Below are 51,145 nucleotides of genomic sequence, written 5' to 3'. Positions count from 1 at the left end.
CCCGATACTGGGCGTATCGGGGTGATCCCGACAACGCGGCGAGCGTGCGTGCCAGGCGTCGCCGGACAGGCGGGACTTTCGAAACACGCCCTAGCGTCCCTCCAGGCCCGGGGGCCCGCCCGCCGCTTCAGGAACCGTGCACCCCGGCACGGTACTTCGGCAGCCTTACGGTGATGCGCATGCCGGCGCCGATCCCCGTCTCGATGACGAGCCCGTAGTCGTCCCCGTACACCTGGCGCAGCCGCTCGTCGACGTTGAGCAGTCCGATGCCGGTGGACTTCCCTCCCTCGCCGCGCAGGATGTGGCGCAGACGTTCCGGGTCCATGCCGGTGCCGTCGTCCTCGATCACGACCTCGGCCTCGGAGCCGGCGTCCAGTGCGCTGATCGTGATGCGGCTGGAGGTGACGGCCCCTTCGAGTCCGTGCTTGACGGCGTTCTCCACCAAGGGCTGGAGGCAGAGGAACGGCAGGGCGACGGGCAGCACCTCGGGGGCGACCTGGAGGGTGACCGAGAGGCGTTCGCCGAACCGGGCCCGGACGAGGGCCAGGTACTGGTCGATGGAGTGCAGTTCGTCGGCGAGGGTGGTGAAGTCGCCGTGGCTGCGGAACGAGTAGCGGGTGAAGTCGGCGAACTCCAGCAGGAGCTCGCGGGCCTGCTCGGGGTCGGTGCGGACGAACGAGGCGATGGCCGCGAGCGAGTTGAAGATGAAGTGCGGGGAGATCTGCGCGCGCAGGGCCCTGATCTCGGCCTCGATGAGCTGGGTGCGCGAGCGGTCGAGCTCGGCGAGTTCCAGCTGTACGCAGACCCAGCGGGCGACCTCCCCCGCCGCCCTCGCCAGCACCGCGGATTCGCGCGGGGCGTAGGCGATCAGCGTGCCGAGGACGCGGTGGTCGACGGTGAGCGGCACGGCGACCGCCCAGCGCAGCGGGCAGTCCAGGTCGTCGCACTCGCTGCGGAACGCGGTATCGCGGCCGCTGGTGAGCACGCCTTGCACCTGGTCCATGACGTGCCGGCCGTGGTGGTCGCCCTCACCGTCCCAGACCAGGACCCGGTCGCGGTCGGTGAGGCACAGGGCGTCGGTGCCGAGCAGCGAACGGAGGCGGCGCGCGGACCGGCGGGCGCTCTCCTCGGTCAGCCCGGCGCGCAGCGGGGGCGCGGCGAGCGAGGCGGTGTGCAGGGTCTCGAACGTGGCGTGTTCGACGGGTGTGCCGACATCGCTGGTGCGGACGGGGCGTGCGGTGCGCCGGCCGGTCAGCAGTCCGCCGCCGAACAGCAGCAGTGCGAGGAGCACGATGACGGCGTATCCGGCTCCGGTCACCGGTGCCTCCCGGTGGTGAGGGCCTCGGGCAGATGGAAGCGGGTCATCGCGGCGTTGGTGCCGACGGGTATCCGGCCCGGGGTGGCTAGCGACACCAGAATCATGGCGAGGAAGCCGACGGGCACCGACCAGACGGCGGGCCAGGCGAGCAGGGCGTGCGGCCAGCCGGGCGGGCGCACGGCCCCGCTGACGGTGATGGCGACCGCGAGCAGCGCGGAGCCGCCGCCCAGGACGAGCCCCGCCACGGCCCCGGGCGGAGTGAGCCGACGCCACCAGATGCCGAGGACCAGCAGCGGGCAGAAGGAGGAGGCCGACACGGCGAACGCCATCCCCACCGAGTCGGCGACCGGCACCCGGCTGACGATCAGCGAACCGGCCAGCGGGACGGAGATGGCGAGGACCGTGGCCAGCCGGAAGTGCCGTACGCCGCGCGAGGGCAGGACGTCCTGGGTGATCACACCGGCGACGGCCATCGTCAGTCCGGAGGCGGTCGACAGGAACGCGGCGAACGCTCCGCCGGCGATGAGGGCGCCGAGCAGGTCACCGCCGAGCCCGCCGACGACCCGGCCGGGGAGCAGCAGCACGGCGGCGTCCGCGTCGCCGCCCTGGATGAGCTCGGGTGCGTACAGCCGGCCGAGGGCTCCGTAGACGGGCGGGAGCAGGTAGAAGACGCCGATCAGGGCGAGAACGGCGACGGTGGTGCGGCGGGCATCGCGGCCGTTGGGGCTGGTGTAGAAGCGGACGACGACGTGCGGCAGCCCCATGGTGCCGAGGAAGGTGGCGACGATGAGCCCGTAGGTGGCGTACAGCGGATGGTCGGCGCGGAAGACGGACAGCTGTTCGTCGAAGGTGACGCGTGGCCGCCCGTCGCCCTGCCAGGCGAGCACCAGGAAGATGGCGGGGACCAGGAGGGCCGTCAGCTTCAGCCAGTACTGGAAGACCTGGACGAAGGTGATGGAACGCATCCCGCCCGCGGCGACGGCGAGGACGACGACGGAGGCGACGAGGACGTCGCCGAGCCAGCCCGGCGCCCCTGTCAGGATCTTGAGGGTCAGTCCGGCGCCCTGGAGCTGCGGGACGAGATAGAGCCAGCCGGCACCGACGACGAGCACGCTGACGAGCCTGCGCACCTGACGCGATTCGAGCCGGCCCTCGGCGAAGTCGGGCAGGGTGTAGGCCCCCGAGCGGCGCAGCGGCGCGGCGACGAAGACGAGCAGCACCAGGTACCCGGCGGTGTAGCCGACCGGATACCAGAGCATGTCCGGGCCGTGGACGAGCACCAGACCGGCGATGCCGAGGAAGGAGGCGGCGGAGAGGTACTCCCCGCTGATCGCGGCCGCGTTGAGCCGTGGCCGTACGGTGCGCGAGGCGACGTAGAAGTCGGAGGTGGTGCGCGAGATGCGCAGCCCGAAGCCGCCGACGAGGACGGTGGCGAGGACGACCGCGGCGACGGCCGCGACCGCGTACGTGCGGCTCACTGTGCGGGGCGGCCTTCGACGAGCCGTGCGAAGTCGCGTTCGTTGCGCTCGGCCCGGCGCACGTACCACCAGGCGAGCAGGGTCAGCGGCGGGTAGGCGGCGAAGCCGAGGACGCCCCAGACGACGGCGGAACTGTGCAGGGCCTCGAAGACCAGGGGCAGGGTGCCGACGACGACGGCGAGGGCGGTGAAGGCGGTGAGTCCGGCGCGCAGCTGGCTGCGCATCAGCGAGCGGACGTAGGCGCCGCCGAGCGCGGTCTGCTCGTCGATCTCCGACTGGGTGCGGTAGCGCGGCAGCGGACGCACCCGGCGGGGCTCCCCCGTCACCACTTCACGCCGGGGCGTTGGCTCTGCGGACATGGGGCCGGAGTGTACGCAGCACCGGACCCCGCTGGGAAGGGGTCCGGGCACGGGTAGACGCTGGTCAGCGGCCGGTCTGCCGCATCAGCAGATCGCGCAGCGCACGGGTGTGGCGGCGGCTGACGGCCAGCGAAGCGGTGCCGATGCGCACACTCATGCTGCCCGCGTCCAGGCGCAGTTCGTCGATCCGGCCGAGCGCCACGAGATGGCGGCGGTGGATGCGGACGAATCCGCGGGTTCGCCAGCGCTCCTCCAGGGTGGTCAGGGGGACGCGGACGAGGTGGCTGCCGGTGGCGGTGTGCAGTCGGGCGTAGTCGCCCTGGGCCTCGGCGTAGGCGATGTCGTCGATCGGGATGAAGCGGATGACACCCCCGAGTTCGACGGCGATTTGGTCGGGTGCGGTGTCGTGCGCGGGTGCGGAGCGGCCGCCGACCTGCTCGGCGACACGGCGCACCGCCTCGGCGAGGCGTTCACGGCGTACGGGTTTGAGGACGTAGTCGACGGCCTTGAGGTCGAAGGCGTGCACGGCGAATCCCTCGTGCGCGGTGACGAAGACGATGAGCGGGGGCGCCGCGAACCCGGCCAGCAGCTGGGCCACGTCGAGTCCGGTGAGGCCCGCCATGTGGATGTCGAGGAAGACGACGTCGATGGCGGCGGGGTCGTCGGGACCGGCCTCGACGGCGCCGCCGATGCGGCGCAGCGCCTCGGTCGCGCCGGTGGCTCCCTCGGCACTGCGGATCCGGGGGTCGGCGCGCAGGAGGTACAGCAGTTCCTCCAGGGCGGGTTCTTCGTCGTCGACGGCGAGTACGCGGAGCATGAGGCCGGAGTTTAGGGGCTGTGCGGGGCGATGCGGAGGGGCGGTGGTGAGTGATTCACGAGCTGTTTCCGTACGGGACGGCATGTGCAGCCCGCAACACCGTCGCGAGGTCGGCGCCTACGCCCTGGGCGTGCTCGGCGCCGCTGACGCCTTCCGTTTCGAGGAGCATCTGGAGGGCTGTCCCCTGTGCGCGGGCGGCGTGGTGGAGCTCGGCGGGGTGACGGCAGTCCTCGGACGGTACGCCCGGCTGACGCCGCCGGGCGTCGAACCCGTGGCACGGGCCGGTCCCGGGCTGGTGCGGCGGGCCACGGAGGCGGTGGCGGCCGGGCGGCGGCGGACGCGGCGACGGCGCCTCGTCCTGGGGGCGGCTGCCGTGGTCCTCGCGGTCGGGGTGCCGTTCGCGGTGCCCGGCGGGGGGCCGGGGACCGGGCGGTGGACGGCGGTGGACCAGGGTTCCGGGATGACCGCAGTCGTGACGGCGGGGGCGCGCGAGTGGGGCGCCGACGTGGGGCTGGAGGTTTCGGGGGTACCGGAGCCCGGGGTGTGCTCGCTGGTCGCGGTGGGGCGGGACGGGGGCGAGGAGACCGTCGCCACCTGGTCGTCGGCGGGCCCGGGCGGGGAACCGCTCCGGCTGAGCGGAGGCGCCGCGCTGCGGCCCGGGGCCATCGGGCGGTTCGAGGTGCGTACGGCCGAGGGGCGGCGGCTGCTGCTCACCCGATGAGCGCGCTACTTGAGCAGCTTGGAGAGCCTGCGGTCGGCCAGCGGCTTGCCGCCGGTCTGGCAGGTCGGGCAGTACTGGAGCGAGGAGTCGCTGAAGGACACCTCACGAATGGTGTCCCCGCAGACCGGGCAGGCCTGACCGGTGCGCCCGTGGACGCGCATGCCGCTCTTCTTCTCGGCCTTGAGCCGTCCGGCCGCCAGGCCGCTGGAGCGGGCGACGGCGTCGTTCAGTGTGGTGCGCAGGGCCGTGTGGAGCGTGGTGATCTCGTCGTCGGTGAGACGGGCGGTGAGTTTGAACGGTGACATCTTCGCGACGTGCAGGATCTCGTCGCTGTAGGCGTTGCCGATGCCGGCGATGAGCGACTGGTCGCGCAGGGCGCCCTTGATCTGGCGCCTTTCCCCGTCGAGCAGCGCCGCGAACGCGTCACGGTCGAAGGACGCGTCGAGCGGGTCGGGCCCGAGGCGGGCCACCCCGGGCACCTCGGCGGGGTCGTGCACCAGATACACGGCGAGGCGTTTGGTGGTGCCGGCCTCGGTCAGGTCGAAGCCGTCGCCGGTGGTGAGTACGGTGCGCAGTGCCAGGGGGCCCTTGCCGGGGCGTGGCGGAGCGGCGGGGAAGCCGTCCTTCCAGTGGAGCCAGCCGGCCCGCGCGAGGTGGGTGACCAGGTGCAGCGGGCCGACGGCGATGTCGAGGAACTTGCCGTGCCGCCGGACCCCGGTGACCGTACCGCCGTGCAGGGCGGTGAGCGGCGGGTCGTACGTCTTCAGGACGCTGATGGCGAGCGGCAGGACGCGGTCGATCTCCCTGCCGACCAGGTGGTCGTCCAGGAAGACCCGCAGGGCTTCGACTTCCGGCAGTTCGGGCATGGTTCCAGCCTGCCGCAGCCCTCGTCCCGGCGCCTACCGGAGGCCGTACACGCGCTCGGCGGTGGTGGCCAGGACGGCGTCCCGCTCGTGGTCGGCGAGGCCGTCGAGGAGGACGAGCGCTGTCTCGACGACCTCGGTGTACGTCGCCGCGAGCCGGCACACCGGCCAGTCCGAGCCGAACATCAGCCGGCCCGGCCCGAAGGCGTCGATGGCGGTGTCTGCGTAGGGGCGCAGGTCCTTCACGGTCCAGTCGTGCGCGTCCGCCTCGGTGACCAGGCCGGAGAGCTTGCACACGGTGTTCGGCAGGGCGGCGAGGGCCCGCAGGTCATCGGCCCAGGGGTGGGCCGGTCCGGTTGCGATCGGCGGTTTGCCCGCGTGGTCGAGTACGAAGGTGAGCCCGGGCAGCAGTTCGGCGGCCCGGACGGCGGCGGGAAGCTGCTGGGGACGGACCACGAGGTCGTAGACGAGTCCGGCGTCGGCCACCGCGGCGAGTCCGCGCCGGACGTCGGGGCGCAGCAGCCATCCGGGGTCGGGCTCGCCCTGCACCTGGTGGCGGAGCGAGACGAGCCGGTCGCCGCCGGGGAGCTCGCGCAGGGCGGACAGTGCGTCCACGACACCGGGGGCGGTGAGATCGGTCCATCCCACGACGCCGGCGATTAGATCGCTGCCGTCCGCGAGCGCGAGAAACTCGGGGGTCTCCTCCGGGACGGTCACGGTCTGGACGAGCACGGTCGCGCACACACCGTTGGCCCGGGCCTCCGGCTCCAGGTCGGCGAGGGTGAAGTCGCGTCGCAGGGGGGCCAGTTCCTCGCCCGTGATCCAGTCCTGGTCGCGCACCGAGAGGTCCCACACATGGTGGTGGGCGTCGACGATGCGTGGGCGGCCGGTCATCTCACAGCTCCCAGGCGACCGGGAGGCCCGCTTCGGCGCCGTCGGCGGAGTAGTCGTGTGCGACGTCGAGGAGTTGGTCCATCCTGGCCTGCCAGGCGATGTTGACGGGAAGCTGTTCCAGCTCGGCGAGGAGCCGGGCGTAGTCGTCGCACTCGATGACGTGGAACAGATCGGTGCCGCTGCGCCAGATCGTCCAGGACGCGGCACCCGCGGCGCGGATCGCGCGGGTCAGTTCGGCCGGGACCTCGCGGTGTGCGGCCTCGTACTCGGTGATGCGGTCCGCTCGGACCTTGGTGTGCAGGGCGATACGCATGTCAGTGTCCGTTCTCGGTCAGCAGGCCCTCGGCGCGCAGATCGTCCCAGAGCGCGTCGGGGACCTCGCGGCGGAGCAGGTCGGCGGCGTCGCGCATCTCGTCGGGGGACCGCGTGCCGACGAGTACGCCGGCGACTGCCGGGTGGGCGAGCGGGTAGTGCAGGGCGGCGGCGCGCAGGGGCACGCCGTGGCGCTCGGTGACGGCCTTCAGGCGCAGGGCCCGGTCGAGGAGGTCCGGCGGCGCGGCGGCGTAGTCGTACGGGGCGCCGGGGCGCGGGTCGGCGAGGAGGCCCGAGTTGAAGACGCCGCCGACGACGACACTGCGGCCGCGCGCGGCCGCCGCGGGCAGCAGATCGCGCAGGGCGGACTGGTCGAGGAGGGTGTAACGGCCGGCGCAGAGCACCACGTCGACGTCGGTCTCGACGACGAACCGGGTGAGCATCGCGGTCTGGTTCATTCCGGCCCCGATGGCCCCGATCAGTCCTTCGGCCCGCAGCTTCTCCAGTTCCGGGTAGGCCTCGCCGAAGGCCCTGTCCGCGTGGTCGTCCGGATCGTGGAGGTAGGCGATGTCGATGCGGTCGAGTCCGAGGCGTTCCAGGCTGTCCTCGATGCTCCGGCGGACACCGGCGGCGCTGAAGTCCCAGCGCCTGGTGTGCGTGGCGGGGACGGCGAAGCCTTCGGAGAGCGATTCGGGCGCGGTGGCCCACCCGTCGGGCGCCGGGTCGAGCACCCGGCCCACCTTGGTGGACAGTACGTACGCGTCGCGGGGCCGGCCGCGCAGGGCCTCGCCGAGGCGTCGTTCGGAGAGACCGAGCCCGTAGTGCGGCGCGGTGTCGAAGTAGCGAACGCCCTCGGCCCAGGCGGCGTCGACGGCGGCCGCGGCCCGGGCCGGCTCCACGGCGCTGAAGAGATTGCCGATGGCGGCCGCCCCGAAGGACAGTGCGGTGATCTCGACCGCGCTGTTTCCCAGCCTGTTGCGCCGCATGCTTCCGCCGCCCTCCCCGAAGATCGCTTCCTGCACACAGCGAATATTCATCGGATCACTTGGGCGCGTCAACACCGCGGAGGACATCCGCAGCGGCAATTTCTCCGCGATCAGTCCGATCTATGAGGCGACGCTCGCAGGAATCAGCGTCAGCAGTTCCGCCAGCTCCTCCTCGGCGCAGCGCCCCAGCCGCTCCAGGTCGGGCAGCGCCTTGCCGTCGGCCACCAGCCCGATCTGCACCGTGCCGCCGTACGTGGTCAGCGCGACGGCCAGTGACTGGCCGCGCGCCAGCGGCGCCATCGGGTAGAGGGCGCGCAGGGGGCAGCCGCCGAGCGAGAGCGCGGAGCGCGGCAGCGGCACGCTGGTGACCAGCACGTCGAAGAGCATCCGGGCGGCGCTCCCGGCGAGCGGCGCACCGAAGCGATGGGCCAGCGAGGGCAGTTGATCGGCGAGGACGGCGACCGCCCCGGCCCCGCGCAGCGGCCCGGCGGACTTGTTGCGGTCCATGGCGCCGCGGACGGCCCGCAACCGCGCCCAGGGATCGGGTTCGGAGACGGGCAGCCCCAGCAGATACGCGGAGAGCCGGTTGCCGTTGGCCGCGGCCGCGCCACCCGGGCGGCGCCGGGAGACGGGGACGAGCGCGCGCGGGTCGGCGCCGGGCAGCGGTTCACCGCGCTCCAGCATCCAGCGGCGGAGCGCACCCGCGACGACCGCGAGCAGCACGTCGTTGCTCGTGCCGCCCGCCGCCCGGCGGATCCGCTGCACGGATTCGAGGTCGAGGTCGGCCGTGGCGAGGCGCCGGGTGCCGGAGGAGCTGGCGCTGAGGGCCGGTGCGCCGCGCAGATCGAGGCGGCTGGCGCGTACCAGCGAGGCACCGACGCCGAAGGCCCGGCCGAGGTCCTCGATGCGGCCGAGGGCGAGTCCGGCGACCTGGCGGGGCCCGGGCATCCAGGAGCGCGGTGGCACGGGACGCACCCGGCCGGCCGCCGCTCCGGGCCTGCCCCGGCCTGCGGCCGTGGCGATCTCGTCGAAGATCCCGGCTCCGATGGCGACCGCGCGCATCCCGTCGGCGAGCGCGTGGTGGAGCTTGACCAGGACGGCGAAGGAGCCGTCCGGGGCGCCGCCGATGACGTACATCTGCCAGGGTGGCAGGCCTCTGCGCAGCGGCTGCTCCATCAGCTCGCCCGCGAGCCGGGTGGCCGCCGCCATGAACCCGGCTCCACCCTTGCCCTCCGTCTCCGACTCGGGCAGGTGCACCCGCTTGACGTGCCGGTGGACGTCGAAGTCCTTGTCCACCGACCAGGCCGCGCCCCCGACGGGCAGCAGCACGTCCCGCACGCGCATCCGCAGCCGGGGGATGGCGGCGGCCCGGGTGCCGAGCAGTTCGAGGAGGCGGTCGGGCCCGGGAGCCCGGTCATCGCCCGGCGCGAAGACGGCGAGCGCGCCGAGGTGCATGGGGTGCGCATCGGACTCGAGGTGCCAGAAGGCCAGATCGAGAGGTGCCAGTAGCTCAATGCCCAACGGGTCCTCATGTCATGGAAGCCGAAGACTGACGGAGTCGCAGTCAATCCCTGGCGGTCGGTTACGGTCAAGTACAGACATGTTACTTTGTGTTACTTTCCAGTAGCGCTCGATCCCGCTGACACGGCGGCGCCCCTTACCCGGTTCAGTCGCGTGGCGGGATGACGAATTCGCACCAGACGCATTTGCCGGTGCCCCGGGATTCGACGCCCCAGGCGTCCGCAAGCCGGTCCACGAGCATCAGCCCTCGGCCCGAGACGCCCGCGTCACCCGCGTCGCGGCGACGCGGCAGCGCGCTCGACCGGTCCTCGACGTCGACGCGCAGGCGGCGCTCGGGCCCGGTGAGCACCCGGATGGTGACGATCGCACCGCCGTCGGTGTGCATCAGGGCATTGGTCGTCAGCTCGTCGGCGGCCAGCTCGACCTCATCGGCCCGCTCCTTCGCACCCCACGCCCGCACCGCCGCACGGATCATGTGGCGGGCCGAGCTGAGCGCCTCCGGGTCGTTCTGCCCCACGTGCTGCTGGAGCCGGCCGCCCTGCTGCGGGGCGTGAGCGGCCTTGCGGCGCAGCAGCAGTACCGCCACGTCGTCCTCGCCACCGCGTTCGTCGACCGACTCGCAGAGCCGGTCGGCCAGTCGCTGGAGGTCCTGGGGACCGTTCCTGATCATGGCGGTGAGCAGTTGCATGCCCTCGTCGAGGTCGGCCCCCGGCAGCTCCACCAGGCCGTCGGTGAACAGCACCATGGTCTGCCCGGGGTCCAGCTCGACCGTGCTGACCGGATACTCCAGCCGCCCGAACTCGGCGGAGAGCCCCAGCGGCAGCCCGCCGTCGACCAGCACCTTGCGGCAGCTCCCGTCCGCGTCGCGCACCAACGGGTCGACATGACCGGCCCGGACCACCTGCACCACCCCCGTGGTGAGATCGGCCTCGGCGTAGGTGCAGGTGGCGAAGCGGTCGGTGTCCAGTTCGTGCAGGAAGACCGAGGCCCGCGCCATGACCGTCGCGGGGCTGTGCCCCTCGGCCGCGTACGCGCGCAGCACGATGCGCAGCTGCCCCATGACGGCGGCGGCGTGCGTGTCGTGACCCTGCACGTCCCCGATGACGGTGCCGACCCGGCCGCCGGGCAGCGGGATGACGTCGTACCAGTCCCCGCCGATGTCCCGGCCCAGCCTGGCCGAGCGGTAGCGGACGGCGATCTGCGCGCCCGGCACGTCGGGGATGCGGCGCGGCAGCATCGCCTGCTGGAGCCCTTCGGCGAGGTCGTGCTCCTGTTCGTACAGCATGGCGCGCTGGAGGCTCTGGGCGATGGAGCTGCCGAGGGCGACCAGCAGGTTGCGTTCGTCGCCGGTGAATCCGTTCTTGTCGCTGTAGAGCAGTCCGAGAGCGCCGATGGGGCGGGCCTGGGCGATCAGCGGCAGATAGGCGGCCGAGGTGATGCCCAGATGGCTGATGTGGGGCCACAGGATCGGGTACGAGTCCGCGAAGTCCTCGGCGGACTCGATGAACCGGGGACTGAGCGTGCGGACGACCTCGCTCATCGGATACTCGTCGTCGGTCCGCGTGTACCGGGTGCCCGGCACGAAGGCGCCCTCGGGCCCGTCGGCCACCAGATGGATGCGTCCCGCCTCGATCAGCCCCATGACCAGGCTGGTCGCCCCCAGATGAGCCAGCCCCTGGGAGTTCTTGAGCACGTCGATGACGTCCTTGACGGTGCGGGCGTGCGCCAGGGCGGCCGTGGTGGCCTCCACCAGGCTGGTCCGACGCCGCCGCTCCTCGTCCAGCTCCCGGCGGGCGGTGGAGTCGGCCAGCTCCTCTGTGGCGTCCCGGACGATGCCGATGATGCGTCGAGGCCGGCCGGTGCCGTCACGGCGGACGAAGCCCTGGGTGTGTGTCCACTGCAGGGTGCCGTCGCGCCGCAGGATGCGGAAGTAGGCCCCGTAGTTGCTCCGGCCGGTCTTGAGTGCCTGCGTCACCATGGCGTCGAGCCGCATGGCCTCGTCCGGCGGCACCCGCGTCCCGAGCGTCTGCGGCCTGTTGTCGTACTCGTCGGCCCTGAGGTCGAACACGTCGAGGGCCGGCCGGTCCATGTGCATCAAGCCGCTGTCCAGATCCCAGTCGAAGCTGCCCATACGGTTCAGGGCGAGACTGAGGTCCGGGTGGGCGGGCCAGTCGTCCGGGAGTGACAGGGCACCCGCTGCCCAATCATCCATGTGGGTCACTCTGCCACCATATGTCCGATTCTTCGAGCTAGCCGTCCACCAGGTGAACGTGCGATGGAACACATTTCCGAGCCTCTCGGCAGGGCCGCTTTCCCGGAGATTCCGCGGGATTCCCGGGACCGGCAAAGGTGCGCGGGGCCGGATATCGCCGCAGAACGCCGACCCGCCCCGAAAGCGGGCAGGGACAGCGGCTAACGTGTGCGTCGGGGTGGAGTAAGCCAAGCCTTACCACGGCCCGCCCCGCTCCTGCTCGTTCGTCCTAAGGAACAGCTCGCCATGACACGCCCTGTCCGCGTAGCCATCGTCGGAGCCGGCCCTGCCGGGATCTACGCAGCGGACGCGCTGCTCAAATCCGATGCCGCCGCCGACCCGGGTGTCTCCATCGACCTGTTCGAGCGGATGCCCGCCCCCTTCGGTCTGATCCGGTACGGCGTGGCCCCGGACCACCCGCGGATCAAGGGCATCGTCCACGCGCTGCACCAGGTCCTGGACAAGCCCCAGATCCGGCTCTTCGGGAACGTCGACTACCCGAACGACATCGGCCTGGACGAACTGCGGACCTTCTACGACGCAGTGATCTTCTCCACCGGCGCCGACGCCGACAGGGCGCTCGACATACCGGGCAGCGACCTGGACGGCTCGCACGGCGCCGCCGACTTCGTTTCCTGGTACGACGGCCACCCGGACGTCGCGCGCACCTGGCCGCTGGAGGCCGAGAAGGTCGCCGTGCTGGGCGTCGGCAACGTGGCCCTGGACGTCGCCCGCATCCTCGCCAAGACCGCCGACGAGCTGCTGCCCACCGAGATCCCCGCCAACGTGTACGACGGCCTGAAGGCCAACAAGGCGCTGGAGGTGCACGTCTTCGGACGGCGCGGCCCCGCCCAGGCGAAGTTCAGCCCGATGGAGCTGCGGGAGCTCGACCACTCGCCGAACATCGAGGTCATCGTCAACCCCGAGGACATCGACTACGACGCCGGCTCCATCGAGACCCGGCGCGGCAACAAGCAGGCCAACATGGTCGCCTCCACGCTGGAGAACTGGGCGATCCGCGACGTCGGCGACCGGCCGCACAAGCTCTTCCTGCACTTCTTCGAGTCTCCGGTGGAGATCCTCGGCGAGGACGGCAGCGTCGTCGGCCTGCGTACCGAGCGCACGGAGCTGGACGGCACCGGAAACGTGAAGGGCACCGGCCGGTTCCACGACTGGGACGTGCAGAGCGTCTACCGGGCGGTCGGCTACTACTCGCAGGAGCTGCCCAAGCTCCCGTTCGACGTCGCGTCCGGCACGGTTCCGCACGCCGCCGGGCGGGTTCTCGCCGGCGGTGAGCCGATGGAGTCGGTGTACGTCACGGGCTGGATCAAGCGGGGCCCGATCGGCCTGATCGGCCACACCAAGGGCGACGCCAACGAAACCGTCGCCTGCCTGCTGGAGGACCACACCACCGGCCGGCTCGCCGCCCCGGCACAGCCCGAGCCGTCGGCCGTGACCGAGTTCCTGGAGTCGCGCGGCGTCCGGTACACCACCCGCGAGGGCTGGTACCGCCTGGACGCGCACGAGCGCGCCCTGGGCGAGGCGCAGGGCCGTGAGCGCGTCAAGGTCGTGGAGCGCGAAGCGATGCTGGACGCCTCGGAGCCCGGCAACTGACACCACCGACCGGCCCCGGAACACCCCGCCCGGGGGTTCCGGGGCCGTCGTCGTCATGGGGACGTCAGCGCCCCCGCAGGGCCCTGACGTTGTCACCGAAGGTCCGGTCCCGGATCTGACCCGGTTCTGCGGCCAGGTCATCGGAGCCCCGAGGCAGCCCGGTCGAGCCGGCAGGCCCGGCACCTGCTCCTCGTACGTGATGCTGCCGCCGGTGACCTTCCGTCACAAGGTCCGGGCGGAAGGACCGCAGGGGCTCAGGGGGCTGCCGGTGCACTCCGGGAGCGCTCGCGCACCCGGTCCGGGTAACGCTCCGTGAAGCGGACCGCCAGCACCAGCAGGACAACCGGAATGATCCAGTTGTACCAGTCGGCACCGGACGACGTGTGCACCGCCAGCAGCCCCAGCAGGGCGGTCGCGGCGAAGACCCCTCCCCAGAGCAGCGTCAGTACCCGGTTCACATGCCGGAAGACGGGTGAGCCCCAGACCTCGCGGGGCGTGGTCTCGCGCGCGTACTGCTCGGTGAACGGTACGAACGCGAGCGAGCCGAGCGCCACCACGGCGATCACGGAGCTGGACAGCACCTGCGCGTACCGCTCCACCCAGTACAGGTCCTCCCGGTCCAGGACGAGCGCCAGGACGCTGAGGACGCCGAAGAAGGCGATGCCGGTGATCTCCAGCACCTTGAACGAACCCCGGCGCAGGTCGGGCAGGTTGAGCACGACGGCGGCGACGAGTCCGGCCAGCGCCGCGTACTCCCACGTGCTGGGGGACGCGACGACGTCGAAGATGATCCACGGGGCGAACGCGAAGAACAGATTCCCGGTCCGCCGCCCGGAGCTGGCTTGGCCCACCGGACACCTCCGGGGCAGGTTTCACGGCACTCTGCCGCTTCCTCCATGGTGAAGCCGGGACTCTCCCTCCGCATCTCCGCGCCCTCGGGCTCGCGTTGCGGCGGTTGTGGGCCGGAGATTGAATGAAGGGTCGCCACCGCACGCTCGCGGATACGCATACGCCCCGGCAAGGGAGGCCATCATGGCCGCACATGCCTCGCAGGCCTTCGACCCCGCCCGCGTCGTCCATCTGTCCGGTCGCTTCGCCCCCGTGACCGAAGAGGTGGACGAGACCGGGCTCCAGGTGGTGGGCGAACTGCCGGACGAGCTCGACGGGCTGTTCCTGCGCAACGGGCCCAACCCCCGTTTCAGCCCGATCGGTTCGTATCTCTACCCGATCGACGGGGACGGCATGCTGCACGGCGTGTGGATCTCGGGCGGTCAGGCCCGCTACCGCAACCGCTTCGTCCGCACACCCGCCGTGCTCGCCGAGGAGCGAGCGGGACGGGCGCTCTGGGGCGGGATCGAATCCATGATTTTCCCTCAGGTCCCGGACGTGTCACCGGAGTTGGCCGGAACCTTCCGCGACCTTCCGGACATCAACGTGGTGCGTCATGCGGGACGCCTGCTGGCCCTCGCCGAATCCGACTGCCCGTTTCTGCTCACACCGGAGCTGGAGACCGCAGGCAAGGAGACGTTCGGCGGGGCGTTGCCGGCCGGCATCACCGCGCACCCGAAGACCGACCCGGTCACCGGCGAGATGATGGTCTTCTGCTACGGGCTCGAACCGCCCTACCTCACCTGGTCGGCCATCGGTCCCACCGGCGCCGTGACCCGTGGCCCCACGACGGTCGACGGGCTCGACGAACCGATGATGATCCACGACATGGCGCTGACCCGGCGATACCTGGTACTCGTGCTGGCGCCGGTCTTCTTCGACATCGCCGCCGCGATGAGCGGTGGGTCCATGATCGCCTGGCGGCCGGAGCGGGGCACCCGGGTCGCCCTGATCCCCCGCGACGGCGGTCCGGTGCGGTGGGCGTCCGACGAGGCCTTCTGGCTGTGGCACACGGTCAACGCGTACGACACCGAGCCCGACGGCGGCGATGTGGTCCTTGATTACGTGCAGTGGTCCCGCCTCTCCCTGGGAGCGCCCGACGGGTCGGGACAGCCCAACACCTCCGGTCTGGTCCGCGCGGTCATCGATCCGCTCGCCGGCACGATGCACCGGACCGTGCTGGACGACGCCAGGATGGAACTCCCCCGCACGGACGACCGCTTGATCGGCAGTCGGCACCGACAACTGGCCGTGGCCTCGGACTCCGGGAACCCTGATCTGCTGCCGGGCGAGTTCGACGCGCTTCGCTGGTACAACGGCGGCGACGCGTCGGGCACGAGTGTGATGTGGCCGGCCGGGGACCTCTCCGTCGGCGAGCCGGTGTTCGCCCCTTCGCCGGGCGCCGGGCCGGGCGAGGGAGGCCACTGGCTGACGTACGCCACCGACCGGACCGACGACAGCAGCTGGCTGCTCGTGATCCCCGCCGCCGACCCCGCCTCCGGCCCGGTCGCCCGCGTACGGATTCCGGTGCGGGTCCCGTTGGGACTGCACGGCAACTGGCTGCCCACCGAGGAATGAGAGCCCCCTCGGGACCACGAAGACCGCGTGCGGAGGCGGGGTCCCCGGCACGCTCGCGGCCGTGCCGGCCCCCTCGGCATCACGCTGCGTCTGTACGCCTGTACGCGCCCGGCCGTGAAGCCCTCGACGGCCGCTGGACCCCGCCGGCCGTGCGCAGGGGCTGACTCCTGGATCCTCGCCCCCCGCTCACCGGCCCCGACAGGAAGCAGCACCGGCCCCCGCCCGGCCGCTCATCCCTGGACGGAGGCGTCCACGTCGTCCTGCCACGGCAGCCGGATGGAGGTCTGCGGCTCGTCGGTCATGGGCGGAACCAGGTCCTGCGGCGGCTCGTCCGGGTCGGCGGGCGTGCCGGTCGGCTCGTCCGTCGGTAGCTCCGGAAGCGGTTGGGGGTAGGCGTCGGACGGGGCGGCGGTCGGCGTGGGGCAGTTCGACGGTACGGGCACCGGTGCATCCGTCGGTTCCTCCGTAGCCGCGACCGCCTCGCCGGGCGGCGTCGGAGCGCCGGCCGTCGGACAGTCCGCGGGATCGGGAGCGGAGCGCGACGGCTCGACCGTCTTCTCCGGCACCTCCGGTTCCCTCGACTTCGCCGGAGGTGCCTCGGGCAGGGGCCCGGTGATATCGGTGCCGGGAGCGTAGGGCGGTGGCACCTCGGGAGTACGGTCCCTGGCGCCCTCGTCCCCGACCGGGCGCTCCATCCAGCTGTTGTGGTCCGCATCGACGACGACCAGGGCCGCGACAGCCTTCGCGGAGGGCGCGACGACGACGATCCGCGCCGGGTCGTAGCCCGCCCACCGCTCGCCCCGGCCGCTCTGCGTGTCGCCCGTACCGGCGGGCCGGCTCAGGGGGTTGCCGCAGGCGCAGCGCACGCGCGGGAGGCCGTGGCCGTCCACCATCACGGCGGTGCCGGCCTGGAGCACGGACCGGTACGTGGTGGCGGACCCCGCGTGGAAGCCGTGGCTGCCCACCAGGGTGTCGGCGCGCAGGACCAAGGGCGTCAGGCCGCGCAGGAAGTCCGCGACCCCGGCCCGGGGCACACCCGCGGCCCGTGCGAAGGCCTTCTCCCGGGCCGGATCGGCCGCGAGGAGGTGAATCTGCTGTCCGACGTCGCAGGAGGCGACGGAGCGGGTGCCCCCGTAGAGGCCGGGGGTCGCTCCGGGGAGCGTGCGCGGGGCCACGTCGCCGGGGGCCCGCGTCGGCGGCGGGGGCGTGCGGGGCGCGGGCGGCGCGGCGCCGGCCGGTTCCACCGTGGACCCGGTGAAGGGGTCGGGGCCCCGCGCGGCGGCCGGCTGGAGGAGGACCTCGTCGGCGTCGGCCGTCCCCTCGGTGCCGTGTCCGCCTTCCCCTGCCTCCCGGGCACAGCCCGCGGTGACGAGGATGCCGGTGGACAGAACGGCGAGCACGGCGCGGCGCATACGTGTCGGTGCGTGCACGAAGAGGTCTCCTGCCTGGTCACCGGTCCCTGTTGGTCCTCTCATGTGTGCCGCAGTTCCCCCTCCCCCGCAAGCCGGGACGGCCCGGGGTGGGCACGGCTCGAGGGAGATGCGGAGCCAGCACCTTGAACGCGTTCAAGAAACGTTCTACAGTCGGCACCGTCATCACTTGAACGCGTTCAAGACGGGGAGGGTGGAGCGATGCCGGTCCTGGTGGGTCTGATCGTGATGCTGGGCATGCTGGTGATCGTGCCGGCGGGACTGCGCCTGGCGGACACCCCGGGGCTGGACCGGATGCGACGGCTGTGGCCCCTCTTCGCCGTGCCGGGAGCCGTCTCCCTCTGGCTGTCGCGCGGGCCTGCCGCCACCGCCCTGGCCATCGGCTACGCGATCGGCGCCGCGCTCCTGGCCCTGCACGCCCCTGCCCGTGTCGTCCGGTGCCCCGGTCCGCTGCTGTCGTGGCGGACCGCACCCGCCGAGGTCGCGCTGCTCAGCGCCCTGGTGACCCCGGCCGTCGCGGCCACCGCGCTGGTCGCCGAGCGCTCGGGGCGTCCGCTGTTCGGCTTCGGTCCCGGGATCCTGGCGCTGACCGTGCCACACTTCCACTTCGCCGGATTCGCCGCCGCACTGGTCGCGGGGCTGGTCGGCCGCGTGGCCGACGGCGCGGCGGGCCGGTTCGCGGCACTGAGCGTGCCGCTGGGCACCCTGCTCGTCCTCATCGGCTACTTCATCGGTGACCGGGCCGAACTGGCGGGGGCGGTGGTCCTGACTGCGGGTATGTGGACCGTTGCCTTCCTGACCTGGCGCACGGTCCGGCCTGCGGCCCGCGACCGGACCACCCGGCTGCTGCTCACCACCTCGGCCGCCGTGCTCGCGGCGACCATGGTGCTCGCGCTGAGCTGGGCGCTCGGCGAAGCCACCGGCCTCCCGCACCCCACCCTGGCCTGGATGGCCGCGACGCACGGCGTGGGCAACGCGCTGGGCTTCGCACTCTGCTCGGTGCTGGCCTGGCAGCGCCTGAACCACCGCACCGCACACGAAGGAAGGACCGCATGAACACCCTCACGTACCCGGAGGCCGGCGCCACCGAGCGCGGCCCGCTCCCCGCCGGCTACCACCACCTGCACCACCGCACCCGCGTCGGACGCGGCCGCGCCGACTTCGAGGCCGCCGGGGCGGCCATCACCGACTTCCGCATGCACCGCGCCTCCGGGGCCCGGGTCAGGGCCTCCGCAGCGCGCGCCGAGCCCGGTGCGTCCGTTCGGGTGTCGCTGGGGGTCGGCCCGTTCCGGTTCACCGCGCCGTGCCGGGTCGTCTGGGCCGAGTACGGTCCCGAGCGCATCGGATTCGCGTACGGGACACTCACCGGCCACCCCGAGTGCGGCGAGGAGTGCTTCGTCGCCGAGCTCGCGGACGACGGCACGGTCCTTTTCACCGTGATGGCGTTCAGCCGCCCCGTCCGCTGGTACACCCGTCTCGGCGGCCCGCTGGTGCCCGTGGCACAGCGCTGGTACGCGCACCGGCTCGGCCGCACGCTGCGCCGCATCGTCCGGGAGGGACACGCACGACAGGAGTGAGACGCCGGGGAGCGGCAGACCGATACTGGAAGCGATGGACTGGTTCACCGCAGACGGGTACTGGCTCGGCCGGCTCCTCTTCCAGAAGGCCCTGGCCGTCATCTATCTGACCGCCTTCCTCACCGCCGCGCTCCAGTTCCGGGCGCTCATCGGTGAGCGCGGCATGCAGCCCGCCCCCGAGCTCCTGCGGCGTACCGACTGGCGCACCGCACCAGGGCTCTTCCGGCTCCACTACTCCGACCGGTTCTTCGCCCTCGTCGCCTGGTCGGGCTGCGTGCTCGCCGTCGCGCTGCTCGCGGGCGCGGACCGCCTCGTACCCCTGTGGGGGGCCATGCTCCTGTGGGCCCTGCCCTGGGTCCTCTATCTGTCGATCGTGCAGGTCGGCAGCGCCTGGTACGGCTTCGGCTGGGAGTCGCTGCTCCTGGAGACGGGGTTCCTCGCCGTCTTCCTCGGCAACGCGGACACGGCGCCACCGGTGCTCGTGCTGTGGCTGCTGCGCTGGGTGCTGTTCCGGGTGGAGTTCGGCGCCGGGCTGATCAAGGTCCGCGGGGACGCGTGCTGGCGCAAGTTGACGTGTCTGTACTTCCACCACGAGACCCAGCCGATGCCCGGCCCGCTGAGCTGGTTCTTCCACCACCTCCCCCGGCCCGTGCACCGTGCCGAGGTGGCGGCCAACCATGTGACCCAGCTCCTCGTCCCGGTCCTGCTCTTCACCCCGCAGCCCGTGGCGGGCGCGGCGGCCGGGCTGATGGTCCTCACGCAGCTGTGGCTGGTGCTGTCGGGCAACTTCGCCTGGCTCAACTGGCTGACGATCGCCCTCGCCCTGTCGGCAGTGGACTGGTCCCCGGTCACCGACCCGCCCGCGCGGTCCGACGCTCCGCTCTGGTACGAGGTGACGGTCCTCGCCGTCACGGCCCTGGTCGTGATCCTCAGCTACCGCCCGGCCCGCAACCTGTTCTCGCGCAGGCAGGTGATGAACCGCTCCTTCGACCCGCTGCACCTGGTCAACACGTACGGAGCGTTCGGCAGCATCAGCCGGGTCCGCATGGAGGTGGTGGTCGAGGGCACCGACGAGCAGGTGATCCACCCGGGCACGGTCTGGCGGGAGTACGGCTTCTGGGGCAAGCCGGGAGATCCTCGGCGGCTGCCGCGCCAGTTCGCCCCCTACCATCTGCGGCTCGACTGGATGATGTGGTTCGCGGCGCTCTCACCCGCGTACGCCCGCCCCTGGTTCGGGCCGTTCGTGGAGCGGCTGCTGGAGAACGACCGGGACACCCTGCGACTGCTGCGGGACAACCCGTTCCCGGACGAGCCCCCGGCGCACGTCCGCGCCAGGGTGTACCGCTACCGGTACACGACCTGGAGCGAACTGCGGGCCACCGGTTGCTGGTGGCACCGCACCTACGTGCGGGAGTTCCTGCGCCCGACCCCGCCGGGGCCGGCTACCGGCCGTCCGCGCGGGCCTGCGGCGACGTACTGATCCACTCGAGTTCGCCGTCCTCGGACGCCGGCTTGCCGGAGAGATGATGTCGACATGACCGAGCTCCGGCCCCGCCCCTCAAGGGGTACGGACCGGAGCTCGGGCGGGAAGCACTCAGTCGACGCCGGGCAGGATGTGCGGCTCGGCGAGGTCGTCCTCGTAGCCGGCCAGCCGGATGGGTGCGGATCTGGCCCAGACCTCGATGTTCCGGAGCTTCTCGGGCCTGCGGGCCCGCTCTCCGTACCGTTCGGCCGTCCGCTGCTCGTGCTTCGTCAGTTCCGGTGTCGTCACCGCGCACTCCTTCGTGTCGCGTAGCCCCCGGCGCATCCGACGTCCGGCGTCATATCCGGTCGTCGTCCGCCTGTGCGGGGCAGGGCAGGATCTGTTCGGTCGCGGTGGCGCCGGGTACGGGGCGGGACGGCGGCCCGGTTGACGAGCCTGTCCCAGGACGGTCAAGGAATCTTCGTGGATCCCTTGATGGCGTCCGTTCCCCTCAGCGTAACCAAATGAGCGCGCCCATGCTCGATGGAACGTGTGCCTTGGGTCACTTTCAGCCACCAAACATGGAAAAGACCCGGCCCGGGAGGGTTCCCGGGCCGGGTCTGCGACCGAGTGCGGCATCGATGCCGCCGAGTGCTACCAGTTGGCGGGGGCGTAGTCCTTCAGGAAGCACCCGTACAACGGGTCGCCCGCTTCGCCGCGGACGATCGGGTCATAGACGCGGGCGGCGCCGTCGACCAGGTCGAGCGGGGCGTGGAAGCCCTCCTCGGCGAGGCGGATCTTGTCGGGGTGCGGCCGCTCGTCGGTGATCCAGCCGGTGTCGACGGCGGTCATCAGAATGCCGTCCTTCTCGAACATCTCCTGGGCGCTGGTGCGGGTCAGCATGTTCAGCGCCGCCTTCGCCATGTTGGTGTGCGGGTGGCCCGCCCCCTTGTAGCCGCGGCCGAAGACGCCTTCCATCGCGGAGACGTTGACCACGTAGGAGTGCTTGGCGGCGGTCGCGGCCATCGCCGGGCGGAGCCTGCTGATGAGGATGAACGGGGCGGTGGAGTTGCAGAGCTGGACTTCCAGCAGCTCGATCGGTTCGACCTCGTCGACTGTCTGGATCCAGCTGTTGGTGTGGTGCAGGTCCGGAACGAGACCGCCGGCGTCGATCGCGGTGCCCGCGGCGATGCGCTCAAGCGACGCCGAGCCGGTCACCAGGGCCAGTTCGGTGACGTCCTGGGCGCTCAGCCCCTCCTTGCGGGCTGCGGGCAGCGCGGCCACGCGGTCGACGGAACCGCTGCCGAAGGTGCCGATCACCTCGGCGGCCGGCAGCTCGCCCGCCGGGAGCGGGGCGGATTCGGCACCGAGCAGTTCGCTGTACGCCTGCGGGGAGCGACGGACCGTCTGAGCAGCGTTGTTGATCAGGATGTCCAGGGGCCCCTCGGCGGCGACCGAGTCCGCGAGCGCGACGACCTGCGCTGGGTCACGCAGGTCGATGCCGACGATCTTCAGGCGGTGGATCCACTGGTCGCTGTCCGGCATCGCCTTGAAGCGGCGGATCGCGTCGTTGGGAAAGCGGGTGGTGATGGTGGTGTGGGCTCCGTCACGGAGCAGCCGCAGCGCGATGTACATGCCGATCTTGGCCCGGCCGCCGGTGAGCAGCGCCCGGCGGCCGGTGAGGTCGGTGCGTGCGTCGCGCCGGGCGCGGTTCTCGCGCGCGCAGCCCTGGCAGAGCTGGTGGTAGAAGGCGTCGACCTCGACGTACCGCGTCTTGCAGATGTAGCAGGACCTGGGCCGCTGGAGCACACCAGCGATCTCGGAGGCGGCGGAGGACGACGGCAGGACGCCCTGGGTCTCGTCGTCGATACGCTCGGCGGAGCCCGTCGCGGTCGCCTCGGTCACGGCCTTGTCATGCGCGGTCTTCGCGGCACGGCGCTCCTGGCGGCGGCGCTGCTTCACGGTGCGGTAGACACCGGCGGTGGCGCGGCGCACCGCGATGGCGTCCGGGTGGTCGACCTCGATGGAGTCGAGCTCGTCGAGCACACTCAGGCAGACGGCCAGCCGCTGCGGGTCGATACCGGGACCGAACTCCTCGATTCCGGGCGCGATCTCCGGGCTGTCCTCTGTCACCGTCATTGCCGTTCCTCTGTTGCTTGTGCCGCCGGATTCTCTCGGCGGACCGTGGCGCGCCACCGAGCCGGGCTCACGAGGACTGACATCCACGGGGCTGAGACCCTGCCGCGGGCTTCTGCGCAAAGCCGCCGCACTGCGGGCCAACGCCCTCGTCAAGTTTGCCATGCTCCAGGTGCTGCTCCATTCGAGTGCCACGGGCGGATTCACCGGTGACCGGCCCCACGCCTCCACGCCGCAAAAAAAATTGTGCCCAGGGGGAATGGCCTCGCCGATGCGGGGCACACGACGTCCGACGCACTTGGCAACAAGGAGGGGCGACATCATGACAAGCACGACGGAGCGGACCGGCACCATTCTCGGCAGCCCTGCTCACACGCTGCCCGGGACGGACGGTACAGAAGCTTCGGAACTGCCGTGGATCGAGGACACCGGCAAGGTGGCCCCGAAGGACGCGCGTGCCTTGTCGAAGCTGTTTCTCGACCGCCTGCAGGTCCTCGAAGAGGGCACCCGCGAGTACCAGTACGCACGCAACACCCTCATCGAGATGAACCTCTCGCTGGTGCGGTACGCCGCCTCCCGGTTCCGTAACCGTGGCGGTGACGACACCGAGGACATCATCCAGGTGGGCACCATCGGGCTGATCAAGGCCATCGACCGGTTCGACCTCTCGCGTGAAGTCGAGTTCGCCACCTTCGCCGTCCCCTACATCGTGGGAGAGATCAAGCGCTTCTTCCGCGACACCACCTGGGCGGTGCACGTGCCGCGGCGGCTCCAGGAGCTGCGGGTGGATCTCGCCAAGGCGAAGGAGCAGCTCTCCGCGGACCTGGACCGCGACCCCACGGTCAAGGAACTCGCCGGCTTCCTCAACCTGCCCGAGGAAGAGATCATCGAAGGGCTCGTCGCGGCCAACGGCTACTCGGCAGGCTCCCTGGACACGCCCTCGGCCGAGACCGATTCCGGCACCGACAAGCGGTCGTTCGCCGACACGATCGGCGAGGCCGACCCCGGGATGGAGACCGTCGAGAACCTCCACACGCTGGCTCCCCTGCTGGAACAGCTCGACGACCGTGAGCGCAGGATCGTGCAGATGCGCTTCGGCCAGGAGATGACGCAGGCCCAGATCGGTGAAGAGCTCGGCGTGTCCCAGATGCACGTCTCCCGGCTCCTCGCGCGCATCGTCAAGCGCCTGCGGGCAGGAATGTCCGTCGACGTGTGAGACCTACCACGTGCGAGCACCCGCTCCCACGGATCTCTCTCCTCGTGGACCGGCCGTGCACCGGCTTCGGGACGTCGAGGCGGCAGCGAATGCCCCTCGCGCGGATCGAACCCGGGGCGGGGCCCGACGCTGTGAGCGCGGGCTCGGACACCGATGCGGTGTCCGAGCTCGCCGGCATCACCGCGTACCTGCATCAGAGTTGAGAAGCTCACCGGCGGTATACGCCCGAGCTGAACCACCGGGCAACCATCAGCCGGCCCGAAGACGCCCGATCGCACAGCGGCGGGCGGCGTTCACATATGCTGCGAGACGACGGCGGGCGGCCCGCTCGGGCTTGACGAGAGGGTGAATCGTGGCTGAGATGCGCACCGGCTCCCACACCCTGCATCCGGTCGCGGCGGCGTTTCCGGTGCAGAGCGGCACCGTGGCGGCCGAGCGGCCTTCCGTCTGGGACTTCAACGCCGCGATCCTCCTGGTCGAGGACGATGCCGGAGATGCCCTCCTCGTCGAAGAGATGCTCGCCGACGGCGAGCTGGACTCCGCGCTCACGTGGTGCAAGACACTGTCCGAGGCACTGGCTTTCCTGCGCAGCCACGGGAGACCCGTCTGCGTCCTGCTGGACCTTCATCTCCCCGATGTACACGGGCTGAGCGCCGTCAACCGGATCCTGGAGACCACCCCGGACGCCGCCATCGTGGTGCTGACCGGCCTGGCGGAGGCCGAAGCAGGGCTCGACGCGGTCGCCACCGGTGCGCAGGACTACCTCGTCAAGGGACGGATCGACCCGCAGGCTCTGTCGCGCGCCGTCCGCTACGCCCTCCAGCGCAAGCAGGTCGAGCGGGCGGCGGCCGTCCTCCGCGCCACCCAGCTGATGGCCCAGGAGAACGCGCGCCTCGAACGGGGGCTGCTGCCCGTACCCCTGCTGAACGACGACTGCTTCGAGGCGGCCGCCCGCTACGAGCCGGGCCGCGCCCACGGACTGCTCAGCGGAGACTTCTACGACGTGGTCCAGAGACCCGACGGCACGGTCCACGCCGTGATCGGCGACGTGTCCGGGCACGGCGCCGCGGAGGCCGCGCTCGGGGTCTGTCTGCGAGTGGCCTGGCGCACGGCGGTCCTGTGCGGCACCGACCAGCTGGAACAGCTCGCACTGCTCGAGGAGATGCTCGTCGCCGAGCGTTCCGACCCCCATGTCTTCGCGACCGTCACCTCGCTCACCTTCCCGCCCGGCGGGGACCGCGTCCGGATCGTCAGGGCGGGGCATCCGGGGCTCCTGCTGCGCCGGGGCACCGACATCGAGTGGGTGGAGCCCGAGGGCGGTATCGCCCTCGGGCTGCTGCCCGGCCACGGCCAGTGGATCTCGACCGAGCACGCGCTGGCGCCGGGCTCCGGTCTCGTACTCTTCACCGACGGCCTGTTCGAGGGGCGCACCGGGCCCGACACCCGGCTGGGCGAGGAAGGGCTGCTGGCCATGGCCCGGGACCGGGCCGGTCTGCCGGCCCGGCCGTTCATCGACGCCCTGGTCGCCGGCGCCTCCGAGGGGGCGGCTCCCTACGGCGGCCTCGCCGACGACGTGGCCGTGTTGCATCTCGCCTGGAAGAGGACCCCGCATGAGCAGTGACGCACCGGCCGACACCCCGCAGCCGCCGGGACGATTCGCGCGCCTCTCGGTCCAGAACTGGGTCCACCTGATCCTGGCCTGCTTCGTCCTGGTCGTGTGCGGCTGTCTGATTGTCGGCGGACTCGTCCTGGCCCAAATATCCGACCGGACGACCGAACTGGTCGACCGCATCCAGCCGGCCCGCTCGGCCTCCTTCCAGTTGCAGAACGCGCTGCTCGACCAGGAGACCGGCGTCCGCGGCTACGCCCTCACCGGCGATCCCTCCTTCCTTCAGCCGTTCGAGACCGGGAAGAAGAACGAGCAGCAGCGCCTGGCCCAGGTCCGCTCGTTCATGGGGGACGGCGAGCCCTACGCCCGGGATCTCGACCGGATGGCCGCGGCCTCGGCGCAGTGGCGCAGGGAACAGGCCGAACCGCTCATCGAGGCTGTCCGCCGCGACGGTCCGGAGGGCCGCTCGTCCGCCAGGACCGCCGGGAGCAAGGCCGCCTTCGACTCGCTGCGGCGGCTCTACAGCACACAGCAGTCGCATCTCGACGCCGCCCGGGACCACGCGCGCGCCCAGCTCAGTGACGCCCGCACCACGCGGGACCGGACGCTGCTGGCCCTGGTGGCCTGCTTCGTGCTGTGCGTGATCGCCCTCAGCCTGCTGCTGCACCGCGTGGTGGGCCGGCCGCTCGGCTCCCTGGCGGAGGCCTCCCGCCAGGTGCGGGCCGGCGCCTTCCGCCGGCGGATCGAGGTACGCGGGCCGTCCGACGTACGGGCGGTGGCCGCCGCCGTCGAGGACATGCGCTGCCGCCTGGTCGAGGAGCTCGACGCCTCCCAGGAGCGCGAGGACCTGCTGGCGCAGCAGACGGAGGAACTCCGCCGCTCCAACTCCGAGCTGGAGCAGTTCGCCTACGTCGCCTCGCACGACCTCCAGGAGCCCCTGCGGAAGGTGGCGTCGTTCTGCCAGCTGCTGGACAAGCGGTACGGGACCGAGCTGGACGCACGGGGCAAGCAGTACATCGACTTCGCGGTCGACGGCGCCAAGCGCATGCAGGTACTCATCAACGACCTGCTCACGTTCTCCCGGGTGGGCCGGGTCCACGACAGCTGGAACGTCGTCGACCTCGAAGGCTCGCTGGACCGCGGCCTCGCCAATCTGGCTCTGGTCATCGAGGAGTCGGGAACCACGATCGTGCGTGCGGACCCGCTCCCCGAGGTCCATGGCGACGCGACGACCCTCGCGATGATCTGGCAGAACCTGATCGGCAACGCGGTGAAGTTCCGCCGCCCGGAGGAGCCGTGCGTGATCACCGTCGGCTGTGTGCGGGAGGAGGACGACTGGCATTTCACCGTGACGGACAACGGCATCGGGATCGCCCCCGAGTTCGCCGAGAAGGTCTTCGTCATCTTCCAGCGTCTGCATGCGCGCGACGAGTACGACGGCACCGGGATCGGGCTCGCCCTGTGCCGTAAGATCATCGAATTCCACGGCGGCCGGATCTGGCTGGATCCCGAACCCCGCACGGGGACCCGCATCCACTTCTGCCTGCCCGCCCGGGCCGACAGCTCCCCGGCGGAGGCCGGGGAAGCGGCCGACCCCGCCGAGATCTCCGGAGACACCGCGTGAGCAACCCCGTACAGCCCATCGAGGTCCTTCTCGTCGAGGACGACCCCGGCGACGAGCTCATGACGCGCGAAGCGTTCGAGGACAACAAGATCCGCAACACGCTCCATGTGGTCCGCGACGGACAGGAAGCACTCGACTTCCTCTACCGCCGCGGCGACTACGGCGACGCGCCGCGCCCCGACCTGATCCTGCTCGACCTGAACCTGCCCAGGTACGACGGCCGCCAGGTGCTGGAGCAGATCAAGCAGGACCCGGAACTCTCGCTCATTCCCGTGGTCGTGCTGACGACGTCCTCCGCCGAGGAGGACATCCTGCGCAGCTACAAACTGCACGCCAACGCATACGTCACGAAGCCCGTCGACCTCGACCAGTTCATCGCGGCGGTCCGCCAGATCGACGAGTTCTTCGTGACGGTGGTGCGGCTTCCCGGTCGTGCGTAAGATCTGCTGACGTCGCTCGGGAGTGGGATCTCCCGGGGCGGGTACACGAGCAGCGAGAAGAGAGGTCCACGGCCTCCCCCGCTGCGCCCTGGCTGGAGCCCATGAACGAACAGGCCATCTCCCGGCCGGACGACTCCCCGAGGAGTTGTCCGCCCACGGAGGCACTGCACAGCGCCGAGGTCTTCGACGGCGAACCGGGGTGCATCTCTCAGGCGCGCGCCCTGGCCGACCGCTTTCTCGCGCGTCTCGTCTCCGAGTGGATGGCCGTGCTCGGCACTCACACACGCAACGATCTGATGCTGGCCGTGAGCGAGCTCGTCACCAATGCCGACCGCTACAGCCACGGCCCCTACCTGCTGGAACTGGAGGGCACCGCCGAGCGCATCAGCGTCACGGTGTACGACAGCAGCAGCGCGCTCCCGGTCTTCTACTCCCCCGACCCGAGCCGGCTGGGCGGCCACGGCATGGAGATCGTCGTGGCCCTGTGCGACCGCCTGACGGCCGAGCGGGTGCCGGTCGGCAAGCGCATCCGCGCCGAGTTCACGCTCAGCAGCTGAGTCGCCCCGGTGGTGTCCGGGCCGAGGGTTCAGCCCTCACTCCCCTGTCTGCCGAACCAGTCGATGCAGACGACCAGCGCGTCATCGAGCGTGTCCGCGTCGCGGTAGTCGGCGAGTTCGCGCAGGACGGCGCCCGGAACCGACGCCGCGGGCAGCAGCCGCGTCGCGAGGATCACCCTGGCCAGTCCCCGCTCGCCGTATTCCTCGCCGCGGGGTGACACGGTGCCGTACACTCCGTCGCTGACGAGCAGGAGCCGGTCGCCGGGGAGCACGCGGAGATCCTGGACCACGTACTGCGACTCCTCGAACATGCCGAGGGGCAGCTGTGCCTCCAGCTCCACGCGTGCGACCGTTCTGCCGCGCAGCCGCCACAGCTGCGGCGAGCCCGCGTCCACCGCGCCTACCGTTCCGGTCGCGAGGTCGAAGCGGAGCAGCAGGGTCGAGACATGGGCGCTGCCGCGGTGCTGGTCGTACAGCGCCTGGTCGGCGAGGGCGGCTTGGTCCGCGATGCCGATGCCGGCCCTTCTGGCGTTGCGCAAGGCGTTCACGGCGAGGTTGGTGAGCAGGGAGGCCTGGATGCCTTCGCCCATGCCGTTGGTCACGGAGACGGTCAGCTGGTCGCCGTCCGCGGCCCAGTCGAAGTTGTCCCCGTGGATGGCATAGGCGGGTTCCAGCTGCGCGCCGACGGCGTACTCGGCCGCGGAGAACGCCCGGGCGGGGAGCAGCTGCCACTGCATCTCGGCGGCGAGGGTGAGCCGGGTGACGCGGCGGGCCCGCTGGTAGAGGTCGGTGTTCCGCTCCGCGACGATGATCTCGTGGCCCAGGAGGTCGGCCACATGAGCGAGGTCGTCCGCGGTCTGCGGGGTGGACGTCGCGGCCGGGAGGCGGACGCTGAGAACTCCGAGGCGTTCGCCGCGTACCGTCACGGGCAAGTGGTGGTCGACCTGGTCCCCCTCGCCGGTCGGCTCCTCGTGCGGGCGCTGGCTGCCGAAGGTGCGGCCCTGCGGGCTGTTGTTCATCGACAGCGTCCGATCGTGGCCCGGCGCGGGGCAGACCGGCTTGAGCACGGTCATGCTGTAGTCGGCCAGCAGCACCTGGACGGACCGGGCGTCGTACGCGGTGGCGAGTGCGCTGCGCACCACCTCCACCAGGGCGTGCGGCGCGGCGGCGCGTACGGCTCTCTCGATGTCGCTACGGGCGTTCACGGTCTTCCGCTCATTCTTCGTCGGGTCACGGGGACGGGGCAGGGCTGACAGAAGGACGTTCCGGGTGACAGAGTGGAAGGATGCCCCACCGCACCGGTCTTCCTCACCGCCTCGACACGGTGGCCGAGGACGTCTGCGCCGCCTCCGAACTGCTGGAGGTGCTGTGGGGCCGCGGCCAGGAGGCCGCGCCTCCCGGCACGGTCTCGCCCTCGCAGCTGCGCGCCCTGCTCGTCATCGAGAAGCAGGAGGGCAGCAACCTCCGCTCGCTCGGCGAGTCGCTCGGTTCGCGTGCTCCGTCGGTGAGCAGGCTCTGCGACCGGATGGAGGCCATGGGCCTCGTCCAGCGGGGTCCGAGTCCGACGAGCCGCCGCGAGGTCGAGCTCCGGCTGACCGTGCGGGGCCGGACCCTGCTCGAGGAGTGCCGGGCGATCCGCACCCGCGAGCTCTCGGCTGTGCTCGAGCGGATGCAGCCCGCCGAGGTGGCGGCGCTCGCCGAAGGGCTGGCCGCCTTCCACTCGGCCGCGTCGCAGCGGCTCACCACCGACCGGAGCCCGGCCGACCGGCTCCGTGACGACATCGCGGACAGCGCCTAGCTTCATCCAGCCCCTGCTTCCGCCATTGAGGCACTTCCCCGAGGGGTGCGCTCGTTGATCATTGAGGGTACAGATTGTTGCCCGACGGAGAATGTTGTCAAATGGCAACTATTACTTCTATCGTTGGTCCATACCCGCCGCGAACAGGGACGGAGTTGCACCGGACCGTCCACATCAACCGGCTTTCTCCCCCGCCATCCAGTGCATCATGAGGTGACCGTGCTCCCATCCCCCAGCGCCGGCAGAGCCATGAGAATCGTCCCACGGCAGGACCGCGGAGCGCTGGTGCTCGCCGTGACCGGTGACCTCGACATCGACAACGTCGCCCTGCTCGGCGCCGCGCTGGAGGGCGCGGCGTCGGACGGCGACGGTCCCGTCGTGATCGACCTCTCGGACGTGAGTTTCGCGGACTCGACGACGGTGAACGTGCTGCTTCAGGGTCAGACCCTGCTCGGCCCCCGGCTGCGGCTCGCCGCACCGTCCCCGTTCATGGAACGGCTCATCGGGGTGCTGGGCCTCGACAGTGCGCTTCCGGTCTTCCCGACCGTCGCCGAGGCGATCGACCCCCCGCTGCCCGCCTGAGGCCGCGACACTCACGCAAGCGCCCTGCCCCTCATCGCACGAGGAGCAGGGCGCTTGCGTGTCGCGTTGTTCGCGGATCAGCCCAGCGCGGGCGGAGCGTCCTCGGGCGAGGTGCCCCAGGCCGATGGCTCACTGCCCACCGTGAAGGAGAGCGAACGGGCCGAGCGGATGTCGTCCGTGGTGAGGTAGGTGCGCGACTGCTGCGCGCCGTCGAGCCGCGCCGACCGGATGTAGCGGTCGGTGTCCGAGGCCCCGGGGGCGCTCACCGTGAGCGCACCGCGCGGGTAGTACCGGCGGTCGAGCTTGATGTCGACGCGCTCGAAGGCCGGCGTGGACAGGCCCCAGGTGTCGGCGCCCGGCTGGACCGGGAAGACACCGATCGAGGAGAGCACCATCCAGGCGGACATGGTGCCCAGGTCGTCGTTGCCCGTCATGCCGGTCGGCCCGTTGGTGAACAGCGTCAGGGCGGCGTGGACCACATCGGTCGTCTTCCACGGCTGGCCGGTGGAGAGGTAGGTGTACGGGGCGATGAGGTCGGGCTCGTTCTGCGGGTTGTACTTGTCCGCGTTGTAGTACGCGTACGGGCCGTTGACCCACACCTCACGGGCCGTCTTCGCCGGGTCGGCGAGCAGCTTGTCGTACGCGAAGAAGGAGTCGAGACGCTGATTGGCGGCGTCCTTGCCGCCGATCAGGTCGACCATCCCGGGGATGTCCTGCGGAACCATCCACTGGTACTGCCAGGACGTGCCCTCGTGGAAGCCCTCGCTCTGCGCCGGGTCGGCGGGCCCGGTGAAGGCACCGGAGGTGTCGCGGGCGCGGAAGAAGCCGGTGGAGGGGTCGAAGATCTTCCGGTAGTTCTGGGCGCGCGCCGTGTAACGCGCTGCGTCGGCGTCGTGGCCGAGGTCGCGCGCCATCTCGGCGAGCATGCCGTCGGACAGGGCGTACTCAAGAGTGGCGGAGGCGCCGTGGTCGTAGTCGGAGTCGCCGGGCTTGGCGTGCGGACGGCCCTTGATGTACGGGGCGAAGCCGTCCTTCAGGTACTCGACGTTGGCTTCGCGGCCGACCGGGGCGGACTCGGCGGCAGGCACTCCGTCGGCGTTCTTCTTCAGGGCGCGGTACGCCTCCTCCTCGTACCCCTTCAGCAGGCCCTGCTGATAGGCGTTGGTGAGGAAGGGGGTGACCGGGTCGCCGGTCATGATGTTGGTCTCGACAGTGCCGTAGCCCCACTTGGGCAGCCAGCCGCTCTCGGCGTCGATCCGCAGGACGGATATCGCCATGTCGCGGGACTCGCGCGGGGCGAGCAGCGAGAGCAGCTGCGCCTGGGTGCGGTAGGTGTCCCAGAGGGACCAGTTCTGGTAGTACGTGAAGTTCTTCGCACGGTGCTTCTTCTGGTCCCAGCCCGTGTAGCGGCCGTCCACGTCGCTGCCGACGTTGGGCGCGAGGAACGAGCGGTACAGGGAGGAGTAGAAGGTGCGGCGGAGTTCGTCGCTGCCGCCCTGGGCCTTCACGCCTTCGAGGCGGTCCTCCCAGCTGCGTTGCGCTGCGCGCTCCACACGGTCGAAGCTGCGGCCGCCCTCGGCGCGGAGGTTGAGCGCGGCGCCCTCGGCGTCGACGTAGCTCAGGGCCGTGGTGGCCTCGACGGTGCGGTCCTTGCTGGTGTCGAAGCGGAGCCAGGCGCCGTTGCGGGCATCCGTGGCCGAGGACTTCTTCGAACCCTCGGTGACGGTGTCGCCGTTCCAGGTGCCGGACGTGGTGAACGGCCGGTCGAAGTGGGTGACCGTGTACACCGTGTACGGCTTGGTGTCCTGGCAGAAGCCGCTGCCCCTGATCGCGGTCCGCACGGTGCGGCTGTCGAGGATCTCGACCTCGGAGGAGAGCGTCCGGTGCAGTGACTGGCCCGCGTTGAGCAGTACGTTGGCCTTGTCGGTCGCCGGGAAGGTGTAGCGCTGCACTCCGGTGCGCTGCGTCGCGGTCAGCTCCGCCTCGATGCCGGTCCTGAGCCCGACGCCGTAGTAGCCGGGACTCGCCTTCTCGTCGTCGTGGCTGAACTCGGCCGCGTACTTCGCGTAGTCGGTCTCGGTCACGTCACCGGTGGTGGGCAGGATCGGCAGGTCGCCGCCCAACCCGCAGCCGACGCCGGAGAGATGGACGGAGGAGAAGCCGCGGATGTGGTTCTCGCCGTAGTCGTAGCCGGTGTTGTGGCCGGTGTCCGGGGAGAGCTGCACCATGCCGAAGGGCACGGAGGCGCCGGGGTAGGTGTTGCCCTCGTTCTGGGTGCCGATGAACGGATTGACCAGGTCGGTCAGCCGGCCGTCGGTCCGGGGCGCGGCCTCGGCCGTGGCCCCACCGGTGAGGACACCGCCCAGGAGCGCGGCGGCGGCGAGTGCGGCCGCCGGGCCGCGCAGGCGCGGCCGTGGGATCCGGTGCATGGGAATACTCCTTTGGACAACGTTGTCAGAGCGCGATCATTCTTGGTTCCCCGTTGATCCGCGTCAAGGGGTCGGACGGTGCCGCTCCGGTCCGCCCGCTGCGGGGCGGACCGGAGCGGCACCACAGGTCAGGCCGCGGGGCAGCCCGCCACGACGTCATTCGACGCGTCGCGGATCAGCGCCTGCTGGGCATCGTGGACCCGCTTCACATCGGGCTTGACGACCTTGCGGTCGTAGGTGAGCAGACCGTTCAGCTCGCCCTCCACGTCGGAGATCTGCGTGTACACAGCGCCGTTGCCGCCCTTGCAGGCCAGCGCGTGCACCTCGTCGAGCTTGGTCAGATAGTCGTCGGTGTAGGTGGCCGGGTCGACCGCGATGTACGACTGCTGCACCGCCCAGGCGTGGCCGGGCACCGCGAGTCCGAGGCCGCCGTACTCGCCGCTCATCAGGGCCCGTCGGCCGTCCGGGGCAGGCAGTGCGGGACTCGGGTAGCCGTGCTCGTCGATGATGTCGCCGGTGCCGCCGTCGACGCCCAGGTTGATCCCGGACATGCTGTTGACCAGGCGCGTCGGGTCCCAGGCCTTGGCCTGGTCGGCGATCCGGGCCTCGTCGTACTGACCCCAGCCCTCGTTGAAGGTCACCCACATGACGATGGACGGATGACTGGAGTGTTCGTCGATCATCTCCTTCATCTCGTGTTCGTACTCGGTCCGCGCGGCGGCCGAGGGGTTGACGGTGTTCATGGCCGGCATGTCCTGCCAGACCATCAGGCCCAGCTTGTCCGCCCAGTAGAACCAGCGATCGGGCTCGACCTTGATGTGCTTGCGGACCGAGTTGAAGCCCATCGCCTTGTGCATCTTCAGGTCGTACGCGAGTGCCTCGTCGGTCGGCGCGGTGTGCAGCCCGTCCGGCCAGAACCCCTGGTCGAGGGTGGCCATCATGAAGACCGGCTTGCCGTTGAGGACGGTACGGGGGGTGCCGTTCACCTTCTCGACGGCGATGGACCGCATGCCGAAGTAGCTGCCGACCCGGTCGGATCCGACGGAGACCTTGAGCTGGTAGAGGTGCGGATCGTCCGCGGACCACAGGTGCGGGTCCGGGACGGGCACCTTCAGGGCCGATCCGGTCCGGCCGGTGACCGTGCCCACCTTGCGCCTGCCGTCGTACGCGGTCGCCGTGACCGGCACGCCGTCACGCGCACCGCGCACCTCGACGGCCACGCTCTCGCCCGCGACGTCCGGGGTGAGCTTCAGTGAGTCCGCGTGGTCGGCCGCGACCGGCTCCATCCAGACGGTCTGCCAGATGCCGGAGGACGGGGTGTACCAGATGCCGCTCGGGTCCAGGCGCTGCTTGCCCATCGGCGGGTTCTCGCCGTCCTCGGCGTCCGTCGGGTCGTAGACACCGACGATCAGCTCCTGCGTCCGGCCGGGCTTCAGCGCGTCGGTGACGTCGGCGCTGAACTTGTCGTAGCCGCCCTTGTGTTCGGTGACCTTGTGGCCGTTGACGTACACCTCGGACTGCCAGTCCACGGCACCGAAGTTCAACCGGAGCCGCTTCGCCGAGCCGACCTTCCAGTTCTTCGGGACGGTGAAGGTCCGGCGGTACCACATGCGGTCCTCGTGCCGTTCGATCCCGGAGAGCTGCGACTCGACCGGATACGGGACGAGGATCTTCTCGCCGAGCCTCTTGCCCACCGGGGGCCGCTCCCCGGCCTTGGCCGCGGCGAACTCCCAGGAACCGTTGAGGTTCTGCCAGGTGTCGCGGGTGAGCTGGGGGCGCGGGTATTCGGGGAGCGCGTTCTCCGGCCCCACCTCGTCGGCCCACTTCGTGCGGAGCTGGTAGGTGGAGTGGTTGGGCCCGCTGGACCAGAAGGCGCCGACCTGCTTGCCGTCCTCGCCGGCCAGTGCCCCCTCACCGTCGTAGCGGATGTCGGCGAGCCCGGTGGCGTTGCCGGCCTTGTTCCCGACGACCGGCTCCTTGAGGGCGACGGTCAGGCTGCGCGGGTCGGCCGGGTCGGCCTCGACCGCCCCGAGCGGCCATTCGGCCCCGCCGATCACGGCGTCCAGGTGGTTCACCAGCCCGGTGGGAAGAGCACCGAGCTTCTGGGCGAAGTCGAGCTTGAGGGTGCGCCCGTCCGCGAGCACGGTGGCACCGATGGCGCCGTCGTACGCGAAATCGTCCGGCAGCCGGAAGGCGGACTGCGGGACGGGCACCTTGGTACCGCCCGGCTCGGTCCATTTGAGATGGAGGTTGGAGCCTCCCTGGTGCTCGAAGAACTCCACCTTGAGGTCGTAGGCGGTCCCGGCGGTCAACTCGACCGGCTGGGAGGTCTGTTCCTTCTCCCAGTCGTCGACCCAGTGATCGATGACCGGCTTCCCGTCGATCCAGAGGCGGAAGCCGTTGTCCCCGATCATGGAGAACGTATGGGCGCCGGACTTCTCCGGCACGATCTTCCCGGTCCACCGGATGCTGGCGTCGTCGGCCTGTCCGGTGGCCGAGGTCAGCCTCGATTCCAGGGTCGGGAAGTCGATGGACGGGTCGAAGCCGGTGGCCTTGAGCGTCCCGAAGTCGAAGGCGCCCGGGGCGGACTGGGTGAAGTACTCCCCCTTCAGCCCCTGCGCCTCGTCGACGCCTCCGGAGTCCTGACCGGCCGCCGAGGCGGCGGGTACGGCGGACAGCCCGGCTGCTCCCACGACGGCTGCCAGGAACAGAATCAGTCTCTTGTCGATGCGCACGGATCCTCCTTGCGAGGAAGGGTGGCGGCTCGTTGCCACACGATGTACAACGTTGGAAGGAATGGCAGTTGGCATGACAGCACGCCACATGCGGCCCTGTCCAGGTCCATGACAAGTCCTGATGGAGAGCGGAGGAGAACCGCAAGAGCCCACGTCAGGGCCCTTGGCACGACGGTGCGGACCGGATCACCGCGCCGGCTTTCCGCATGCCCGGGGGCGGTCGGCACGGCGTGGATCAGACCAGTTGATAGAGACTCTTGGCCACCAGCCACAGGCCCGCCAGGAGCGAGAGCGTCACGACCGCCTGGTCCTGATGGTCTTCCGTCCAGTCGCGCAGCGCGCCGAGTCTCGCGTGGGCCTCCGTGGGCCGGAAGGTCGCGTACAGCAACATCACCAACAGGCCTGAGGTCGCCAGCAGGCAGAAGGCGAACAGCGCCATGTACGAGCCGATGGAGGACATGTGCGCCTGCACGACCGTGGCCGCCCCCGCGGCGACCAGGCCCCACGGCTGCAGGAGGACGCCCAGACCGGCCGCGGTCCACGGCGAGGCGCTGTCCAGCCGCGACAGCCACTTCGGGCGCCGGCGGGGCCGTCTGCCCCGCCGGCGCTTCCTCTCTCCGTAGACCACCATCCCGACACCCAGCGCCAGTTTGAGCGCCAGGGCCGCCGTGGAGGGCGCGCTGCGAGGGGCGGGCGGCCTGCCGCCGGTCAGCAGGATCACCGCTGCGAGCACGAGGACCAGGCAGCCGAGCCAGGCGAGGACGAACGCCAGCCCCTTGCGCACACCCCGGGGCGTGGACAGCAGCAGGATGAACGCGCTGTTGTGCAGGGGCCCCACGTCGATGGCCAGGCCGATGATGACGAGATCAAGAACCATGCGTGGCACCGCTCGTCCTCGTGGTGCGGGCACAGGGCCTCGTGATGATCCTGGCGATGCGCTGCCGCATGTCCGAGCTCCTCGTCGCAGAGATGGAACCGTTCCCCGTCGACTTCGTAGCCCGTTCGCCGCTCCCCCGCCGCCGTACGTGCCGAACCGCCCGCGAGAGAGACCCGAAAGGCTCTGTCGCGCCTCTCATCCTCCGCCGGAACGCCCCGGCGGCCTGCGGGGGGCCTCGTCGAAGACGCAGTCACCGCACAGCCCTCCGCCCGGCACGCGGTAGTAGAGACAACAGGTACCCCTGCGGAAGCCCGGTCCGTGCGGTGCGCCCGTGTCGCGCAGATCCGGGTGGTCGAAGAGTTCGGCGGCCAGGGCGCGGGTGCGCGCGGCGACGTCCGGCCGTCCGTGCGCACGCGCCCACGCGAGGAGTTGGCGCACGGCTCCCGCCAGCGCGGATCCGGCGTTGCCCCACAGCAGCCGGATCGGCACGGCAGTGTCCCGGCGGATCGCCGCGCCGAGCGGCACGAGATGGCCGTACTGGACGACCTCCCGGATCCGGCCGGCCGAGGCCGGGATCGCCTCTCGGCCGCCGAACCACAGGTCGTCCGGGGCGGGCAGCCGGGGTTCCCAGTGGAGGTCCTCGGCCCGCAGGCCGGGGAAGCTGCCCGTCAGGGCCGCCGGTCCGAGCGCCGTGGACCACAGGCGCGCGGCCAGGCCCAGGTGCGCGACGGAGGCGGCGACGCGTCGTTCGGCCGTCCCCAGCCGCTCCGCGACGGTGTCGATCCGGTCCGCGAGCGGCGCGCCCTCCCCCGCGTACAAGCGCGCCAGCGCGCGGTGCCCGCCGTCCCGCACCGGGGCCGTCCGCAACGCGAAGAACCCGCCCGGGCCGGCCCCCGCGTTCCCCTCCATCGACCTCGCCTCCCGCTCCGCCGGCCACCCGGTGTGACGCCAGGGGCACCGGCAGTGCCGCGGCTCGCGGTCCACCGTATCCGTGCGGGATGATCGTTCTGACGTCGGCCGCAGGGAGGACTACCGTCGGGAGGAGGACACCGGGACCACTCCCGTACTACCAAAGCAGTATGCCGAATCGCCGTCTCAGGGACGACGACGCGGCGGCTTTGAAGGGAGATCGTGGTGTACATGAGTTCCCTCGCGTTGTCCGTGCTGCTGTCACTGGTCTCCGCGGTCGCGTACGCGGCCGGGGCGATCGTCCAGGAGCGCGTGGCCACGGCCTCCGACGGCCGCTCACTCGCACCGCTGCGCGACCGGGTCTGGTGGGCCGCTGTGGCGCTGAACGGCGTGGGCGCCCTCCTGCACGTGGTGGCGCTGGCCTACGGTCCGCTCAGCCTCGTGCAGCCGCTGGGCGCCCTGACCATCGTGTTCGCCCTGCCGATGGCCGCCCTCTTCGTACGCCGCAAGGCCGGGGCGACGGCCTGGCGCGGCGCACTCATGGCGACGGTGGGACTCGCGGGGCTGCTGGCCCTGACCGGAAGTTCCGACGCGCACTTCCTGGGCGGGCCGGAGCAACTGATGCTCGCCCTCGTGACGTTCGGCGCGGTGGCCGCGCTCATGCTGCTCGCCAAGGCCATGCGCCGGCCGGTGATGCGCAGTGTGGTCCTGGCCGGGGCAGCGGGTGTCGCCTTCGGGATCGCGTCGGTGTTCACGAAGACCGTCGCCATGCAGTGGACTTCGGGCGCGGTCGGCGAGGGACTCCCCACGCTGCTGGTGATCGCCACGCTCGCCGGGGCGGGGCTGCTGCTGTCCCAGGCGGCGTACCGCGGCGCGGGTCTGACGGCGCCGCTCGCCACCGTGACCGTCGTGAACCCGGTGGTGGCCGCCGCGGTCGGCATCACGCTGTTCGGGGAGCAGTTCCGGCACGGCACCGCGGGCACGATGCTCGCCCTTGCCTGCGGGGCCGTAGCGGCCGGCGGACTGATCATGCTCACCACGGAGCGGATGAGCGCGGAGCGCCGCGAGGGCCGGCAGGCCGCCGGCGGTGACCGTCCGCAGGGTGCTGCCCGCGCGGCCGAGGCATCCGGCGGCGTGACTGGCGCCGCGTCCCCGCCCGGGCCCGTGCCCGACGGGACCCTCGGCGAGGACGCGGGGGATTTCGCCGGGCCCGCCGGATCGCCGGACCCGGTGGGCGCACCGAGCGGCCGGGCGGGCGCGCTGCCCCGGCCGGTCCGGTCGACGACGACCGTGGTGACCTTCCCCGAACCCGAGGGGACGATGCCGCCCGCGGCGGCCGCGGAAACGTTTCCCGCGCCGCTGCCGTTGCCCGTACGGATGCCGCTGGAGCGGCGGGTGGGCCGGGCGGAGTTCGTACCGGACGCGCGGCCGCTCGGCGGCGCCGCGCGAGAGGGCGCGTCATCCGGGTCATCCGCCTCCGCCGCCACGGCCGGTGACCGGCCGGGCGTTCAGACCCTGACGCCGCCCGCTCTGAGGTAGGCCAGCGGGTCGATGTCGGAGCCGTAGTCGGGGCCCGTCCGGATCTCGAAGTGCAGGTGCGGCCCCGTGACGTTGCCGGTGGAGCCGGAGCGGGCGATGCGCTGTCCCCCGCCCACGTGCTGGCCGGAACGCACCAGGAGCGACGACAGGTGCGCGTACTGGCTGTATTTGCCGTCACCGTGCCGGATGACGATCTGGTAGCCGTAGGCCCCTCCCCAGCCCGCCGAGACGACCGTGCCGGACCCCACCGCCTTCACCGATGTGCCGGTGGGCACGGGGAAGTCCACGCCCGTGTGGTAGCCGCTGGACCAGGAACCTGCCTGGTGGTACGGGGTGCCCGTGCCGGCCGCCACGGGGGCGGTGAGCCCGGAGTGCTTCTCCGCCCGGGCCGTGCTGCGGGGCTGCGTCTTGTGACTCTCGGTCTTCCTCGGCTTCGGCTTCGCCTGCTGCGTCTGCTTCGGCTCGGGCTTCGCCTGCTGCGTGGGCCGGGCCGCCGGCCTGCGCTCGGGCTGCGCCGGTGCGGGCGCCGCCTTCTCCCGGGCCCGCGCCTCGGGCCGGGCGTCGGCCGCCGCCTTGTCCTTGGCCTTCCCGGCCCGCGGCTCGGCCTTCGCCGCGGCTCCGGTGATCGTCCTCGCGGTCCCTGCCGGGCCGAGGCTCAGACGCTGGCCCGGAAAGATCAGGTCCGGGTCGTCACCGACGACCTTGCGGTTCGCCGAGTAGAGCCGCTGCCAGCCGCCCTCCAGCCGCCGCTCGGCCGCGATCCCGGAGAGCGAGTCACCGCGTGCCACGGTGTACGAGTCGCGCTTGCCCGGCACCGTGGTGGGCGTGGCCTTCTTCGTCCCCGCCCTCTGCGGCGAGGAGGTGCGGGACTCGGCCTTCTTCGGCGTCGCGACCCCGACGGTCCGCTCGGTCTGCGGGCTGATGTCGGGCCCGTCACCGCCCCGTGTCAGGCCCGCCTTTGCGGAACAGACCGGCCACGCGCCCGGCCCCTGCCCCTCGAGGACCTTCTCGGCGATGGCGATCTGCTGATCCCTGGAGGCCAGGTCCGCGCGTGGCGCGTACTCCGTACCGCCGTAGGCAGCCCAGGTCGAGCGGGTGAACTGAAGCCCGCCGAAATACCCGTTGCCTGTGTTGATGTCCCAGTTGCTGGTGGATTCGCACGCGGCGACCTTGTCCCAGACATCACCTGACGCGGCACCCGCCGACGCCGCGGTGATGAGCGGGAGGGCAATGCCCGCACCGCCCGCCGTGACCGTGAGCGAGACACGGTTCATGCGGCTCGGCTGGTATCTGCGGTGCCGTCCGTTCGCGGCCATGACTTGGCTCCCCCACTGACAGTAGGACACGTCGCAAGCGGTCAACTTATGTGCAGACAACGGGTGATGACAAGAGCACAGCGAGTTCCGGCCACCGTCGTGGCCGAGCGGTCCACGCCTGGTTCCCCGCCACTGTCCGCACCGACACGGAGAGCGCTCTCCCCGGATGCTATAAATGCGCTCATGACGGATGACCCGCGACCGGCTGCCGGCACACCCACGCTCGAGGATGTGGCGAGGGCGGCCGGCGTCTCCCGTGCCACGGTCTCCCGGGTCATCAACGGCGTACGGAATGTGGACCCGGCCATCCAGGACTCCGTGCGCCGCGCGGTCGACCTCACCGGCTACGCACCCAACCGCGCGGCACGCTCCCTGGTGACCCGGCGCACCGACGCCATCGCGCTGGTGGTGTCGGGCGCGGGCGCCGAGCCCGGACCGGGCGACGACACGGGCCCGGCCGGTGCGGAGGCGGCCGAGGGGGACGACGGATCGTCCTTCACCGCGCAGGTTTTCGCCGACCCCTTCTTCGGCCGGGTCGTGACCGGGGTGGTCAACCATCTGCGGCCGCGTGGCATGCACCCGGTCCTGATGTTCGCGGAGACGTCACGGGCCCGCGCCGACGTGATCTCGTTCCTGCGCCAGGGCAGTGCCGACGGCGCGCTGGTCGTCTCGACCCACGCGGAGGACCCGCTGCCCGGTCTGCTCGCGGACGCGGGACTTCCCGCAGTGCTGTACGCACGGCCCGCACCCCCGGTCCGGATCAGCTACGTGGACCTCGCCCACCGCGACGGGGCCCGGCTGGCCGCCGAACACCTGCTGGCCCGGGGCTGCCGGCACATGGCGACCATCACCGGACCACTGAACGTAGCGGCGGGCCACGAGCGGCTGGCCGGATTCCGCGACACCCTGGCGGAGCGCGGCCATCCCCTCGTCCCGAGCGCCGAGGGGCGGTTCACCCAGGAGAGCGGCGAGGCCGCGATGGAACAGTTGCTCGCCGGACACCCCGATCTGGACGGGGTGTTCGCGGCCAACGACCTGATGGCGACGGGCGCCTGCCACGTCCTGCGGGAACACGGCAAGCGGGTGCCCGAGGACGTCGCGGTGATCGGGTTCGACGACAGCAGCGCGGCGTCCGCCTGCCGCCCACCGCTGACCACGGTCCGGCAGCCGGTGGAGGCGATGGCTGCCGAGATGGCCCGACTGCTGATCGACCGCCTGTCGAGCCCCGATCGGGCGCCCTCGTCCGTGATCTTCGAACCTTCCCTGGTGGTGCGGGAGTCGGCTTAGGCCGGCGCTCCGGTCGGTGACACCGAGGGCGAACACCGTCGGGTGCCCCCGCTCACCTCGTCGAGTCCGGCGCCGAGCGTGTGCGCCCCCTCCCCCGTACCGCTTCCGTAGCCGTCCGGAACCCTTGCTCCGAGCCGGGCTGCGGGTCGAGGAGCGGGCGGCTGCCACCCCTGGCCAGGAAGTCGGACAGCGGGAGAGTCGCCGCGCCCACCGTCACCGCGTCGGGGCCGAGGCGGCCCAGCTCGATCGTGGTGCGGGCCGCGGCATGACGGAGGGCGTACTCCTGCGCGTAACGTCGGATGTCGGGCAGCAGGTGCGGTCCGATCAGCAGGCCCGCCCACCCTCCGAGCAGAATGCGCTCGGGCAGGAAGAGGTTGATCAGGTCCCCCAGAGCGGCGCCCAGGCATGCGGCGGTCTCGTCGAGTACGTCGACCGCCAGCGGATCCGGTTCACCGCCGGGACCGGGGTACGCGGCGGCGAGCAGCGCGGCGAGCGCGGTCTCGTCGTCGGTGTCGGCGGGCAGCGGACCGCCCGCCTCGTGCCAGCGTTCACGCATGGCCTCGGCGCCCCCGTACGCCTCCAGGCAGCCGATCGAGCCGCACCGGCAGCGGCGGCCGCGCAGCTGCACGGTGGTGTGGCCCCATTCGAGAGCCATGCTGCTGCGGTCCTCGTCGAGCAGGTCGCCGTGGTTGACGCAGGCGCCGACGCCTGAACCGATGAGGGCGATGGCCGAGACCCCGGCGCCGCGGCCGCCGCCGAACCACATCTCGGCCTGGCCGAGGGTCTTGGCTCCGTTGTCGATGAAGAACGGCACCTCGGGCGGGATCCGGACGGCGTCGCGGAGCAGCCGCTCGAAGGGGACGGCGCTCCAGTTGACGGTCTGCCCATGGACGACGGATCCCACATCGCCGACCGCGCCGTCCGGCGCATGGCGCTCGATGATGCCGGGGACCCCGATGCCGATGCCGAGAAGCCTGCGCGGGTCGGCACTGGCGTCGCGCAGTACGTCGGCCACCCCGCTGCGGACGTGTCCGACGATGCGGTCGACGTCGTACCCGTGCTGGGCCAGCAGCCTTTCGGTACGGGCCAGTTCGGTGAGGGCGAGATCGAAGAGCTCGACCCTTATCCGGGTCTCTCCGATGTCGATGCCGATGAGGAGGCCGCCCCCGGGGGCCACGCGCAGCAGCGTGCGGGGACGGCCGCCGTCGGAGTCGACGACTCCGGCCTCCTCCAGAAGGCCTTCCGCGGCGAGTTCCGCAACGACGTTGCTGATGGAACCTGAGCTCAGCCCCGTTGCGGGACCGAGCTCCTGGCGGCTCAGCGGGCCGTCGAAGTACAACCGTTGCAATACCCTCGCCCGGCTGCCCCGTCGCAGGTCACGCACGGTCCGTGTGTTGCGCTCAGCCATGTGGCTCCTTCCCGTCCCGCAACATACCGCGACCGCGGGGCCGCCCTTCCTTCGCCTCTTAACTCACGCTATAACTTAAGCCGGAGGCGCGCCCCTTCGTCAGGAGTTGCGGCAGGCGGTGCGCCAAGCGGCAGGCGGTGCGCCAAGCTGATCCGCGAGGTGGCGGCGGGCGGCTCGCGCAAGGCGGCCTGCATCTCCTCGCGAAGGCGCGAGGCCCTCCCCGGCGGCCTCCGGCCGCGACGGCCGACCGCCGTCGGAGGTTCCGCGCCGGCCGACGGGCCGATCAGCCTGCAACCACGCCAGGGCGCTCATCACGGACGCCGCACCAGAGGCAGGGATGCCGACAACTGGACGGGGTGGATTCCGCTTGCACGATCCCCGGCGAGGAACCCCGCCCACGTGATTGGTTGACCTGTACAGCTACTGCGGCAGAGCGAACCGAGGGGGCGCATCGTGGGCGCGAAGAGCGTGGAAGCGTGGCGGAGGCGCACGGCCGCCGTGACGTGCTGCTTGGTCCTGCTGTGTGCGGGTGCGTGCTCGTCGGGTGAGGAGCACAGCGTCCGGGCGCGCATCCAGGTGGATCAGCCCGAGTCACTGGCGGACGAGGCCGTGCGGGTCCAGGTATCCGGACTGCACCCGCACGAGGAGGTCACTCTCACCGCAGGCTCCGTGGACCGCCAGGGCATACGATGGACGAGCCGGGCTGTCGTCAGCGCGAACGATGCGGCAACAGTGGACCTGGACCGTGCACGAATAAGCTCAGGCACCTACCACGGCGTTGACGGCATGGGGCTGTTCTGGTCCATGCGCCCCCATCAGAAGGACACCGGCAAGCTGGCGTTCTTCCCGAAGCCGCCCACCGAGCAGGCGTCGTACGAGGTGACGCTCGCCGTGGAGGCGGGTGGCAAGAAGATCGCGACGCGCTCGCTGACCCGCACGTGGATGAGCAAGGGTACGACCCACCAGGCCCTGAATGGGGGCAGGAACGGCGTGTACGGGGGCCTTTACCTGCCACCGCCCCACTCACCACGGCGTGCACCGGTCCTGACCATCGGCGGCTCGGAGGGCGGAGCCGGCAACCCGTACGCGGCGGCCCTGCTCGCCTCCCACGGGCACCCCGTACTGACCCTGTGCTACTTCGGCTGCCCAGGGCGTCCGGAGAGCCTGGAGAACATCGGACTGGAGTACTTCGCCACGGCAGCCCGCTTCCTGGACCGCCGCTACGGCACAGGGACCCACAAACCGGCCGTGATCGGAATCTCCCGCGGGACGGAGGCGGCCCAACTCCTCGCCCACGCATACCCCGATCTCGTCAGCGATCTCGTGCTCTACGCTCCTTCCCGGAGCACCACGCCGGGCTACCCGCACGGAGTGGCCTGGACCCGGGGCGACAAGCCGGTCGACCTCACACCCATTCCGCTCGACCACGTGAACGGCGACGTCCTGGCGATCGCGGGTGACGACGACCGGCTCTGGCAGTCGGCCGAGGCCGCCCGCAGCATCGGACGCGAACAGGCGCGCCCGGGCCGGCAGCGCGAGGCCCTGGTCTACGAGAACGCCGGCCACCACATCGGCTGGTACCCCTACAGCCCCACCGCCCGTTACGCCAGGAACCCGCTGGCGAACAGCTACATGTATCTCGGCGGCACCTTGGCCGGGAACGCCCGGGCACAGGCCGGTGGCTGGCCCCGCGTGCTCAGCCTTCTCGGAAGGTGAAGCACCCGCCGGCCGGTCCGCAAGGGACTACTCGGCCTCCGTCGGCCCCGGTTGCCGCCCGCGGTGCTCACACTTCGCGTACGGCCCCGCCGGTCGCCGACGTCCAGTTCGCCAGCAGGAAGTGCAGGGCCTCGACGGCGCGCTCCCACGACGCCTGTACCGCACGCGGCGCGCCGAACCCGCTCTCTGCCTCGAGAGCGGTGAACCCGTGGAAGGTGCTGCGCAGGAGCCGCACCGCGTCCGTGAGGTCGGGTTCGGTCAGACCGTAGGCGCGCAGCATCGACGAGGTGGTCTCGATGGTCCGGTGGTACGCGGGCGCCGCGGCGACGACGGCGGGGTCGACCCGCATCCGCGTCGCCTCGTAGCGGCCCGGGCATTCCAGAGCGAAGGACCGGTAGGCGTCGGCGAAGGCGACCAAGGCGTCCCGCCCGGCACGCCCGGCCACGGCGGCCTCGATGCGGTCGATGAACTCCCCCGCGGCCAGGAGCGCGACCCGGGTGCGCAGGTCCTGCAGGTTCTTGACGTGGGAGTACAGGCTGGCGTCCTTGACGCCGAAGCCGCGGGCCAGGGCGGAGATGGTGACCTTGCCGAAGCCGTCCGAGTCGGCCAGGTCGGCAGCCGCCGCCACGACGCGGTCGGTCGTGAGCCCCGCGCGAACCATGCCCACCCCAAACCGATGTGCTGCCCGGACCCCGACGGGCTGCCCGGACTCCTTGGCCTTCTCCGAAATATACACAGGCCGAAGACCTGACCTGGAACGTCACAGGTCCGCGGTGGTCACGGCTTGCCGTGACCACCGCGGACCTGTGCGCCGTGCCGACAGCGGGGATGGGACGGCACGGCAGTCCGGAAGCGGAGCGCCCTCCGCTGCGAATGCGCTGTGTCGGTGCTGGACGGCGCTTCCGGAAAGCCCTGCCCGGGACCGCGGACCGGCTCGAGGGCTCTCCAGGAGAGCGCTCTCCAAGATGCAGCCAATGGTGCGCCACCGCTGACGTGGTGTCAAGAGTTGTTGAACAGGGCGCACATGAGGCGCGTCAGCCTTCGGATACTGAAGGTTGCGGCCAGGGGCACCTGGTCAGGCTCACACGGGGAACGACGCCTGATGGGTGAGGCGGACGTCGGCCCCGTCGCCGGGGGCGGGCGAGGCCGGTGACTCTCCGGCCGGGGCCGCAGCACCGGCTGCCACCGGGCGCTGAACAGGCCGTCCTCGGGCACCGTATCCATACTGGACATCGCGGCACCCCCGCGCCCGCCCCCGTGGGTCCGCGGCCTCGCGGCCGCCCGGCCTTCCCGTCCTCCCCGAGACCTTGCAGGAGCAGACAGATGAGCGGCACTGCGCAGATCGGCGTCACCGGACTTGCGGTGATGGGCCGCAACCTGGCCCGCAACTTCGCCCGTAACGGTTACACGGTCGCGGTGCACAATCGAACGACGGCGAAGACGGATTCCCTGGTGGAGGAGTTCGGTGACGAAGGGGCCTTCGTGCCCGCGCACACGCCCGAGGAGTTCGTCGACTCACTGGAACGCCCACGCCGTCTGGTCGTCATGGTGAAGGCGGGTGACCCCACGGACGCGGTCATCCAGGAGTTCGCCCCGCTGCTGGACGAGGGCGACGTCATCATCGACGGTGGCAACGCCCACTTCGAGGACACCCGCCGCCGCGAGAAGGAATTGCGTGAGCGCGGTGTCCACTTCGTCGGCGCGGGGATCTCGGGGGGTGAGGAAGGTGCGCTGAACGGGCCCAGCATCATGCCGGGCGGCTCGGCCGAGTCGTACGAATCGCTGGGCCCCATGCTGGAAAAGATCGCGGCGAAGGCGAAGGACGGCACCCCCTGCACCACGCACATCGGGCCTGACGGCGCCGGCCACTTCGTCAAGATGGTGCACAACGGCATCGAGTACGCGGACATGCAGCTGATCGCGGAGGCGTACGACCTGTTGCGCGCGGTCGCCGGGTACTCCCCCGCGGAGATCGCCGAGACCTTCCGCAACTGGAACACGGGCCGCCTGGACTCGTATCTGATCGAGATCACCGCCGAGGTCCTGGCCCACACCGACGCCGCCACCGGCAGGCCCTTCGTCGACGTCGTGCAGGACCGGGCGGAGCAGAAGGGCACCGGCCGCTGGACCGTGCAGATCGCCCTCGACCTGGGCGTTCCCGTCTCCGGCATCGCCGAGGCCGTCTTCGCCCGCTCCGTCTCCGGCCATGCCGCACTCCGCGATGCCTCACGCCACCTCGCCGGACCGAGTGCCCGGAAACTGGGCAGGGAGGAGGCTGCGGCATTCGCGGCCCAGGTCGAGCAGGCGCTGTACGCCTCGAAGATCGTCGCCTACACCCAGGGCTTCCACGAGATCGCGGCCGGCAGCGAGCGGTACGACTGGGACATCGACCTCGCCAGGATCGCCGCGATCTGGCGCGGCGGATGCATCATCCGGGCAGCGTTCCTCGACCGGATCACGAGCGCCTACGACGCGCAGCCCCAGATGCCGAGTCTCCTCTCCGACAAGAGCTTCGCCGAAGAGATCGCCGCCGCGCAGGACGACTGGCGCACCGTGATCGCCGCCGCCGTCACCCAGGGCGTCCCCACCCCCGCCTTCGCCACCACCCTCGCCTATTACGATTCCCTGCGCGCCGAACGCCTCCCGGCCGCCCTCACCCAGGGCCAGCGCGACTACTTCGGCGCTCACACGTACCACCGCGTCGACCGCAGTGGCACTTTCCACACGCTCTGGGGCGGGGACAGGAGCGAGGTCGAGAACTGACCAGCACTCTCGCGGGAGCGGGTGCCAGCGCGAATTCGTCCTGGATGAGGTCGCGGAGCGAAACCTGCTCCGACAAGTGCGGCCGAGGTCCCGCAGAGCCTGACCCGTGTCGGCGCCGATCGCACGGACCGCGGCCGGAGACACGACCTCGCCTCCCGAGCACACCGCTCGCGTTGGTGTCGCTGTACTCAGTGTTGTCCGGGCGGCCCCTCAGGACGCAGCGGTCACACCGTCGGGCGAGTCCTCACCCGGCGCTCCGCACTGCGGGTGGTGCCGCTCGGGCGCTCTCAGCCGATCTTCTTGAGCAGCTCGTCGGCGAGCGGGCCGGAGGATGCCGGGTTCTGGCCGGTGACCAGATTGCGGTCGACGACCACGTGCGGGGCCCACGGCTCGCCCTCCTGGAAGTCGGTGCCGGCCTCCACGAGACGGTCCTGGAGCAGCCACTTGGCCCGGTCGGCGAAGCCGGCCTGGGTCTCCTCCGTGTTGGTGAACCCGGTGATCCGGTACCCGGCGAAGGTGTTGGTCCCGTCGTCCTTCGTGGCGGCGAGCATGGCCGCCGGGGCGTGGCAGACGATGCCGAGCGGCATCCCCGAGCCCAGCGCCCGGCTCAGCAGCCTGCCGGAGTCGGCGTTCACCGCCAGGTCCTCCATGGGGCCGTGCCCGCCCGGGTAGAACACCGCCGCGTAGTCCGCCGGGTCCACGTCCTCCAGCTTCAGCGGGTGCCCGAGCTCGTCCATGCCGGCGACGGCCGCCGCCACCTTGTCGGCGTTCTCCTGCCCGCCGTTGAACTCGGCGGCCAGGCTGCCCCGGTCCACCGTCGGCACCACTCCACCGGGGGTGGCGACGACGATCTCGTGTCCGGCAGCGCGGAACCTCTCGTACGGGGCGACGACTTCCTCCGCCCAGAAGCCGGTCGGGTGTGCGGTTCCGTCGGCCAGGGTCCAGTGGTCGGCTCCGGTCACAACGAAAAGGATCTTTGCCATGTCACGTCTTTCAAAGGCCGGGCGTCCGGCACCCGGGGGAGGTTACGCGCTCCGGCGGCCCGGATCCGGACCGCTGTCACGCCGACGGGTTCGACGGTACGGCTGCACACCCTCGGAACTCCAATAGGATCGCCAGCATGAGCGATAGGGAATCCAATGGGATGACGGGAATGAGGCAGACGGCGGCCACCGGCCCGGCGGATCTCAATCTGCTGCGCACGTTCCTTGCCGTCCACCGCTCCGCTTCCTTCACCGCCGCCGCCCGGCTGCTGGGTCTGTCCCAGCCGACGGTGACCACGCAGATCCGTGCTCTGGAACGTCGACTGGGGCGCGAACTCTTCGAGCGCCAGGCACGCGGTGTGGTGGCCATGCCCTTCGCGGACGCCCTCGCCGCCCGCGTGGCGGCGCCCCTCGACGACCTGGCCGTGGCCATCGGGGACGAGGGATCCGCCGGCGCACCGGCCACCGGGCCCGTCCAGCTTGCCGGGCCCGCCGAACTGCTGTGCCTGCGCGTGCTCCCGGCACTCGCGCCGCTCGTGGCCGAGGGCGTGCAACTTCGCACCGCCACCGGTCTGACGGATCCGCTGCTCGAAGAACTTCGTTCGGGGCAGCACGACTTGGTGATCTCCACCAGTCGGCCGCGCGGCCGCGCCCTGAGCGCCGTCCCGCTGATGGACGAGGAGTTCGTCCTGGTCGCGGCACCGGCCGTCGCCGAGCACGCCGGTGGTCCTGCGGCGGTCGCCTCCGACGGCCCCGCCGCGCTGCACGGGGTGCCACTGATCTCGTACGCGGAAGATCTGCCGATCGCCCGCCGCTACTGGCGGCATGTGTTCGGCAGGCGGCTGGTCTGCCCGGCCGCCGTGACCGTTCCCGATCTACGGGGGGTTCTGGCCGTGGTCGTTTCGGGCGGAGGCTTCTCGGTGCTGCCCCGCTACCTCTGCGCGGCCGAACTCGCCTCGGGCGCGCTGGTGTTGCTCGTCGATCCGGAGGACGCGCCCATCAACACGGGTTATCTGGTGCAGCGGCCGGGCTCCGCCGCGAACCCCCATGTCGGCCGGGTCCGCGACACCCTCGTGCGCGCGGGCCGCACCTGGTAGTCCCTGACCTGCCGGATCGGTTCGCGGGCGGGCACGCAAGACCGCGATGAAGCAGTCCGGTCCGGGTGACAGCGGGTCCGGTGCGGGCCACCGGTCGACCACGGCAGAAAGGTGCCGATGGCGCTCCTGCGCGGACCGTTCACGGTGTCCGGACGGACGAACAGCCGCTCACGAAGAGCAGCGTCGTCCGGAAGCTCCCCACTCCTCCCGAGGGAGGCCCACGTGGTTGTCCCGACCGGTTCGGCGGTGTTTCACCGGCTCGGGTGGCACGGCGTGTCGCGCCGTACAGGTCGCCCGGGTAGGCGGCCCGGGGTGCGGGGACGCCCGGGGTGTGCGTAAGTGGCAGCAAGTCCCGTTCGCCGCACAGCGACGGGGCCTTGTTCCCGCGCGCCGTACCGCCGAGCCAGCTCATGGAGCCGCAGCATGCCAGAGATCACCGCGCAACCGGCCCCGGCGCAGCCCGTCATCGCTCCGCTGACCAGCGCGGCTCTGATTCTGATCGCCACGATCGAGCCCGGTGGTGAGCGCGTCGTCCGCGAGGCGCTGCCGGATCTCGCCGCGTTCGCCCGCTCCATCGGGTTCCGCTACCCGGACACGGGCCTGGTGTGTGTGACCGGATTCGGCTCCGAGGCCTGGGACCGGCTGTTCTCGGGCCCCAGGCCGGCCTCGTTGCACCCCTTCCAGGAGTTGCACGGCGCCCGTCATCACGCCCCTGCCACCCCCGGCGACCTGCTCTTCCACATCCGGGCCGAGCGGATGGACGTGTGCTGGGAGTGGGCCACGCAGCTGCTGGACCGGCTGGGCGGGGCGGTGAAGGTCGTCGACGAGACGCAGGGGTTCCGCTACCTCGACCACCGCGACCTGCTCGGTTTCGTCGACGGCACCGAGAACCCGGTGGGCGACGACGCCCGGTCGGCGGCCCTGGTGGGGGACGAGGACCCGGACTTCGCCGGCGGCAGCTACGTCATCGTGCAGAAGTACCTGCACGACCTGGCCTCGTGGAACGCGCTGTCGACCGAGGAACAGGAGCGGGTGATCGGACGGACCAAGTTCACGGACATCGAGCTGGCCGACGACGTCAAACCCGCCGACTCCCATGTCGCGCTGAACACCATCACCGACCCGGACGGTACGGAGCGTGACATCCTGCGCGCCAACATGCCCTTCGGCAGTTTCGGACAGGGCGAATTCGGCACGTACTTCATCGGGTTCGCCGCGGACCCGGACGTCACCGAGCGGATGCTGCGCAACATGTTCCTCGGCGACCCGCCCGGCACCCACGACCGCATCCTCGATTTCTCGACGGCGGTCACCGGCACGCTCTTCCACGCCCCCGGCGCCGACTTCCTCGACGCCCCGCCGCCGTCGCCCGCCTCCGCCGAGGCCACGCCCCAGCCGGAGCCGGCGTCCGCGCCGGTGGCGAGGGCCGTGGTCATGCCGGTGGGCCGGAACGGTTCGCTGCGCATCGGCAGCCTGCACGAAAGCACCCAGTGATGAACAACCTCCATCGCGAACTCGCCCCTGTCACCCAGGCCGCCTGGGACCAGATCGAAGAGGAGGCCCGGCGCACCTTCAGCCGCCATCTCGCCGGCCGCCGCGTCGTCGACGTCAGCGGACCGGAAGGCCCGCGGCTGGCGGCGGTCGGCGACGGCCATCTGCGCGACATCGATCCGCCCACGCCCGACGTCTTCGCCCGCGCCCGCACCTCGATGCCGGTCATCGAGTGGCGGGTGCCGTTCACCGTGACGAGGGCCGCCGTCGACGATGTCGAGCGCGGTTCGGACGACAGCGACTGGCAGCCCGTCAAGGACGCGGCCCGCACGTGTGCGTTCGCCGAGGACATGGCGATCATCGACGGCTACGCCTCGGCCGGGATCGCCGGTCTGCGCGACGGCTCCTCGCACACCCCGCTGCCGCTGCCGGCCGATGCGCGCGACTATCCGGCCACGGTCAGTCAGGCGCTGACCCGGCTGCGTCTCGCCGGTGTGGACGGACCGTACCGGCTGCTCCTGGGCGCGGACGCGTTCACCGAGGCGACCGAGACGTCCGACCACG

At 71.3% G+C, this 51,145-nt stretch carries 43 protein-coding genes (1 of these 43 cut by a window edge); 20 read left to right on the top strand and 23 right to left on the bottom strand.

Annotated features, from left to right (window positions below):
• Window positions 1–127: 127 nt before the first annotated feature.
• From ABZ434_RS23635 to ABZ434_RS23620, 4 genes are all read right to left on the bottom strand, one after another.
• Window positions 128–1,318 (bottom strand): histidine kinase, encoded by a 1,191-nt coding sequence (locus tag ABZ434_RS23635; protein ID WP_359140238.1) that lies wholly within the window; start codon window positions 1,316–1,318, stop codon window positions 128–130.
• Window positions 1,315–2,796, bottom strand: a complete 1,482-nt coding sequence (locus tag ABZ434_RS23630; RefSeq protein WP_359140235.1) for a cation acetate symporter — start codon at window positions 2,794–2,796, stop codon at window positions 1,315–1,317. The genes ABZ434_RS23635 and ABZ434_RS23630 overlap by 4 nt, the downstream gene beginning before the upstream one ends.
• On the bottom strand, window positions 2,793–3,155 hold the full coding sequence (locus ABZ434_RS23625) for a hypothetical protein (protein WP_359140233.1): 363 nt from the start codon (window positions 3,153–3,155) through the stop codon (window positions 2,793–2,795). Before ABZ434_RS23625 ends, ABZ434_RS23630 begins: the two co-directional genes overlap by 4 nt.
• 64 nt (window positions 3,156–3,219) lie before the next feature.
• Window positions 3,220–3,972, bottom strand: a complete 753-nt coding sequence (locus tag ABZ434_RS23620; RefSeq protein WP_359140230.1) for a LytTR family DNA-binding domain-containing protein — start codon at window positions 3,970–3,972, stop codon at window positions 3,220–3,222.
• Window positions 3,973–4,018: 46 nt separating this feature from the next.
• On the opposite strand from ABZ434_RS23620, the gene ABZ434_RS23615 reads away from it, so the two are divergent.
• A complete protein-coding gene (locus ABZ434_RS23615) occupies window positions 4,019–4,693 on the top strand; it encodes a zf-HC2 domain-containing protein (RefSeq protein WP_359140227.1) in 675 nt (224 codons plus the stop codon).
• A 5-nt stretch (window positions 4,694–4,698) separates the two neighbouring features.
• Here the strand turns inward: ABZ434_RS23615 and ABZ434_RS23610 are convergent, their stop codons facing one another.
• The 6 genes from ABZ434_RS23610 to ABZ434_RS23585 form a co-directional block, all read right to left on the bottom strand.
• Complete coding sequence (locus tag ABZ434_RS23610) at window positions 4,699–5,559, bottom strand: DNA-formamidopyrimidine glycosylase family protein (RefSeq protein WP_359140224.1); 861 nt, start codon at window positions 5,557–5,559, stop codon at window positions 4,699–4,701.
• 33 nt (window positions 5,560–5,592) lie between these two features.
• Window positions 5,593–6,450 (bottom strand): amidohydrolase family protein, encoded by an 858-nt coding sequence (locus tag ABZ434_RS23605; protein WP_359140220.1) that lies wholly within the window; start codon window positions 6,448–6,450, stop codon window positions 5,593–5,595.
• A gap of 1 nt (window position 6,451) precedes the next feature.
• Complete coding sequence (locus ABZ434_RS23600; RefSeq protein ID WP_359140218.1) at window positions 6,452–6,763, bottom strand: L-rhamnose mutarotase; 312 nt, start codon at window positions 6,761–6,763, stop codon at window positions 6,452–6,454.
• 1 nt (window position 6,764) lies between these two features.
• Window positions 6,765–7,748 (bottom strand): aldo/keto reductase, encoded by a 984-nt coding sequence (locus tag ABZ434_RS23595; RefSeq protein ID WP_359140249.1) that lies wholly within the window; start codon window positions 7,746–7,748, stop codon window positions 6,765–6,767.
• Window positions 7,749–7,868: 120 nt separating this feature from the next.
• Window positions 7,869–9,269: a wax ester/triacylglycerol synthase family O-acyltransferase gene (locus ABZ434_RS23590; RefSeq protein WP_359140215.1), complete on the bottom strand. Its 1,401-nt coding sequence runs from the start codon at window positions 9,267–9,269 to the stop codon at window positions 7,869–7,871.
• Window positions 9,270–9,414: 145 nt separating this feature from the next.
• Window positions 9,415–11,481 carry a SpoIIE family protein phosphatase gene (locus ABZ434_RS23585; protein ID WP_359140212.1) on the bottom strand — a complete coding sequence of 689 codons (2,067 nt, stop codon included), beginning with the start codon at window positions 11,479–11,481 and terminating at the stop codon, window positions 9,415–9,417.
• A 285-nt stretch (window positions 11,482–11,766) separates the two neighbouring features.
• Between ABZ434_RS23585 and ABZ434_RS23580 the strand changes: the two genes are divergently transcribed.
• The gene (locus ABZ434_RS23580) at window positions 11,767–13,134 is read left to right on the top strand and encodes an FAD-dependent oxidoreductase (protein ID WP_359140210.1); all 1,368 of its coding nucleotides are present in this window, start codon (window positions 11,767–11,769) and stop codon (window positions 13,132–13,134) included.
• A gap of 254 nt (window positions 13,135–13,388) precedes the next feature.
• Here ABZ434_RS23580 and ABZ434_RS23575 read toward each other — a convergent pair whose 3' ends face one another.
• Complete coding sequence (locus ABZ434_RS23575) at window positions 13,389–13,985, bottom strand: hypothetical protein (RefSeq protein WP_359140207.1); 597 nt, start codon at window positions 13,983–13,985, stop codon at window positions 13,389–13,391.
• A gap of 181 nt (window positions 13,986–14,166) precedes the next feature.
• On the opposite strand from ABZ434_RS23575, the gene ABZ434_RS23570 reads away from it, so the two are divergent.
• Window positions 14,167–15,600 carry a carotenoid oxygenase family protein gene (locus ABZ434_RS23570; RefSeq protein ID WP_359140204.1) on the top strand — a complete coding sequence of 478 codons (1,434 nt, stop codon included), beginning with the start codon at window positions 14,167–14,169 and terminating at the stop codon, window positions 15,598–15,600.
• Window positions 15,601–15,830: 230 nt separating this feature from the next.
• Here ABZ434_RS23570 and ABZ434_RS23565 read toward each other — a convergent pair whose 3' ends face one another.
• Window positions 15,831–17,030, bottom strand: coding sequence for a DUF6777 domain-containing protein (locus tag ABZ434_RS23565; RefSeq protein ID WP_359140202.1), 1,200 nt, complete (start codon window positions 17,028–17,030; stop codon window positions 15,831–15,833).
• A gap of 201 nt (window positions 17,031–17,231) precedes the next feature.
• Between ABZ434_RS23565 and ABZ434_RS23560 the strand changes: the two genes are divergently transcribed.
• The 3 genes from ABZ434_RS23560 to ABZ434_RS23550 are packed head-to-tail and all read left to right on the top strand — an operon-like array spanning window position 17,232 to window position 20,087.
• The gene (locus ABZ434_RS23560; protein WP_359140199.1) at window positions 17,232–18,086 is read left to right on the top strand and encodes a YndJ family protein; all 855 of its coding nucleotides are present in this window, start codon (window positions 17,232–17,234) and stop codon (window positions 18,084–18,086) included.
• A complete protein-coding gene (locus tag ABZ434_RS23555; protein WP_359140196.1) occupies window positions 18,083–18,607 on the top strand; it encodes a DUF1990 domain-containing protein in 525 nt (174 codons plus the stop codon). The genes ABZ434_RS23560 and ABZ434_RS23555 overlap by 4 nt, the downstream gene beginning before the upstream one ends.
• A gap of 34 nt (window positions 18,608–18,641) precedes the next feature.
• Entirely contained in the window at window positions 18,642–20,087 is a 1,446-nt protein-coding gene (locus ABZ434_RS23550) for a lipase maturation factor family protein (RefSeq protein ID WP_359140193.1), read from the top strand.
• 114 nt (window positions 20,088–20,201) lie between these two features.
• Here ABZ434_RS23550 and ABZ434_RS23545 read toward each other — a convergent pair whose 3' ends face one another.
• Together ABZ434_RS23545 and ABZ434_RS23540 are read right to left on the bottom strand one after the other, a co-directional pair.
• Window positions 20,202–20,378, bottom strand: a complete 177-nt coding sequence (locus ABZ434_RS23545) for a hypothetical protein (protein ID WP_359140190.1) — start codon at window positions 20,376–20,378, stop codon at window positions 20,202–20,204.
• 345 nt (window positions 20,379–20,723) lie between these two features.
• Window positions 20,724–22,208 (bottom strand): SDR family NAD(P)-dependent oxidoreductase, encoded by a 1,485-nt coding sequence (locus tag ABZ434_RS23540; protein ID WP_359140187.1) that lies wholly within the window; start codon window positions 22,206–22,208, stop codon window positions 20,724–20,726.
• Between the two features lie 319 nt (window positions 22,209–22,527).
• On the opposite strand from ABZ434_RS23540, the gene ABZ434_RS23535 reads away from it, so the two are divergent.
• From ABZ434_RS23535 to ABZ434_RS23515, 5 genes are all read left to right on the top strand, one after another.
• Window positions 22,528–23,421, top strand: a complete 894-nt coding sequence (locus ABZ434_RS23535) for an RNA polymerase sigma factor SigF (protein WP_359140184.1) — start codon at window positions 22,528–22,530, stop codon at window positions 23,419–23,421.
• Window positions 23,422–23,782: 361 nt separating this feature from the next.
• On the top strand, window positions 23,783–25,042 hold the full coding sequence (locus ABZ434_RS23530) for a SpoIIE family protein phosphatase (RefSeq protein WP_359140246.1): 1,260 nt from the start codon (window positions 23,783–23,785) through the stop codon (window positions 25,040–25,042).
• Window positions 25,032–26,654: a CHASE3 domain-containing protein gene (locus tag ABZ434_RS23525; protein WP_359140181.1), complete on the top strand. Its 1,623-nt coding sequence runs from the start codon at window positions 25,032–25,034 to the stop codon at window positions 26,652–26,654. The genes ABZ434_RS23530 and ABZ434_RS23525 overlap by 11 nt, the downstream gene beginning before the upstream one ends.
• Window positions 26,651–27,094 carry a response regulator gene (locus ABZ434_RS23520; protein ID WP_359140178.1) on the top strand — a complete coding sequence of 148 codons (444 nt, stop codon included), beginning with the start codon at window positions 26,651–26,653 and terminating at the stop codon, window positions 27,092–27,094. Before ABZ434_RS23525 ends, ABZ434_RS23520 begins: the two co-directional genes overlap by 4 nt.
• Window positions 27,095–27,195: 101 nt before the next feature.
• Window positions 27,196–27,651: an ATP-binding protein gene (locus tag ABZ434_RS23515; RefSeq protein WP_359140175.1), complete on the top strand. Its 456-nt coding sequence runs from the start codon at window positions 27,196–27,198 to the stop codon at window positions 27,649–27,651.
• A 29-nt stretch (window positions 27,652–27,680) separates the two neighbouring features.
• On the opposite strand, the gene ABZ434_RS23510 is transcribed toward ABZ434_RS23515, so the two are convergent.
• Complete coding sequence (locus ABZ434_RS23510; RefSeq protein ID WP_359140172.1) at window positions 27,681–28,856, bottom strand: PP2C family protein-serine/threonine phosphatase; 1,176 nt, start codon at window positions 28,854–28,856, stop codon at window positions 27,681–27,683.
• Between the two features lie 80 nt (window positions 28,857–28,936).
• Between ABZ434_RS23510 and ABZ434_RS23505 the strand changes: the two genes are divergently transcribed.
• Both ABZ434_RS23505 and ABZ434_RS23500 read left to right on the top strand, forming a co-directional pair.
• Window positions 28,937–29,449, top strand: a complete 513-nt coding sequence (locus ABZ434_RS23505; protein WP_359140169.1) for a MarR family transcriptional regulator — start codon at window positions 28,937–28,939, stop codon at window positions 29,447–29,449.
• Window positions 29,450–29,698: 249 nt separating this feature from the next.
• The gene (locus ABZ434_RS23500) at window positions 29,699–30,031 is read left to right on the top strand and encodes an STAS domain-containing protein (protein ID WP_359140167.1); all 333 of its coding nucleotides are present in this window, start codon (window positions 29,699–29,701) and stop codon (window positions 30,029–30,031) included.
• 77 nt (window positions 30,032–30,108) lie between these two features.
• Here the strand turns inward: ABZ434_RS23500 and ABZ434_RS23495 are convergent, their stop codons facing one another.
• The 4 genes from ABZ434_RS23495 to ABZ434_RS23480 all read right to left on the bottom strand — a co-directional run bounded on the left by ABZ434_RS23495 (window position 30,109) and on the right by ABZ434_RS23480 (window position 36,981).
• Window positions 30,109–32,460 (bottom strand): GH92 family glycosyl hydrolase, encoded by a 2,352-nt coding sequence (locus tag ABZ434_RS23495; protein ID WP_359140164.1) that lies wholly within the window; start codon window positions 32,458–32,460, stop codon window positions 30,109–30,111.
• A gap of 128 nt (window positions 32,461–32,588) precedes the next feature.
• Complete coding sequence (locus tag ABZ434_RS23490) at window positions 32,589–35,195, bottom strand: PA14 domain-containing protein (RefSeq protein WP_359140162.1); 2,607 nt, start codon at window positions 35,193–35,195, stop codon at window positions 32,589–32,591.
• Window positions 35,196–35,430: 235 nt separating this feature from the next.
• Complete coding sequence (locus tag ABZ434_RS23485; protein WP_359140160.1) at window positions 35,431–36,072, bottom strand: GAP family protein; 642 nt, start codon at window positions 36,070–36,072, stop codon at window positions 35,431–35,433.
• Between the two features lie 195 nt (window positions 36,073–36,267).
• Window positions 36,268–36,981: a (2Fe-2S)-binding protein gene (locus ABZ434_RS23480; protein ID WP_359140157.1), complete on the bottom strand. Its 714-nt coding sequence runs from the start codon at window positions 36,979–36,981 to the stop codon at window positions 36,268–36,270.
• 222 nt (window positions 36,982–37,203) lie between these two features.
• Between ABZ434_RS23480 and ABZ434_RS23475 the strand changes: the two genes are divergently transcribed.
• Window positions 37,204–38,520, top strand: coding sequence for a DMT family transporter (locus ABZ434_RS23475; protein WP_359140155.1), 1,317 nt, complete (start codon window positions 37,204–37,206; stop codon window positions 38,518–38,520).
• On the opposite strand, the gene ABZ434_RS23470 is transcribed toward ABZ434_RS23475, so the two are convergent.
• Entirely contained in the window at window positions 38,490–39,836 is a 1,347-nt protein-coding gene (locus ABZ434_RS23470) for a transglycosylase family protein (RefSeq protein WP_359140152.1), read from the bottom strand. The two genes, ABZ434_RS23475 and ABZ434_RS23470, sit on opposite strands and share 31 nt — an antisense overlap.
• Before the next feature lie 183 nt (window positions 39,837–40,019).
• Between ABZ434_RS23470 and ABZ434_RS23465 the strand changes: the two genes are divergently transcribed.
• Window positions 40,020–41,123, top strand: coding sequence for a LacI family DNA-binding transcriptional regulator (locus ABZ434_RS23465; protein WP_359140149.1), 1,104 nt, complete (start codon window positions 40,020–40,022; stop codon window positions 41,121–41,123).
• A gap of 52 nt (window positions 41,124–41,175) precedes the next feature.
• On the opposite strand, the gene ABZ434_RS23460 is transcribed toward ABZ434_RS23465, so the two are convergent.
• Window positions 41,176–42,531, bottom strand: coding sequence for an ROK family transcriptional regulator (locus ABZ434_RS23460; protein WP_359140147.1), 1,356 nt, complete (start codon window positions 42,529–42,531; stop codon window positions 41,176–41,178).
• Window positions 42,532–42,984: 453 nt separating this feature from the next.
• Here ABZ434_RS23460 and ABZ434_RS23455 point away from each other — a divergent pair, with 453 nt between their 5' ends.
• Window positions 42,985–44,247 (top strand): acyl-CoA thioesterase/bile acid-CoA:amino acid N-acyltransferase family protein, encoded by a 1,263-nt coding sequence (locus tag ABZ434_RS23455; RefSeq protein WP_359140144.1) that lies wholly within the window; start codon window positions 42,985–42,987, stop codon window positions 44,245–44,247.
• Between the two features lie 67 nt (window positions 44,248–44,314).
• On the opposite strand, the gene ABZ434_RS23450 is transcribed toward ABZ434_RS23455, so the two are convergent.
• Window positions 44,315–44,908, bottom strand: coding sequence for a TetR-like C-terminal domain-containing protein (locus tag ABZ434_RS23450; RefSeq protein ID WP_359140141.1), 594 nt, complete (start codon window positions 44,906–44,908; stop codon window positions 44,315–44,317).
• Between the two features lie 662 nt (window positions 44,909–45,570).
• On the opposite strand from ABZ434_RS23450, the gene gndA reads away from it, so the two are divergent.
• Complete coding sequence (gene gndA / locus ABZ434_RS23445) at window positions 45,571–47,010, top strand: NADP-dependent phosphogluconate dehydrogenase (protein ID WP_359140138.1); 1,440 nt, start codon at window positions 45,571–45,573, stop codon at window positions 47,008–47,010.
• A gap of 287 nt (window positions 47,011–47,297) precedes the next feature.
• Here gndA and ABZ434_RS23440 read toward each other — a convergent pair whose 3' ends face one another.
• On the bottom strand, window positions 47,298–47,993 hold the full coding sequence (locus tag ABZ434_RS23440; protein ID WP_359140135.1) for a type 1 glutamine amidotransferase domain-containing protein: 696 nt from the start codon (window positions 47,991–47,993) through the stop codon (window positions 47,298–47,300).
• 137 nt (window positions 47,994–48,130) lie between these two features.
• On the opposite strand from ABZ434_RS23440, the gene ABZ434_RS23435 reads away from it, so the two are divergent.
• From ABZ434_RS23435 to ABZ434_RS23425, 3 genes are all read left to right on the top strand, one after another.
• Window positions 48,131–49,090 carry a LysR family transcriptional regulator gene (locus tag ABZ434_RS23435; RefSeq protein ID WP_359140132.1) on the top strand — a complete coding sequence of 320 codons (960 nt, stop codon included), beginning with the start codon at window positions 48,131–48,133 and terminating at the stop codon, window positions 49,088–49,090.
• Between the two features lie 423 nt (window positions 49,091–49,513).
• The gene (locus tag ABZ434_RS23430; RefSeq protein ID WP_359140129.1) at window positions 49,514–50,584 is read left to right on the top strand and encodes a Dyp-type peroxidase; all 1,071 of its coding nucleotides are present in this window, start codon (window positions 49,514–49,516) and stop codon (window positions 50,582–50,584) included.
• A protein-coding gene (locus tag ABZ434_RS23425) for a family 1 encapsulin nanocompartment shell protein (protein ID WP_359140126.1) crosses the window boundary here: on the top strand, window positions 50,584–51,145 show its 5' portion. It continues 236 nt past the right edge of the window; 562 of the gene's 798 nt are visible here — the first part of the coding sequence; its start codon is at window positions 50,584–50,586; its stop codon lies off the right edge, out of view. The genes ABZ434_RS23430 and ABZ434_RS23425 overlap by 1 nt, the downstream gene beginning before the upstream one ends.

It is taken from the genome of Streptomyces sp. NPDC005761, from assembly GCF_040630635.1.
Classification (GTDB): domain Bacteria; phylum Actinomycetota; class Actinomycetes; order Streptomycetales; family Streptomycetaceae; genus Streptomyces.
Note: the sequence above shows the minus strand (reverse complement) of the source record. Positions and strands in the feature narration are given on the sequence as shown.

Bases quoted from the DNA above. Each gene is read 5' to 3' on its own strand.
- ABZ434_RS23625 (WP_359140233.1), bottom strand. From the start codon at position 3,155: ATGTCCGCAGAGCCAACGCCCCGGCGTGAAGTGGTGACGGGGGAGCCC.
- ABZ434_RS23620 (WP_359140230.1), bottom strand. From the start codon at position 3,972: ATGCTCCGCGTACTCGCCGTCGACGACGAAGAACCCGCCCTGGAGGAA.
- ABZ434_RS23610 (WP_359140224.1), bottom strand. From the start codon at position 5,559: ATGCCCGAACTGCCGGAAGTCGAAGCCCTGCGGGTCTTCCTGGACGAC.
- ABZ434_RS23605 (WP_359140220.1), bottom strand. From the start codon at position 6,450: ATGACCGGCCGCCCACGCATCGTCGACGCCCACCACCATGTGTGGGAC.
- ABZ434_RS23600 (WP_359140218.1), bottom strand. From the start codon at position 6,763: ATGCGTATCGCCCTGCACACCAAGGTCCGAGCGGACCGCATCACCGAG.
- ABZ434_RS23595 (WP_359140249.1), bottom strand. From the start codon at position 7,748: ATGCGGCGCAACAGGCTGGGAAACAGCGCGGTCGAGATCACCGCACTG.
- ABZ434_RS23585 (WP_359140212.1), bottom strand. From the start codon at position 11,481: ATGGATGATTGGGCAGCGGGTGCCCTGTCACTCCCGGACGACTGGCCC.
- ABZ434_RS23580 (WP_359140210.1), top strand. From the start codon at position 11,767: ATGACACGCCCTGTCCGCGTAGCCATCGTCGGAGCCGGCCCTGCCGGG.
- ABZ434_RS23570 (WP_359140204.1), top strand. From the start codon at position 14,167: ATGGCCGCACATGCCTCGCAGGCCTTCGACCCCGCCCGCGTCGTCCAT.
- ABZ434_RS23560 (WP_359140199.1), top strand. From the start codon at position 17,232: ATGCCGGTCCTGGTGGGTCTGATCGTGATGCTGGGCATGCTGGTGATC.
- ABZ434_RS23555 (WP_359140196.1), top strand. From the start codon at position 18,083: ATGAACACCCTCACGTACCCGGAGGCCGGCGCCACCGAGCGCGGCCCG.
- ABZ434_RS23550 (WP_359140193.1), top strand. From the start codon at position 18,642: ATGGACTGGTTCACCGCAGACGGGTACTGGCTCGGCCGGCTCCTCTTC.
- ABZ434_RS23540 (WP_359140187.1), bottom strand. From the start codon at position 22,208: ATGACGGTGACAGAGGACAGCCCGGAGATCGCGCCCGGAATCGAGGAG.
- ABZ434_RS23535 (WP_359140184.1), top strand. From the start codon at position 22,528: ATGACAAGCACGACGGAGCGGACCGGCACCATTCTCGGCAGCCCTGCT.
- ABZ434_RS23530 (WP_359140246.1), top strand. From the start codon at position 23,783: ATGCGCACCGGCTCCCACACCCTGCATCCGGTCGCGGCGGCGTTTCCG.
- ABZ434_RS23525 (WP_359140181.1), top strand. From the start codon at position 25,032: ATGAGCAGTGACGCACCGGCCGACACCCCGCAGCCGCCGGGACGATTC.
- ABZ434_RS23515 (WP_359140175.1), top strand. From the start codon at position 27,196: ATGAACGAACAGGCCATCTCCCGGCCGGACGACTCCCCGAGGAGTTGT.
- ABZ434_RS23505 (WP_359140169.1), top strand. From the start codon at position 28,937: ATGCCCCACCGCACCGGTCTTCCTCACCGCCTCGACACGGTGGCCGAG.
- ABZ434_RS23500 (WP_359140167.1), top strand. From the start codon at position 29,699: ATGAGAATCGTCCCACGGCAGGACCGCGGAGCGCTGGTGCTCGCCGTG.
- ABZ434_RS23495 (WP_359140164.1), bottom strand. From the start codon at position 32,460: ATGCACCGGATCCCACGGCCGCGCCTGCGCGGCCCGGCGGCCGCACTC.
- ABZ434_RS23485 (WP_359140160.1), bottom strand. From the start codon at position 36,072: ATGGTTCTTGATCTCGTCATCATCGGCCTGGCCATCGACGTGGGGCCC.
- ABZ434_RS23480 (WP_359140157.1), bottom strand. From the start codon at position 36,981: ATGGAGGGGAACGCGGGGGCCGGCCCGGGCGGGTTCTTCGCGTTGCGG.
- ABZ434_RS23470 (WP_359140152.1), bottom strand. From the start codon at position 39,836: ATGGCCGCGAACGGACGGCACCGCAGATACCAGCCGAGCCGCATGAAC.
- ABZ434_RS23465 (WP_359140149.1), top strand. From the start codon at position 40,020: ATGACGGATGACCCGCGACCGGCTGCCGGCACACCCACGCTCGAGGAT.
- ABZ434_RS23460 (WP_359140147.1), bottom strand. From the start codon at position 42,531: ATGGCTGAGCGCAACACACGGACCGTGCGTGACCTGCGACGGGGCAGC.
- ABZ434_RS23450 (WP_359140141.1), bottom strand. From the start codon at position 44,908: ATGGTTCGCGCGGGGCTCACGACCGACCGCGTCGTGGCGGCGGCTGCC.
- gndA (WP_359140138.1), top strand. From the start codon at position 45,571: ATGAGCGGCACTGCGCAGATCGGCGTCACCGGACTTGCGGTGATGGGC.
- ABZ434_RS23440 (WP_359140135.1), bottom strand. From the start codon at position 47,993: ATGGCAAAGATCCTTTTCGTTGTGACCGGAGCCGACCACTGGACCCTG.
- ABZ434_RS23435 (WP_359140132.1), top strand. From the start codon at position 48,131: ATGAGCGATAGGGAATCCAATGGGATGACGGGAATGAGGCAGACGGCG.
- ABZ434_RS23430 (WP_359140129.1), top strand. From the start codon at position 49,514: ATGCCAGAGATCACCGCGCAACCGGCCCCGGCGCAGCCCGTCATCGCT.